This window comes from Lysinibacillus halotolerans (assembly GCF_003711845.1).
GTDB classification, from domain to species: Bacteria; Bacillota; Bacilli; order Bacillales_A; family Planococcaceae; genus Ureibacillus; species Ureibacillus halotolerans.
This window is the reverse complement of the sequence record NZ_RHLQ01000025.1, coordinates 1-51,630: the sequence shown is the minus strand read 5'-3', so window position 1 is coordinate 51,630 and position 51,630 is coordinate 1. Positions and strand designations below refer to the sequence as shown.

Below are 51,630 nucleotides of genomic sequence, written 5' to 3'. Positions count from 1 at the left end.
AAACGATTTGATCGATTCAGATTAAAGGTGTTATTACACCATCAATATAAAAATATAGATGTTCGGGTCGCATAAATTAGGAGTGAGCTAAATGCTCACCCCAACATTTGACTTAGAACCCCCTTTTTTACGCCATTTTTTCCTTTATAGTTTCTTATTATTTCTCCCATCTGCCTCTTTAAACCTTTATAATGAATATAAAAACCTTATTAGGGTGATATAAATGAATGAAACAATTCAAAATAAATTGGCGATTTTACCCGATGAGCCTGGTTGTTACTTAATGAAGGATCGTCAAGGAACGATTATTTATGTTGGAAAGGCTAAAATCCTGAAAAACCGTGTTCGTTCCTATTTCACCGGCTCCCATGATGGTAAAACCCAGCTGTTAGTAAGTGAAATTGAAGACTTCGAATACATTGTCACATCCAGTGAATTGGAAGCTTTAATTTTAGAATTAAATTTAATTAAATTGCATGACCCGAAATATAACATCATGTTGACAGATGACAAATCCTATCCGTATATAAAAATTACGAATGAAAAACATCCACGCATTTTAATTACACGGAAAGTTAAAAAGGATAAGGCGAAATATTTCGGTCCTTATCCGAATGCAGGGGCAGCCAATGAAACAAGAAAGCTGCTTGATCGGTTGTATCCGTTACGAAAATGTATGAAACTGCCGAATAAAGTTTGCCTATACTATCATTTAGGACAATGTTTAGCTCCTTGTGTAAAGGAGATTGAAGAACATGTTTATGATGACATGATTGAGGAAATTACAAAGTTTCTAAATGGTGGATTTGAAGATGTGAAAAAAGAGTTACAACAGAAAATGCTCGATGCAGCGGAAAATTTAGAATTTGAACGGGCAAAGGAATATAGAGATCAAATTGCCCATATTGAAACGGTTATGCAAAAACAAAAAATCGTTTCGGGTGATTTATCGAACCGGGATATTTTTGGCTATGCAGTTGAAAAAGGGTGGATGTGTGTTCAAGTCTTTTTTGTACGCCAAGGGAAATTAATTGAAAGGGATGTATCCATCTTTCCAATATACCGGGAACCAGAAGAGGAATTCCAAACGTTTATCGGTCGGTTTTACGATATACCTGAGCATATTAAACCGAAGGAAATTTTCATTCCGACGAATGTGGAAAAATCGTTATTAGAAAACTATTTACAAATGAAAGTTGTTACGCCGAAGCGAGGCTCGAAAAAGGAATTGGTCGATTTAGCTACGAAAAATGCTCAAATTGCCATTCGAGAAAAATTCCAATTAATTGAACGGCAAGAAGAACGAACTGTTGGGGCTTGTTTAGAATTAGGTAATGCCATGAACATAGCCCCACCTCTTCGAATTGAAGCCTTCGATAATAGCCATATGCACGGAGCGGATACTGTGTCGGCAATGGTCGTGTTCATCGATGGAAAACCGGCAAAAAAGGAATATCGGAAATATAAATTGCGGGAAACGGCTAAGCACGATGACTATGGTGCTATGCAAGAAGTAATTCGACGTCGCTATTCAAGGGTGTTAAAGGAAAACTTACCATTGCCAGATTTAATTATTATTGATGGTGGGAAAGGGCAAATGGAAGTGGCGCGGGAGGTAATTGAAGATGAATTAGGATTATTCATTCCCATTGCAGGTTTAGCAAAGGATGATAAACATAATACATCCCAATTATTGTACGGAGAACCTCCAATCCCAGTGGAAATGAAAAGAACGAGTGATGGATTTTATTTATTACAACGTATTCAAGATGAAGTCCATCGTTTTGCAATTACATTTTTACGTCAACAACATCAAACAAATGCGATCCAATCCGTCTTGGATGGCATTGAAGGGGTTGGACCGAAAAGGAAACAACAGTTGCTGAAACATTTCGGTTCTATTAAGAAAATAAAAGAATCATCGGTAGAGCAATTAATGGAAGCCCATATTCCAAGTTCAACAGCAATGGCTATCTACAATCACTTTCATAAAGACACATTGTCAAAGGAATAACGGTGTGCTATTGTAAGTTTAAATATGAATACGAACATGATAGAGGTGCAAGGTTCAATAGTAACCATCTGGAGGATGAACAATTCCTAGGAAAGGTGGTGAAAGGGAGACTTGCCGAAGCGATAAATCCATTGTTCAGATTTATTTGCTGGTTTTGCATTTAAGAAGTGTAAGACTGTCAGAATCAGTCAGAGTGATTCTGGAGGGCTATCTCATAAAAGATTTTACTGTGATCGGTATATTTTTGAGGCAGCTTTTCACACTCAGTGAGAAGCTGCTTTTATTTTGAAATGGTATAATGAATGTATAAGTTTTCTGAATTGATGAAAAATACACTTTTTCGAAAGTTGTAAAAGGAGTGTGTACCAATGGAGACAATTGTAGTGAAAGTCGACAGTTCTTCCCTTTTAACACCGGAAAGAATTGATAAACTAGCGGAACGAATTTTAAAGCATCGAAGCAATGGAAAAAATACTATAGTAGTTGTTCCTTCTATTGAATTACTAGAAGGAAAATTACTTCCTTATTCGTCGATTTTTACCGAAAGAATTGCTGATAGAGAAAGTCATGCGCTAAAAGCGATTAACACGCAAGTTGCTAGTAGTTTACTAGCGATTTTACTAGAAAAGAAAGGATGTAAGGCAGTTTCCCTTTCTGGTTGGCAGGCAGGAATTGAAGTGGTGAAGTCCAATGGAAATATATTAATTGAACAAATACACCACGATTTTCTTCTTGAACGGATACATAACGGGGAAATAGCTATTGTGGCAGGTTCTCAAGGTTATGATCAATATAAAGATTTGTGGACTTTAGGAGAAGGCGGTCCAGAAACGACAGCAATTGCCATTGGTACAGCTCTAGATGCGGAATATGTTGAAATATTAACTGAGCAGGATGGAATTTACACAGCCGAATCCTCGGTTGTAAAGGAAGCTCGGAAACTAAAAGAAGTGACCTATGATGAAATGCTTGAACTGGCCCATTTAGGATCTACTTTTGTTCATCCGAGGGCAGTGGAACTAGCGAAAAAATATGAAATGCCGATCGTCGTTCGATCTAGCACAAACGATGTCGAGGGGACATGGATAAAAGGAGAGGTAAAAATGGAGAAAAATAGAGTTGTTCGTGGTGTAGCATATGAAGCAGACATTATTCGGTTAACAGTAGGTTTTGATTCCTATGAAAATTCCTCTCTAGCGAATATTTTTATGACTCTATCAAAGTTTAACATCGACGTAGATATTATCGTTCAAGCAGTTATCGATGGAGTGAAACCAACCGTATCTTTCTCCATTGCAAAAGAAGATTTTGCTGAAGCTATTAAAGTGTTAGAACAAAATAAAGCCCAATTAGGATTTAGTTTTGCCGATTTTGAAGTAGGCTTAGCAAAAGTTTCAATTGTTGGTTCAGGAATGGTTTCCAATCCAGGTGTCGCTGCCCAAATGTTTGATCGATTACGCAAAGAAAATATAATAGTGAAAATGGTCAGTACTTCGGAGATTAAAGTATCCGTTGTCGTACCGCAAGATGAAATGGTCCGGGCAGCAAATGTGTTACATGATGAGTTTCAATTAGTGGAAGAGTACGTAAATTAAAAAGCCAATTCCATAGATATCCCCTTTCATGTCGATATGGAAGGGGAGTAGTCTTTGGAATTGGCTTTTATAATATGTAGGAATTAATCTACTTTTTCTTTTTTATCCCATTTAAGTGTGAAGACGACTTGTTGTTGTTTCTCACGTTTTTCGTCGAAACATTCTGTAAGACAACCTTGTAATGCTTGAATTTGTTGAGCGATGAAGCCTGCTTCTAGTCGGAAGGAACGTTCTTCGATTTTTAATAAGTCGGCGTCATTTGTTAGATGAAATATGTAGCCATCCTTTTCCTCTTTATCAAGGGTTAAAACGCCCCAACCTGCGTCTTGGAAGAAGGAGATAATGAGCTGAATATCAGTACATGGAAATTTGCGGGCTAAATCTTTCCCTGCCCAGTAAAGAACATCCTTTTCATGTTTTCCAAGAATGGTAGGAAGTAAATAATCTCGAATAATTTCGTAGCCAAATGCTGGGACAGTGTTGTGGATGTGAGTCATTTTAAAATTACCTCTTTCTTAATTTCTTCATTATTTAGTATAAGAAAGTAAAATATTCTTTAAAAGAGAAAATTCTACCGAGATAGCGCATATTTTTTAATGAAATGATGAGATAAAAAATTGTATGCAACCTTGACGCTCGTAATTCTTGAGAGTACAATGGACATGTCATAATATTGTACCATTATGAAATACACAGTCAATCTATGAACCTTTACAAAATCGTGAAGTGAAATTGGCTCGGGTATTTAAAAGTACTAGGGGGGGTAATAGTCTTGTCAAAAAATCATGAGTTTTACTGGAGACGCTTACATTCACTATTAGGTATTATTCCTGTAGGTCTGTTCTTAGTGTTTCACTTATCACTGAACTTCACTGCTACTGGTGGAGAAGAAAACTACAACAATTCAATAGGGATTATGGAATTGGTTCCACATTGGCTATTGTTAATTGTTGAGTGGGTAGTAATCTACATACCAATTCTATTCCACGGTTTATATGGTGTGTTTATTGCTTTTACTGCCACTTCAAACATACAGCGCTTCGGGACATTCCGTAACTGGATGTTCATGTTGCAACGTATTTCGGGAGTATTCCTTGTTATTTTCATTGCTTGGCACATCTTCCAAACTCGTATCCAAAAAGCTCTTGGTGCAGATGTTGACTTTAATATGATGGAAGAAATCGTTGCTAATCCGTTTATGTTAGCATTCTACATTTTAGGTATTTTAGCTGCTACATTCCACTTAGCAAACGGTATTTGGTCATTCTTAGTGAGCTGGGGTATTACACAATCGAAAAGTTCACAAAAGGTTGCAACTTATGTAACGATGATCTTCTTCGTTCTATTAAGTATCATTGGTGTTGCTGCAATTCTAGCATTCGTATAATAACATAGTAACATTTCCTGGCAGTATTATAGCAAAGAAAGAGGAGTGAGGAATAATCATGGCGAAAAGCAAAATCATCGTCGTAGGTGGCGGTTTAGCAGGCTTAATGGCTACGATGAAAGCAGCCGAAGAAGGCACTGAAGTTGAATTATTCTCATTAGTTCCCGTAAAACGTTCACACTCTGTTTGTGCGCAAGGCGGAATTAATGGAGCAGTTAATACAAAAGGTGAAGGGGATTCTCCATGGATCCACTTTGACGATACAGTATATGGTGGGGACTTCTTAGCGAACCAACCACCTGTTAAAGCAATGTGTGATGCCGCTCCTGGTATCATTCACTTATTTGACCGTATGGGTGTTATGTTCAACCGTACGCCAGAAGGTCTTTTAGACTTCCGTCGTTTCGGTGGTACGTTAATGCACCGTACAGCATTTGCTGGTGCCACTACTGGTCAACAATTACTTTATGCGTTGGACGAGCAAGTTCGTCGTTATGAAGTAGATGGTTTAGTAACGAAATACGAACATTGGGAATTCCTTGGCGTTGTTCTTGACGACGAAGGTCATTGCCGTGGTATCGTAGCTCAAGATATGAAAACAGAAGAAATCCGTTCATTCCGGTCTGATGCTGTTATTATGGCAACAGGTGGTCCTGGTATTATCTTCGGTAAATCAACAAACTCAATCATTAACACTGGTTCTGCTGCATCGATTGTTTACCAACAAGGTGCATCTTATGCAAACGGTGAAATGATTCAAATTCACCCAACAGCGATTCCTGGAGACGACAAAAACCGTCTAATGTCTGAATCTGCACGTGGTGAAGGTGGACGTATTTGGACTTATAAAGATGGTAAACCTTGGTACTTCTTAGAAGAAAAATACCCTGCATATGGTAACTTAGTACCTCGTGATATCGCGACTCGTGAAATCTTCGACGTATGTGTTAACCAAAAATTAGGTGTTAACGGTGAAAACGTTGTATACCTTGACCTTTCTCATAAAGATCCACATGAGTTAGATATTAAACTTGGTGGTATCATCGAAATTTATGAAAAATTCGTAGGGGATGACCCACGTAAATTACCAATGAAAATCTTCCCAGCTGTTCACTACTCAATGGGTGGTCTATGGGTAGATTATGATCAAATGACTGAAATTCCTGGTCTATTTGCTGCCGGTGAATGTGATTATTCACAACATGGTGCAAACCGTCTAGGTGCTAACTCATTACTTTCAGCGATTTATGGTGGTTCAGTTGCTGGACCTAACGCTGTTAAATATGTAAAAGGCTTAAAGAAACATGCGGAAGATCTTCCTCAATCAATCTATGATGCTCGTGTAAAAGAAGAGCAAGAGAGATGGGATGCTATCCTTAAAATGGATGGTACTGAAAACGCATACCTTTTACACAAAGAGCTTGGTGAGTTAATGACTGACAACGTAACTGTTGTTCGTTACAACGACAAACTTGAATACACTTATAATAAACTTACTGAATTACTACAACGTTGGGAAAACATTAATATCAACGACACTCAAAAATGGAGTAACCAAGGGGCTCACTTCACTCGTCAGTTGAAAAACATGTTATACCTTGCACGCGTTATTACGAAAGGTGCACTTTTACGTAACGAATCTCGTGGGGCTCACTACAAACCAGAATTCCCAGAGCGTGATGACGAGAACTTCTTAAAAACAACAATGGCGAAGTTCAACCCACAAACTGGCGAACCTGAAATTTCTTATCAAGAAGTAGACGTTTCTCTAATTCCGCCACGTAAACGTGACTATTCTTCATAAACATAAGGGGGGTCATTAATCATGACAACAGCAGTAGGAACTGGAAAAACTGTTAAAATGGAAATCCTTCGTCAAGATACTGAAGGTGGACAATCTCGCTGGGAGAAATTTGAGGTCCCTTATCGTCCAGGTATGAACGTTATCTCTGCATTAATGGCAATTCAACAAAATCCTGTTACTGCTGATGGACAAAAAACTACTCCTGTAACTTGGGATATGAACTGTCTTGAAGAAGTATGTGGAGCATGTTCAATGGTTATTAATGGTCGTCCACGTCAATCTTGTTCAACATTGATTGATCAATTGGAACAACCTGTTCGTTTAGAACCAATGAAAACATTCCCAGTTGTACGTGACTTACAAGTTGACCGTAGCCGTATGTTCAATGCGCTTAAAAAAGTAAAAGCTTGGGTTCCAATCGATGGAAGTTACGATTTAGGTGAAGGTCCTCGTATGCCAGAACGTAAACGTCAATGGGCATATGAATTATCAAAATGTATGACTTGTGGTGTATGTATGGAAGCATGTCCAAACGTGTCTGAAAAAGCTTCATTCATCGGACCAGCTCCATTATCACAAGTACGTCTATTCAATACACACCCAACAGGTGCAATGATTAAAGACGAACGTTTAAATGCAATTATGGGTGATGGTGGCCTTGCAAACTGCGGTAACTCACAAAACTGTGTAGCTGCATGTCCAAAAGGTATTCCATTAACAACTTCTATTGCAGCACTTAACCGTGCAACAACTGTTCAAATGTTCCGTAACTTCTTCGGTTCAGACCACATGGTTGACTAATCATTTGGCTTCTTGAAGAAGGAGAAATAGGAAACAAATCCTTTTCAAAAAATATGAAGGGTATCTAAGTCTTTTTATGACTTTTAGATACCCTTTTTATTATGTCTTGCATAAGATAGAACGATGTTACAGAGGAAAGGGTTGTAACATTTGATCGTTAATTTCTTCTATTTGTTTTCCATTCATTTCAGTAGAGTCAAAGGAACTTTTTTGTCGAATGGCGTAAATTTAGTTCAAAGAATGTCGACATAGACAAAAAGGTCACGGCTCCCCCTTTATGTAAATGGACTAGATTTGCTATAATTTAATGAACCGCTATTCATTTTACTTCCTTAAGTTTCACTAAATTCAGTTGATGGATTCCAATTGGGATCATCATGATCGTGTGGACTTAAAAGAAGTTATGACCGTTGGCTTTTCCGAGCTGAATTACTAGTTCAATGGCCATAGCAAAATGATAAAGGGAGAATAGGGAAAATAAAGGGGAAGGGGTTATCGAACATGAAAGCAAGTTATATTGAAGATCCACAAAAATGGGAGGAACAATTCGAATTTTATGTCGAGGTAAAGGTAAGATTTTCGGAAACCGATATGTTTGGACATTTGAACAATACGGTAACCTTTGCATATTTTGAATATGCACGGATTGAATTTTTGAAATATTTAGGTTTTGCCAGCTTCACAGGGGAAATAACGAAAATTCCTGTTGTGGCGGATTTACAATGTGATTATTTAAAACAAGTATATTTTGATGAAACTCTTCGAATCTATGTAAAGGCAGCACGAATCGGAAACTCATCCATCGATATTCACTATCTAGCAAAAAACGAAAATAACGAACCATGTTTCACGGGTAGAGGCACGATTGTTCAAATCGATAAAGCTTCAGGAAAACCAATTCCATGGGATGAAAAAGAAAAATTAATATTGCATGGGAAATAGTTAAAATGCCCTCACAGCCTTTAAACTCTTATCATACTTTACATAGAAGAGGAGATAGGAGGGTGTTGCCTTATGAATAGCCCGCAGCATCGTTCGCTTTTGACGAAAAGAGAACGGGAAATATTCCAGTTACTTATCTTGGATTATTCAACTAAAGATATTTCGCAAAAGTTGGGCATAAGCGAAAAAACGGTGCGTAATCATATTTCAAACACGATTCAGAAACTGGGCGTATCCAGTAGATCACAAGCATTGATTGAATTATTAAGGCTAGAAGAATTATCACTTCATTGATTGGATGCTTGCTATTTCGTCCAAAACACTTCAAAATAGAGTTAAAGCAATTTTATTCAGCAAACAGTTTTTGTTCCTAAGTGTTCACACAGGTTCAAAAGTCGCTGAGACTGATTTGATTCTTGAGGAGTGACTGCACTAGATGAGGAATGACGAAAGGCATAGCAAAGATAGGATAGCATTTTTAGAAAAGAAACTTCGCTTTACTTCGAATTTGATAAAACAAAAGGGTAGGGAAATACTCAGTAATTACACAATTACACCTCCGCAATTTATAGCGCTTCAATGGTTACATGAATCGGGCGATATGACAATTGGAGAATTATCGAATAAAATGTATTTAGCTTTTAGTACGACGACGGATTTAGTCGATCGTATGGAAAAAAATGAATTAGTAGTGCGTATTCGTGACGATCAAGACCGCCGAGTTGTACACATTCATTTACTTCAAGAAGGCGAAAGAATCATCGAAGAAGTGATTGAAAAAAGACAAAATTACTTACAAGAGTTATTAGTTGATTTTGATAAAGAAGAAGTTGACATGTTATCGAAATTACTACACAAATTACATTTACAAATGGAACAGGATTGAGGCGGTTTTTGTGAATGCCCCGATAGGCGTTATTGATTCAGGTGTTGGCGGCTTAACAGTTGCAAAGCAAATTATGAAGGTTTTACCAAATGAAACAATCTATTATATTGGTGATACTGCAAGATGTCCCTATGGACCAAGGAATAGAAAAGAAGTGTTACATTTTACATGGCAAATGGCTAAAGCATTAGAAAAGATGCATATTAAAATGCTCGTCATCGCATGTAATACAGCAACAGCTGTCGCGTTGGAGAGCTTGCAGAAGAAAATGTCGATTCCGGTAGTCGGTGTGATTAATGCAGGGGCGAGGGCGGCAGAGAAAAAAACGAAACGAAATGAAATCGTCGTACTTGCAACAGAAGGTACTATTAAAAGTGGGGCATATGAAAATGCCTTACTTTCTTTAAGTACGAAGGCGAAAATAATTCCTCTTGCGTGTCCGACGTTCGTTCCCCTTGTAGAAAGTGGCGAATATGAAGGACAGTTTGCATTCGACTTAGTTGCAAAAGGTTTAAAGCCGCTAGCCAATAAACAGTTTGATACCGTTATATTAGGATGTACCCACTATCCAATTATCCAGCATCATATCGAAAAAGTAGTGGGGCCGGATGTATTTGTCCTTTCCTCTGCGGAAGAAACGGCAAAGGAAGTAAAGGATTTACTAGAGTATTATAATCAATTGAATACTTCGGTAGAAGAACCTTATCATAAGTTTTTCACAACCGGCTCTGTCCCAATTTTTCGAACGATTGCTACAAATTGGTTAGAGTCAAATCATTTAGATATACGCCGTATAAAACTTTAAACTTACTTCATTGGTAATATCTTTTTTTGCACCATTAGCATGCCAATAGTTAAGAAGCTCGTAAGTATTTTTACTTTCGAGCTTTTTATTTTGAAAAACAATACAAAGGTCACTAGTATTCGCATCCACTCGAAAATTAAAATAAATTATGATAAGATGGGTTTCGCGAAGCAACGAGGAGGATTAACATGACAAGACATGATGGTAGAGCTGTAGAACAACTAAGACCTGTTACAATTGAAACGAATTATTTAATGCACCCTGAAGGATCTGTCCTTATTCAGGTAGGCAATACAAAGGTCATTTGTACAGCAACAATTGATGATAGAGTTCCAGGATTTTTACGTGGCCAAGGAAAAGGATGGATAACAGCGGAATATTCAATGCTGCCAAGAGCCACAGCAGAACGAACTCAACGCGATTCTTCTCGTGGGAAAGTAAATGGCCGGACGATGGAAATACAACGTTTAATTGGACGAGCATTACGGGCCATTGTTGATTTAGAAGCATTAGGTGAAAAAACGGTTTGGATTGATTGTGATGTCATTCAAGCAGATGGTGGGACACGTACCGCATCCATTACAGGCGCTTTTGTTGCGTTAACACAAGCATTAGCAAAAATTCACGAGGAAAAACCTTTCCCTAAATTCCCAATCGTTGATTACTTAGCTGCAACGAGTGTTGGATTTGTTAGGGAACTTGGTGCTGTATTAGATTTAAACTATGTGGAAGATTCTTCTGCGGAAGTCGATATGAACTTAGTAATGACTGGTTCTGGTCGTTTTGTGGAAATCCAAGGAACAGGAGAAGAAGCAACCTTCTCCCGTGATGAGTTAAATCAATTATTAGATTTAGGTGAAAAAGGAATTGCCGAATTAATTGCCTTACAAAAAAATGCCCTTGGAGAAGCAGCAAACTTAGTTGGTTCAACGAAGGAGGAAGCATAATGAAACAAGTTGTGATTGCAACAAAAAATAAAGGGAAAGCGAAGGACTTCGAAGCATTGTTTACACCCCTTGGTTACGAAGTTGTAACGATGTTTGAAGTAGCGCCTGATTTAGAAATTGAAGAAACAGGAACAACCTTCGAAGAAAATGCCATTTTAAAGGCTGAGACGCTTGCTAGACAGCTTGGAAAACTAGTCATAGCCGATGATAGTGGACTAGCTGTAGATGCCCTAGGAGGCGAACCTGGCGTATATTCTGCCCGCTATGCTGGCGACCATGATGATGAAGCAAACATTGTGAAAGTACTGGAAAAACTAAAAGGCGTACCGGACGAAAAACGCACTGCCCGTTTCTGCTGTTCATTAGCCATCGCTGGACCAAATATGGATACATATACAGTATTCGGTACATGTGAGGGTGTAATTTTACATGAAAGACGGGGAACAAATGGCTTCGGTTATGATCCAATTTTCTTTGTACCAGAACTAGACCGTGCCATGGCAGAATTAACACCAGAAGAAAAAGGAGCGATTTCCCATCGTGGAAATGCTATTCGTAAGCTGGCAGCAGAATTACCAAACTTGGTAAAGTAGGTTAATTAAAATAATAAGGGTCCCCGAAATAGTGTTTCGGGGAATATCCCATTTAAATTAAGTATATGAAAATAACTTCATGCATATAGTGATGGTTGGGATGGTCTTTTAGGAGGTGGAATGATGCGGTTATTAGTAATGAGTGATACCCACGGAGATGCGGAAGTGATTAAAAGGGTAAGGGAAGCCAATCCACAAGTCGATGCGATCGTACATTGTGGAGATAGTGAACTTTCCTATGATCATCCTTATTTAGATGGTGTAAAAAAAGTGCGCGGTAATTGTGACCGGGACGACCGATTCCCAAATGAAGAATTGTTTGAAGTAGACGGTGTGAAAATTTTCGTCGCCCATGGGCATTTGTTAAATGTGAAGTCCACCATTATGAATTTACTATACCGTACGAAGGAAGTGGAGGCAGATGTCGCCTTTTTTGGCCATTCCCATGTATTAGGTACGGAGTTAGTGGATAATATATTATTTGTGAATCCTGGAAGCCTATTAAAACCACGGGCAATTGCGGAAAAAAGTTATGCCGTTGTAGAATTCGAAGATAACACGTGGAAAGTAACAGGCTATACAGATAACGGGAAAGAAATCTTTACAAAAAACTATGCCTTATCAGAGTAACGATTCGATTTGAATTTTTTGATTCATTTATAAATTATTTTTCAAATAGTATTGACAGTTTACCAATAAGTGCATATAATAATAATTGTCTTTCATGATTATTTCCATGTTTGACCAATGTCTCAGTAGCTCAGCTGGATAGAGCATACGCCTTCTAAGCGTACGGTCGGGGGTTCGAATCCCTCCTGGGACGTCGAAGGGTTCAGATAGAAGAAGTTTGAACCAAGTAAAAATGCTTCAAATCCTTATTATATAGGGGTTTGGGGCGTTTTTATATTTTACAAGAAAAAGAAAGAAACCGAAAGAAAAAGGTGCTTTTTATACACTTTATACACAAATTTTACACAAGGATTTAGCCACTATAAGTTAGTAAGTCCTCAAAAATTGAAGCAGTTTTTGATGAATCACGCTCACGAAGTTCTTTTAAGAGATGTGCGTAAGTAGAAGTCGTAATATCAATTGAAGCATGACCAAGTCTTTCGCTTACATACAGAACTGAAATATCTTGATAAAGAAGAACACTAGCATGAGTATGGCGTAAACCATGAACTGTAATAATAGGTTTGATTTTTAGTTTTTTTATTGAAGCTCGTAACACATCATTTAACCGATCATTAGTAATAACTTGAATTGGTGAATCAGATGTATAGAACACTAGGCGATTTTCATTCTGAGGATGATTTGAAACTTTTAGTACCTGTTTCTTTAAAACATTCATTGTCGTCTTATCTAAGCCAATTGTTCGTTCAGATGATTCATTTTTCAACGGACCAAATCCTCCATACTCTTTATAGCGCCATTGTCGATGAATTTTAACAGTGCTTTCTTTAAAATTAATATCTTCAATTGATAGACCAACTAATTCCCCGTATCGTAAACCGCTAGTTAAAGCAACAATTAACATCGTATATTCAAGACCATTGTCAATATTTGCATGTAAATACTTTAATAGTAGTTGACTAGCATCATAATCCAAGAACTTTTCAGATGATTTTTTACTAGCTGCTCCGGTGATGGTAACATTTCGTGTAAAGTCGGTTTTTATTAATCCTTCATCTATTGCTTCCCTTATACAAGTGCGTATAAAGCCATTCATTTTACGATTCGTTGTTTTAGCAAATTGCTCTCCCATGTCATTAAGAAACTGTTGGTATTCACGTTTAGTAATACTCTGAATAGCTTTATCTCCAAAATAGTTAAGAAGTTTGGTGTGAGTTGCTTTATAAGAGTTAAGGGTTATATCGGAAATATCTCGCTTATAAGTCTTGAACCATTCCAAAAAATATTTTTCAATCGGATAGTCCTTTTGTGGATCGAGTACTCCGTTTTTTAAATCAAATTCCATCTGTAAAGCTGCTTCTTGTGCTTCTTTTTTTGTTCGAAATCCCCCTTTACGAATTGGTTTTTGCTTGCCGTCTATTGTGCGGCTAATGGCATATTGCCACGTGTTACCGCGCTTTGTGAAGCTTGCCAAATAATTACCTCCTTTACTTGGTATAAGAATAGTATAGAGTTTTTATGAGTGTTTGGAAAATGTGAGTTTGAAGTTGCTATTAAGTGAGTGTGTGAAAACATGAATATAAACATAAACTAACTGGGATGTCTTTACTTTTATCTAACTAGTGGCTAAGCTATAATGTACTGAAAGGTGGTGCAGAATGAGAACATTCAAAGAGTTACACACCATTGAAGCTGTAAACAGCTTTATTTCCAGCAATCCATTATCCTTTATTTATATTTCGCGTACAGGATGCAGTGTTTGTCATGCTCTTTTACCACAGATCGGAAAACTTATGGAAAAGTTCCCGAATATCCAACTCGCACACATCAATTCTACAGAAGTGGAGGAAGTCGCAGAACGGTTTACTGTTTTTTCGGTCCCAGCGATGCTTCTATTTATAGAAGGGAAAGAATTTTTGCGGGAAGCGCGTGTTGTCCATATGAGCCTATTTGAAGAGAAATTACAGAAGATTTATGACGGTTATATGAATTAAGGCTATTCTCGCATGCTCGGGGAATAGCCTTTTCTTTTAATTTTTATTAAAGTGTATTATAAAGAAGAAAATTTATCAAAATCGTGAAGGCTGATTATCACCTTATCTATTAGTGGACCATTAAATATTTTAGAATAAATATTAGAAATAGAGGCTATAAAAATGAAAATAGATGTAACACTCTACACCACCACGTTGTGTCCTGTATGTGGTATGGTTAAAGACTTTTTGAAAGACATGAATATAATATATAAAGAAATTAATGTAGATATCAACCCAATAGAAATGATAAAACTTATTGGGAAGACGAGAAGATTATCTGTTCCTCAAACAAATATTAATGGTGAATGGATCTTCGGATTTGACCCGGTTCGCATCTTAGAAGTTCTAAATGCTAAGTCTAATTAGAAAGGAGTAAAGGTTCTTTTCCTAAACATTAGAAGTTATGGATTAAGCTGAACAAATAATGGAAAAAGTAACTTTTATTGAAAGGTAGTTTAAAGATAAAGTATTGGAATACCTGTTTTCAAATGGATAACTAGTATATGGGAAGAAACCTCTTTGAAACTAGCGAGTAAAGAGAAATACTAGACTACTTATAGGAGTTGACATTATACCTTACGGGGTATAATATGGTATAATAATGAATGATTCATTAAGGGGAGGCTAGATAGTTGAATTCATATGATGATAAAATCAAAAATCGAATTAAACGAGCAGAAGGTCAGCTTCGTGGTATTTTGAAAATGATGGATGAAGGAAAAGATTGTAAAGCAGTAATCACTCAACTATCTGCAGCTCGTTCAGGTGTGGATCGTGCTATCGGTTTAATCGTAAGTCAGAACTTAGCGGAGTGTATCCAAGCAGCACAGGGTGACGAGCAAGCTATGAATGAGTCAATTCAAGAAGCTGTTAATCTTTTTGTTAAAAGTCGATAAGTAGTTCGACTTTTTATTTCAAATAAATAATACCCCTATAGGTATCCGAGGCTGCTTATATTCTTAAAAAACATTAATCAACACTATTATTGGAGGAACTATTATGAAAAAGAAAATTATTATCGTTGGTGGAGTTGCAGGTGGAGCAACAGCAGCAGCTCGTTTAAGAAGAATTAGCGAAGATACTGAAATCATACTTGTAGAGCGCGGTGAGTATATTTCATTCGCAAATTGTGGTTTACCTTATTATATCGGCGAAACTATCAAGGATCGAAGTAAATTATTAGTTCAAACAGTCGAAGGAATGTCTGAACGATTTAAACTAGATATACGAAACCAAAGTGAAGTAATTAGTATTGATACTGAGAATAAAAGTGTGACGATAAAAAATCTACAAACAGATGAACTTTATACTGAAACATACGATAAATTACTTCTATCTCCAGGTGCTAAACCAATTATACCACCAATTCCTGGTTTAAATGAAAATGATACATTATTTACCCTTAGAAACATTCCTGACACAGATAAAATTAAGAGCTATGTTGATTCTAAAGAGCCTAAAAAAGCGGTAGTCATTGGTGGTGGGTTTATTGGAATTGAAATGGCGGAGAACTTAGTAGATTGTGGAATTGAAGTTACAATTATCGAAATGGCAAATCAAATCATGGCGCCAATTGATTTCGAAATGGCAAGTATTTTACACAAACATCTAAAAGAAAAAGGTGTGAACTTAATACTAGAAAATGGCGTGCAATCCTTTGCTGAGCATGGTAAAAAAGTTATTTTATCTGATGGAACAGAAATTGAAACGGATATGACTATACTTTCAATTGGTGTAAGACCGGAAAATGAATTAGCCAAAGGGGCTGGATTAGAATTAGGTGAACGTGGAGGGATAGTTGTAAATGAATACCTACAAACATCTAATCAGGATATTTACGCTGTAGGAGATGCAGTTGAGGTTGTGGATTATATTAATGGCCAAAAAGCTATGATTCCACTTGCTGGACCAGCCAATCGCCAAGGTCGAATTGCTGCCAATAACATCATGGGGAAAAATGAGAAGTATCAAGGGACTTTAGGTACTTCAATTGCGAAGGTGTTTGATTTAACAGTTGCTGCTACTGGCAATAATGAAAAAACTTTAAAAAGACTAGGAATATCTTATGAAGTTGTTCATATTCACCCAAGTTCTCATGCTGGTTATTACCCAGGTGCAGCGCAGATATCCTTAAAATTAATCTTTGATAAAGAAACAGGAAAAATCTTTGGCGCACAAGCAATTGGAGCAGATGGTGTTGATAAACGAATAGATGTTATTGCTACGGCTATTAAGGGCGGACTTACTGTAGAAGATTTAACGAATCTAGAATTATCTTACGCACCACCATATTCTTCTGCAAAAGACCCAGTGAATATGGCAGGATATGTAGCAACGAATGTACTACTTGGTGACTTAGAGCAGATACAATGGCACGAAGTAGATCAAATCATTGCAGACGGTGGTTTATTAATCGATGTTCGTGAAGCAAAAGAAAGAGAAAATGGCTATATAAAAGGTTCTATTAATATTTCTCTTAATGAGCTAAGAAATCACCTAAATCAAATTCCAAAAGATCAACCTGTTTATGTAAGCTGTCAAGTAGGATTAAGAGGCTATTTAGCAAGTAGAATCTTAAAAAACAGTGGATACAAAGTGAAAAATGTTGATGGTGGATGGAAAACATATTCATCTGTATATGGTGCAAAGATAAACCAATAACATTTCTAACTATTAGTATTTTTTGAGATATTAAATAAATACCTATATAAGGATGAGTCTAGGACGATAAGGATATATATCATCCTAAACTCATCCTTTTTGTAGTTGTTTGATCTTAGTTATTTCAAATTAAGATATACAAATGAATAAAAAAATCCAAACATACTAAATTTTAACGAAATTTTCACATTTCCAATCCATAATACAGGTGAAGGGAGATGTGTAAATGAAATTTAGTATTGAAAATGAACGATTAGTTGGACATTTAGAATTTGGGAACATTTATGCTTCTACAGATAGCTTGAAAGGATATAAGCCCTACGAATTAATGTTAACTTCTATAGTTACGTGTAGTGGTTTATTACTTATAAAGTTATTAAATAAAAAACGCATATCTTTCACTTCTGTAAATTTTCATGTGGAGGGTATTAGAAATACGGAAATAGCGAATCGTGTTGAAGCAATCGATATTACTGCATACGTCACATTTGATAAAGAACTTTCAAAAGAGCAACTAAAAAAGTTAGAAGAACTAGTAATAAAGAATTGCGGGATGATTCAAACGATTATTGGCTCTGTGAAAGTTACTTACAATATTCATTACCACCAATTAACGGATTAAGAAAGGAGCAATTAGGATGAAAAAATATATTCCTTTCATAATCATAGCAATACTTGTGTGTTACGTAATTTTTGACTTTGTGTCAAAAGAATCAATGCTGAATACCACAATAAAAAATGAAGCTAAAACAGAACAATCGATTGAACAAGAAGTGGTGGACGAGTTATTTGATCATACAGGTGAAGATCTAACTGAAACGGGCCATATAGAATCTGGACAAACCTTACCAGAAGTTGAATTTGCTCCCGGTTTCGAACTGTCCGATATGAACGGTGTTTCTGTAAACCTTTCCGACTTAAAAGGAAAAATTGTTATCTTAAACTTTTGGGCAACTTGGTGTCCTCCATGTAGAGACGAAATGCCTCATATGCAAAGTTTCTATGAAAAGAAAAAAGATGATGGCATTGAAATTATTGCTGTTAACTTAACGAACCAAGATGTTGGGCGGCAAGCCATTGAACAATTTGTACAAGATTTTGGCTTAACATTTCCAATTCTGTTAGATGAAGATGGTTATGTTGGGACGTTGTATGAAGTTATGACAATACCAACGAGTTATATTTTGGATGAGGAAGGACGTATTTTTCAAAAGGTAGTTGGTCCAATGGATGAACAAATATTGAATGATATGGTGGATTCAATTCGTATGTATGATGAAGAGTAAGAACTTCTTAGTTCAGTAGCTCAGATACATCTAAATTATTAAAAAAGCAGGAGTTGTCAAATGGCTAGTACAGCAAAGGTCATTTCATTAGCATCAATTTTCTTTAGTATTATCGTAGGTCTACTAATTTATTATTGGATTAGCCCATCAAACAAGGAAGAGATGAAAATTCAATTTGAAAAAGTTGTTAACTTTTTATTGAACTTTATTATCTTTATGTGGATAGCAAAAGTAGTATTAAATATCACAATATTTATAAAAGATCCTCTTGCTGTTTTAGCCTATCCAGCTGACTCAACCGCTTTTTATCTAGCTATAATAGCAAGTTTCACTCGATTAGTTTTTAAACAGAAAAATTTAAATCTATTTAACTTTCTTAGTGTCTTGTTACCAGTCGTGTTAACGGCTTCTTTTATGTTTGAATTTACACAATTTATACAAGATCACAATTGGTACTCTTTGACGAATATGATTGTCTTTATGATTCTTGTGACATTTTTTTATTATTTTATTGACAAAATCTCACCGTTAAATTTATATTTAATTCTTTTAATTAGTTGGTTGACCGGGACATTAATTATGTACTTTACACAACCATATGTATCATTTTTCGGGTATTTATTATCGTTACCATTTATTTTCTCTTTCTTTTTATTCAATCTAAGTGTCCTAATTTATCACAAATTGAAGAGGTGAATATATGACTATTGAGACAGATACAGTCCTTCTAGTAGGTATGCTTTTAGCGTTTGGAGCTGGTGCTATTTCCTTCTTATCACCATGTGTACTTCCTTTATTTCCCGCTTATTTATCCTACATTACAGGAATTAGTGTAATGGAAATACAAACAGAACAAAGTACTACGATTCGAAAAAAAATATTAAGCCACTCAATCATATTTTTAATTGGAATAGGTATTGTTTTTATTAGCTTAGGGGCTAGTGCTTCTTATCTCGGGCAATGGTTACAACAGTTATTTATAGGAAATACAGCATTATTAATACAGAGGCTAGCCGGGATCTTTATCATCTTTATGGGATTATTTGTAGCAGGGTGGTTAACGATTCCGGTATTTATGAGGGAAAGACGTTTCCAGTATTCAAAAAAATCTACAAGTTATTTAGGGACATTTTTTGTTGGGCTAGGTTTTGCGGCTGGATGGACACCGTGCATTGGTCCAATTTTTGCATCAATACTATTACTTGCTGCTACCAATCCAAGTCAAGGTCTTATTTATACGTTTATGTATGTCATTGGTTTTGCAGTTCCATTTATAATATTAACGTTTTTCATTGGTTCGTCGAAATGGATTGTAAAAAGAACTGGAATCATTATGAAAGTTGGAGGGATTATGATGATTCTCATGGGAGTCCTTCTATTTTTCGGACAAATGCCACGATTAAGTGCATTTTTATTGAGATTAATTGATGGAACATGGCTATCAAATCTAGGATAGAAAGAGGTAAATGGCAATGAAGAAAGTAATATTTGGACTATTATTAATTGCAATGATTGGATATGCGTTTTATGAGTATAATTCTTCCCAATCTGATACCACAGTTACAAGTAAAAAAACTCCCGTGATCTCATCTAATACGGATATTGAAATTGAAGAAACAAATGAAGTAGGAATTAGACGTGGAAATATTGCACCCAATTTTACGTTAGAGACATTGGAAGGTGAAGTTCTTTCACTGTCAGATTTTAAGGGAAAAAAAGTATTTATTAATTTTTGGGCTACTTGGTGTCCACCCTGCCGCGCAGAGATGCCAGATATACAAAAATTCTCTGAGGATGAAGATGTTCTAGTGTTGGCAATCAACTTAACACATACAGAAGATTCTTTGTTGACAGTTGATAACTTTATTCAAGAAAAAGGATTCGATTTTCCAGTATTAGTCGACGAAAATGGAGAAGTTGCCGAGCTGTTTCGCGTACAAGCTTATCCAACATCCTACATGATTGATACATCGGGAAGAATACAATTCGTTGCATTAGGTGCAATGAATTATGATCTTATGGTTAAGGAATATAAAAAGTTAAAATAAGCACTTAAACTGGGGGGTGTCATTTTGAAACAGAAGATTTTAATTGTTGAAGATGACCAAATGATTCGAAACTTAATCAGGATTTATTTACAAAATGAAGGATATGAAGTGATTGAAGCAGTGGATGGGGAAATGGCCAAAGATATATTTCTAAAAGAGCATCCATGTTTAATTATCCTTGATTTAATGCTTCCGAAAATTAGTGGTGAAGAATTTTGTGAATGGGTAAAAGACCAAGAAAGAAATGAAGTGTCAATTATTATGTTAAGCGCAAAAGTACAAACTGCTGATAAAATCCATGGGCTTCGACTAGGTGCTGATGATTATATGACCAAACCGTTTGATCCTGAAGAATTGCTTGCACATGTAGAAGCTGTTTTAAGGAGGACAGGTCAATTTTGTCAAAAAATTTCACACGGAGGATTATGTATAAAACCAAGGAAAGGTGAAGTTGTTTTATATGACAAAGAAATTCACCTAACGAAACATGAATTTCAATTATTGTATCACTTCATGGAAAACCCAAATATCGTATTACCCCGTGAAAATTTATTAGAGCATTTATATCCATATCTTGAAAAAGAAGTGATGGAGAGAACAATCGATGCTCATATAAAAAAAATTCGAGAAAAAATTGAAGAGAATCCAAGTAAGCCAAAAAGGATTCAAACAGTTCGTGGAATGGGGTATAAGTTTGTTACAGAATAAACTACCATCGTTATTACCAAAGAAGTTTTTGTGGCGTTTAACTTTAGCGAATAGTTTCATAATCATTGCTTTTATATTGATTTCTGGATGGTCCATTTATGAAGCAGCTTGTCAAATATTTGATGAAATGGCGATGTATCAAGAAACAAAATTATTTAAAACTGTTTTATTGCAATACTTATGGATATTTGTTGGGATTTTTATTGTTCTCGCGATTGTCATCCAGTATTACTTTACACGTAAATTGATGAAACCTTTAACAGAATTAATCGAGTCGATGAAAAGCTTAAAGCAAGGTCATAAAGTGCAGAATATTCAATTTCAGTCCGATGGTGAAATGGAAGAGTTAATTTATCATTTTAATGAGTTAGTCAATCAACTGGAGTGCAATAAAATACAACGGCACAAACAACTGACGGATTTTTCTCATGAATTTCGCACACCGTTAACCAATTTAAATGGTTATTTAAAGGCGTTGCAAAGTGGGGTCATAACTGGGGATCAAGAATTATTTCATGCACTTCAACGAGAATCGAATCGACTCATTAGTATGTTAGAACAATTAAAGTCTATTGAAGAACTTGAATATGTGCAAAACCAAAAATTTGTTCAAAAACAAGAAGTTCAAATTACAGAAATCATCAATCAAGTCGTTAAAATGTTTACTTGGACCTTGAAAGGAAAAAATATAGATTTTACTTCAGACATTGATGAACAGTCTATTCAAATCAATCCTACTGGGATGACACAAGTGATTAGTAATTTGATTGATAATGCTATTCGTTATTATGATGGAATATACCCAATTCAGATAACAGGGAAAAGAAAAGATGAATCTTATTGCATTTCCGTCAGTGGACAAGGTCAATTTATTTCAAAGAATGAGCAAGATTTTATTTTTGAACGATTTTACCGAACGGAATCTACGAATAAAACAATTGGTAAAGGATTAGGTTTAGCAATTTCAAAAGAGATTGTTGAGCAGCATGATGGCAATATCCGTATAATGTCAGATGGATATAATCATACGTTCATTGTGACAATTCCCATTTCTTCTAAAAAAGTAAAGCGTATTGATGCAAGTTTTTTAGAAAATCTAAATTAGAAAAAAATTTTGTTTTGCTTGTTGACATTATACCTGTAGGGGTATATTATGTGTATATCAGCAAGAGATAACAAACAGGAAGGAGGCGGCACAAGTGAATTCGTATGATGTTAAAATAAAGAATCGAATGAAACGAATAGAAGGTCAACTTCGAGGGATATTGAAAATGATGGACGAAGGAAAAGACTGTAAGGCCGTCGTCACTCAATTATCAGCTGTCCGTTCAGGTGTTGACCACACAATTGGTGTCATTGTAAGTCAAAACTTAAAAGAATGTATCTTGGAAGCAAAAAGTAATGAGGCTACCAATGATTCAGTACAAGAAGCAATGGAGTTATTAGTTAAAAGTCGTTAAAAATTGACTTTTATTTTTCAATAAAAATATACCCGTAGCGGTATATGAGGAGTGAGCAAATGGAAATTTGGTTAGTGATTGCAATTGCGATTGTTTTTATCATTTGGCGTATGAGACCGGTAAAAGGAACAAAAACTATATCGACAGATGCATTAAAAGGAATCCTAAATGATAAAGATAAAGTATTTGTCGATGTACGAACAACTGGTGAATATAAAGCTCGAAATATTCGTCAGTTTAAAAATATTCCTTTAGGATCCGATCTTTCAAAACTTCCGAAAGATAAAGAAATTGTTGTCATTTGTCAAAGTGGAATGCGTAGCGCACAAGCTTGCAAACAATTAAAAAAATTAGGATATGAAAATGTAACTAATGTTCGTGGTGGCATGAGTGCCTGGAGAGGCTAAAAATGAATATAGGAGGACAATGAAAATGAAAGAAATAACTGCAAAAGAGGTTCAACAACGTATAGAAAATGGAGAAAAGCTAAATCTAATTGATGTTCGTGAAGTGGATGAAGTACAAGCGGGTCATATCCCTGGTATTACACATATACCCCTTGGGCTACTTGAATTCCGTACACACGAACTAGATAAAGATACACCATACATTATGGTTTGCCGTTCTGGTGGTCGAAGTGGTCAAGCAACACAATATTTACAAAGCCAAGGTTTTGATGTAACTAACATGACAGGTGGTATGCTTTCTTGGGAAGGGAAAGTTGAATAATTTTTTTGAGATTAATAATACCCTATTAGGTATATGGAGGTTTTTGGAATGTCATTAAAAGCAGATGTACAGTTAGACTGCAAAGGACTTGCATGCCCAATGCCAATTGTTAAAACGAAAAAGGCAATGAATGATGTAAGTGATGGACAAATTTTAGAAGTGCAAGCGACAGACAAAGGTTCTATTGCAGACCTGAAAGCTTGGTCTGAAAGTATTGGCCATCAGTATATTGGCAATAAAGAAGAAGATGGTGTCATACGACACTACATCCGTAAAAGTGGTGATGACCATGAATCGGAAAAGAAATTTGAACAAACGATTACCAATGAAGAAGTAATTGATCGTGCTGCTAACGGAGGTATTATTCTTGATGTTCGTGAACAAGCGGAATATGCATTTGGTCATATCGAAGGCTCTAAATCCATCCCAATGGGTGAATTAGAAGATCGTTTAGATGAGCTAGATAAAGACCAAGAAATTTATGTGATTTGTCGTACAGGAACACGCAGTGATTTAGCCGCACAGAAATTAGCGGAAAAAGGTTTTACAAAAGTGTATAACGTCTTACCAGGAATGGGTTCTTGGAACGGCGATTTATCTAAAAAATTATAAAAACAGAAAATTGGAGGAATTTTATTATGTCTAACAAAGTAGCAATTATCGCAAGTAACGGTGGGTTATTTGACGCTTATAAAGTATTTAATATCGCAACGGCTGCAGCAGCAACAGAAAAAGAGGTAGCGATTTTCTTCACATTTGAAGGGTTAAATTTAATTCACAAACAAGCGATGCAACAATTACCGATGCCAGAAGGTCGTGAACACTTTGCGGAAGGATTTGCAAAAGCAAATGTACCTAGTATCCCAGAATTAGTAGAGATGGCTCTAGACATGGGCGTAAAATTCATCGGCTGTCAGATGACAATGGATGTAATGGGCTTAACAAAAGAAGACTTTATTGATGGAATTGAAGTTGGTGGAGCAGTAACATTCCTAGAATTTGCTAAAGATGCAGCACCAACATTAACATTTTAATACCAAAAGAGTTAAATGATGAAATACCTAATATCAGATCATTAGGGAAAACTAGTGGAAGGGAATATACTCTCTTCCACTTAAAAAAACACAAAAATAATACCTATGGGGGTAATTCGATATGACAGTTATTAAAATGACAGCAGCAGAAGTTGCACGAAAAGTAATTGAAAATAAAGAGTTATTTATTTTAGATGTACGTAACAAAGACGCTTTTGAAGACTGGAAAATTGAAGGACATAGCTTTGATTATTTAAATATTCCTTATTTCGATTTATTAGATGGTGTGGATGAAATCTTACCAAAACTACCGACTGATAAAGACGTATTAGTGGTTTGTGCTAAAGAAGGATCGTCTCTAATGGTGGCTGAAATGGTATCAGAAGCAGGACGCGATGTGTTCTACCTTGAAGGTGGCATGAAATCATGGAGTGCATACCTTGAGCCGATTAAAGTTGGTAATTTAACAGGTGGTGGGGAACTATACCAATTCGTTCGTTTAGGAAAAGGTTGCCTTTCTTACATGGTGATTTCAGAAGGCGAAGCAGCCATTATTGATGCGGTTCGTTTTACAGAAGTGTTCACAAATTTTGCAAAAGAAAAGAATGTAGAAATTAAACATGTATTTGATACACACTTACATGCAGATCACATTTCAGGCGGTCGTCATATCGCTGAAGCAACAGGCGCTACTTATTACTTACCACCAAAAGATGCAGAGGAAGTCGTATTTGATTACACACCACTTGAAGATGGTTTAACAGTAAAAGTAGGAGCATCTCAAATTGAAGTAGGCGCACTATACTCACCGGGTCATACAATCGGCTCAACATCATTTATCGTTGATAGCAAGTATTTATTAACAGGTGATATTTTATTCATTGATTCAATCGGTCGCCCGGACTTAGCAGGTCTTGCGGAGGATTGGGTTGGCGATCTTCGTGAAACACTATATCGTCGTTACCGTGAATTAGCAGAGGATTTAATCGTTCTACCAGCTCACTTCATGATCATTGAAGAGTTAAATGAAGACGGCACTGTAGCAAAACGATTAGGTGATCTATTTGCAGAAAACCATGGTTTAAACATTGAAAGCGAAGAAGAATTCCGTCATACCGTAACGGATAACTTACCACCACAACCAAATGCCTATGAACAAATTCGACAAGTAAACATGGGTAAAATTACTCCTGACAATGATGAACAAACAGAGATGGAAATCGGTCCAAACCGCTGTGCGGTACGCTAATGAATGATGTAAAACAAACTCTGGCAAGGAAAAGGTAAATTCCTTCCTTGCTAACTAATTTTATAAATTAAAAGGAGACAGTTAAAATGGAAGTAAATCAAGTTTTAGACGCAAAAGGATTAGCATGTCCTATGCCAATTGTACGAACAAAGAAGGCAATGGATACACTAGAATCAAATCAAATTTTAGAAGTACAAGTGACGGATAAAGGCGCGTTAGCTGATTTAACGGCTTGGACAGCTGCTGCTGGCCATACCCTTTTAGAACATAAAGAAGAAGCAGATGTGTTAACCTTCTACATTAAAAAAGCTTAAACATAAAAAGTGGGTTGTCCTTATGCGACTCACTTTTCTTTTTAGCCAGAAGTCTTAAAATGAATTCTGATTTTTATTAGTTAGAAAGAAAGAAGGTAACAAGATGGATATTTATTACGTGCTACTTCTTTTTGCCATTGGTTTTATCGGGTCATTTCTATCAGGTATGCTTGGAATTGGTGGTGCGATTGTGAAATTCCCAATGCTTTTGATGATACCACCAATGTTTGGTTTTCAGGCATTAACGGCTCATGAAGTATCTGGGATTAGCGCACTAGATGTATTATTTGTATCAATCGCAGGTGTCATCGGATTTCGGAATGGGGGCTATTTAAATAGATCGTTAATTACCGTGATGGGGATATCTGTTTTAGTCGGAACTTTTATCGGTAGTTTTGGATCACAACATTTATCTGAGGAACAAGTAAATATGGTATATGGCATTTTAGCATTACTTGCGGCTATTATGATGTTTATTCCGAAAAAGAAAATTGATGACGTTCCATTAGACCAAGTTACTTATAACAAACCGTTAGCAGCTAGCTTAGCCTTCGTTGTTGGTATTGGTTCAGGTATAGTTGGAGCGGGTGGAGGATTTTTATTAATTCCGATTATGCTACTAATTTTACGTATTCCTACTAGAATGACGATTGCATCTAGCCTTGCGATAACCTTTATTTCTTCTATAGCAGGATCTATTGGTAAAATTACAACAGGGCAAGTAGAATACCTGACAACGGTTATTGTAATTGTTGCTGGTTTAATTGCGGCTCCAATTGGGGCAAAAATAAGCAAAAAGATGAACACAAAAGTATTACAAGGAATTTTATCTGTTCTAATATTAGCAACTGCTATAAAGATATGGATAGATATTTTATAGATAATCCAAACTAAATGATCGAATCATATTACTAGATAGGGTGATTTAAATGGGTTTTCATTATACAGTTATAAGTGATAAAACGATTGATGAAGCGATTGCATTTATTGAACAAAATCTTAAAGAAAATAAATTTGGGGTTCTTTGGCAACAAAACTTGACTGAAACTTTACAAAATAAAGGTGTAGATAGTTATAAAAAGCCTTACCGAATTCTTGAAGTTTGCAATCCAGTAGAAGCGGCACGTGTAATAGAGCATAATCCTTTAGTGGGTTACTTCTTACCTTGTAAAATTACCGTTTATGAAGAAGAAGGGAAAACCAAAATAGGACTTCCTAAACCAACTGCTATGATTGGTTTATTAAACGATGCTGAATTAATTTCAATAGCAGAAAAAATTGAAAAAATCCTCATAGATGTATTAGAAAAAAGTAAATAATGAATAATAGGGCAGGAATGCAATGAAAAAATGCATTCTTGTTTTTTCTTTTTATTAAACATCGTTTAAGTTAATCTTTATAAGATTTTTTTATTTCCTATTTCAACGATAATTATGAAAAAGGAAAAGAAAAACACCTTCAATATTAGAGTTTCTAATCGTTGAAGGTGCAGGGTAAAGAGTATATCTTATTATTAAACAAATAAACGATCAATATCTTCTTGGATTTGTGCAGCATTTCCATCGAACATATCTTTATGCAAATGGATATAGTATTCATCAGTTGTCTTATAATCTTCATGTCCCATAAGATATTGAAGATGTGTTCTATCTGTTCCTGTTGAAGCCAAATAGGTAGCATAGCTATGTCGTAATCCGTGAGCGGTGATAGCTGGAATATTTAAAGTATTTAAGATGTTTTTTAAGTTAGAATTAAACGAATTGTTACTTAACACCTTTGCTTTACAATCAGCTTTATAAAATAATCGGTTGTTGTTATTTGGAACAAAGCAGTCACTAGCATGGAATTCTTTTAGAATGCTGATGGTTTGTTCAGATAAGGGGATAGTACGTTCTTTTATATCTTGATCTTCACTTTGGTTTAAAGTTGGATCTTTTAAGCCTTTGAAGCCAGTTCCTTTCTTATAATCCCATTGCTGGTGAATATGAAGGGTTTTATTTTCGAAATCTATATCCTCCCATCGTATGCCACAAAGTTCACCGTAACGAATACCTGTTGTTGCAGCTAAAATTAGCATTAATCGAATCTCAATGAACAAAGTATCAACTGTGTTAAGGTGAGATAGAAGTTTTTTATAATCTGAACCTTTAATAAACTTTATCTTTTTACTAGAGTCTTTTCCTTTGATGACAACATCAGTAGTAAAATTTATTGTTATTTTATTATTTTCAAAGGCATTTTTTGCAAATGCTCTTATTTTCTTATTTAGCTTTACGTTTGTTGCTTTTGTATTTTTTTGTTGTGCTTCCATAAAATCTTGATACATGTCTTGTGTAATGTTAATAAGAAGTTCATCATCAAAAAACTCATAAATTTTATTTTTTACATTCTTATAGTCATCGATTGTTGAAGGATCAAGTCCTGATTTTTTCTTAATATACCATTGTTCAAATTCAATGTGGAATGGTAATAGTGTATATTTGCTACTTATCTGTTTTCGAAGTTTTTTCAAAGGTTTAAGCTGAGCTTCTATATATTTAGCTGCTGCTTCTGCTTCCTGTCTTGTACGGAAACCTCCTTGTCTAATGGGTTTTTCAGGGTAATTACTAACAGAAATTCCCCAAGAAGTAATTTTACCTTTTTTATTTTTTCTCGGTTTTACACTTGCCATGATTACATAACCTTTCATTTAAAAATTTTATCGAAGTTCTCATCTAAGAATTTTGTCATTTTTTTAGCGTGAAACATCCAAGTTTCTCCTTTGGATGTTGGGTAAGCTACTGGCCCACCGTATCTAACGTCTAGTTTTTTTCGTAAATTGGGTGGGAAAAGAATTTTCTCTTTTATCCAATCGCTTTTTTTTCCAACTCTTTTTTCGAGGTCTTTCATTGTCCAGTAGACTCCATCATATTTTGATTGCTGTAATTCTTCTAACTCAGTTTTCAAAATTAAAACACTGTCAGAAGGAATGGGAATCGTTAAGTTTACTGATAATTGTTGCTGCATTTCCTTTTTCCTCCATATATTTTTAAATCATTCGTAGTAGTAGCAATTTACTAAATGAATGCCGGCAACTCACTTAGTTGCAATACATATTAGCTTCGAAATCTAAATATTTTAAGAGGTTATTAAAAATTTAAATTTTCAGATTTATTTTTGCAATTTGATGGATTGGGTAAGGGAGTAAAATCAAGTGGTTTTTTAAAGGACTTTCTTAATTGAAGTAATATTGCAGTATACGTAATTAGGATTACGATAACTTTTTTATATGTTAATCCGTGGTAAAGTGAATTGAATTATTATTTATAACCATATTCTTTGAGAAAAGGATGCTTGTAATCATTGTTCTATCTGATTGGAATTTGATACAAGTCTATTATGGAATATTTAGTGTTTAATCGCTTAGCAGCTTTTTAAATTATCAAAAACAAAAATGAAGGGTGTCAATAAACCCTTCATTAGTGAAATAAAAATACTCAGTGCCTTTTGAGTAGATCCCCTTAAAACTTCAACTTGCTATTACTCTTTTATATATGGCAGTAATAAGGTATACAGGCCCTTTTTTTGTTCAGTAGACAAAGATGAAATTATTTTATTCAATTCCTCGTCTAGTTCTTCTTCAATATCAATCCCTTTATCTTCGTCTTCCTCAATGGCTAATAATGCATTTTTTCCTTCTACTCTTTGAAAAAATTCACTCATAGATATACCGAATTCGTCGCATATTCTTTCAAGCTGAGTAAAGGTAACTTCTTGGTTTCCGCTCTCAATTCTTGAGAGGGAAGGTTGTGATATATTAATGATTTTTGCAAAGTCAACCATAGTATAGGAGTGATTTTTCCTCAAAGTTCTAATTAGTCTTCCAACTTGTAGTGAATTCATAAATATTGATCTCTCCGTCTCTTCTTTTCATTTTCATACTACATTTTTCTGATTTTACAAGCAATCCCTTACGCGTTATTCTTTAGATGGATATATAATTAAAATGAATAAAAAGAGGTGAGAGAATGGTTGATGGTTTCTATAAAGCATTTAGTAATCTAATTGAATCACGACTGGCGGATATTTATAAGAGTGAAGAATACTCGGTTATGACGGAAACAATTTTTCATGAATTTGAGCAAAAATTATCGTCAAAAATTGGTGATTTAAATCCCGAAGTAAGAGAAAGTTTATTCGAGGACTTTCAAACAGCTATTTTTAATCAAACACATCACCAAAACAAACAGACTTATCGTGTCGCATTTAATGATGCAATGGCATTACTAATGGACACATTTTTAGCTCAAAAAAGATAACATGATTAGGAGAAAGAAATGAATATGTATTTATATCAAGGAAAATTGGTTTTCGACATCGTAACCGCAGTTGTAGAAAAAAGTGAAGAAGCAGAAATGAAAAATGATGCCCATGAAAATTTAACAAATGAATTATTCCAAGAATTGCGTGCATTGATTGAGGCGAATGGCTATCAGGTATTCTCAATCGGGGCTAATTTAGAAAATTTCGGTAAAGTAAATCAAGCACAATTAAAATCATTAGAAGAAAGTAAAAAAGAGGCAAATGATAAAGTAAAAGAGATTTATAATAAAGCAAATATTAAAACTTATAGAATTCAGCTTGATTAATAAATTAATTGGAGGAATATTTTATGCTTTCTAGATTAAAGGAAGATTTGATAAAACTCCGGAATACGAATGTTATTAAGTTACATTTAAGAGGTAAGTCAATAAACGAGATAGCGTCTATATTAAAACTATCTCAAAATAAGGTTTTAGAAATCATAGAAGAATTTGAATTAGATCGACGGAAATAATTATCCAATAACGCTTTGCAGAAATGCGAGCGTTTTTTAGTTATATGGTAAAATCCATTCATAAACGGTTTGCAAAATTACCCCAAAGTTACCACGGGTTTACCTATACTTTTTGGGGGTAACCTTGGGGTGTACAAAACATATTTGTCGGCGTGGAAGGGTCCAGTTTGATAGTGAGAAATGCAGCAATATCAATGGTTGTATCACATCAGGTATATGAAGTCGTTCATATACTTAATTGGGTATACCTAGCTGTACCCAATTAAGGGTATGAAACTGTTCAAATCTTGGAAGCTTGTAATTGATTTAAGGATGGTTTAGTAGCCTGTCCTTGTAGTTATATAGATCACACTCTATAAAACGCTTAAACAAAGTAAAGTTGTTAATACATTATTTCATTAAAATATATTTATGGAGAAATACAACTAAATTGACAATACGAAGTTTATAAAGTCAAAATAGACAGAAGGTGATTTCATGCGAAGAGTACTTGTAAATAAAGTGCGTTGTAAAAAGTGTAATGACATTATTGAATCAAAACATGAGCATGATTTTAAGAGATGTTCATGCGGTAGCATTTTTATCGATGGGGGAAAGTACTACCAAAAATATGGGTGGGGACTAAATCAGCAAGAAGAAAAATCTGAACTAGACGATTTTATAGATTTTAGTTACTCAGTATATGAAGATGATTAAAATGAATTGTTAATTTAATAATCAACCGAATATCTATTTATTAATAGATACAATTAATAGTATCCATTATTCGATACGACTACTGTTTTAACTCCTATTATCCTCATATTTTTTGAGTAAACTGTCCTATTAGAGACGATTAATAGTAACGATAAGATTTGTTAGTGCCTCTAGGGCCATAAGGTTAATTTTGAAATAAAATTTCAATAGATACGATTATAAGTATCTATTAATAGTATCTAATGTTGGTTCCTCAAAGCTTTTTGTATCTATAATTAGTGGCTATAACACAAATATATGCAAGCTTATGCCAAATTAAAAGTTTGTTATGTAAAAACTTTTGTAGTCAAACGTATTTCAGTACGGAATTTATGTAAAAAGTGACGTCTCGGTACGGGTTTTGTGTAAAAAGCTACAAATAGTACGGTATTTATGTAAAAGCTTTAGTAGTTAAATGAATATCAGTACGGTTTTTATGTAAAAAGTGCAGTCTTGGTACGGGTTTTTTGTAAAAAGCAGCATTCAGTACTGTATTTATGTAAAAACTTTAGGAGTTTAGTGAATATCAGTACGGAATTTATGTAAAAAGTATCGTCTCAGTACGGGTTTTGTGTAAAGAGCAGCATTCTAGTACGGTATTTATGTAAAAACTTTAAGAGTTAAACGAATATCAGTACGAATTTTATGTAAAAAGTGCAGTCTCGGTACGGGTTTTGTGTAAAAAGCAGCATTCAAGTACGGTATTTATGTAAAAACTTTAGGCGTTAAATGTTTTTCAGTACGGAAAAAATGTAAAAGGTAAGCCCACATAGTTATGAGTGAAGAAGATGTAAAGTGAATGTGAAGTGATAAATTTATAATTGGATTTACTACAGTACGATTGCGAATGTTCTATGTTTTCCTTACCATAAAGGTAATTAAAGAAGGAAGAGGCGAATTACATGAGTTTTGTTAAAAATTTGGAAAATGTATTACTCCTTGCCAAAGAAGAACAAACCCGCGCAATCTTAGAAAAATTAAAAGAAGCAAATGTAGATCCGCTAGTTATCCAAAAATGTGAAGCTGCTGTAGAACGTATAGATATAGAAGAATATTTTCAACGCTTTTGTAAGGAAGCTCTTATTGATGTAGAAAATGCTGAAGGCGTAGAATTTCTTAAAGATATGACAGACAGGTTGCAACAATATGAAAGAAACATAAAAGATGACATACTACTTGAAATCTCAGAAGTGCTAATGTTACCTCATAATAATAGGAATTATATTGATTTTTTGTAGGTTAAATTGAAAAAAGGGAAAATTGCTTCTATCTAGTGATGAGGAAATCAGGAAGAGGATGAGCAAGGTGTTATAAGAAGATACACTACTTTCGGTTATTTGGAGAAAATTAGCGCAGGGTATACTTGAAGAAATTAGGTCTAAACAAGGGAACTGAAATAAATAATATAATGGTTTTCTTTTGCTTGGGATATGAAGTAAATTTTGTTTTTAGAGGATTAGTATTTAGCTAGGTTTATTAGTTGTAGATAAAGCTGTTTTAATTACAATCCTATTTTTAAAATGAAAGAATTGGGTACAACAATAGAGAATATTTCGGGTCATAGGGGGTGCAATATGTATTCAATATTGTTTTTTTGGTTCTTATTGCATTAATCATTTTAATTGTTATAAAAAGACAGAACAAAAAGTTAGTCTTCATTTTAACTACAATAATAATTCTACTTCTAATTGGTGGGTCGATGTTTATTAGAGATGTTGTGCAAAACTTCGCTCCATAATTGTATTATTTAAGAAATGAAAGCGTTGATCCAACAAGGATTTATGCTTTTTTTTGAGATTCCAGATATCCCCTTATTAAGCAATCGGTCCATTTTCTATTAGATAGAGGATATTTGTGATGATTGTTACTATATCAATGCACAGTAAATTTGTAACTAACTAAATGAACTATATGGAATGATATAGAATAAAGAAGATAAGTATGGAATGAATTAAATTGGTCAATGGAGGTACAAAAATGAATCTATTAAATCAATTTAGAATTAGTAAATGGGAAAGTTGTCCATGTGGCAGTGGAAAAATATATAATGAATGCTGTAAAAATAGGGAAATTTCATCAGCCCAAGTATCAAAAAAACCACCAGAAGTTCAGTTAATGGAAATGATGAGAAAGTCTATGAAAAAATACTGTATGCACCCGGACCAGAGTAATTGTAAAGGTAAAATTAAAAATGCTCATGCTTTGCAGAATAATAAAATAATATCTTTACTGGGAGGTAGTGAACGGCATGTTTACTTATTAGATCCTAAAAGAAGTCCTATAATAGTTCCTCTTAAAAATGGCAAAACAGAACATATCGTTGAAGTAAGTAAAACAAGTGTTAATAATGCAACAACTCAAACTTGCTTTTGTGACTTCCATGATAATATTGCTTTTGCAGCAATTGAAAAAGGCGCTCCTGATTTTAATGAAACTAATGAGGAAATGAAATTTGTTTATGCCTATAAAGCTTTTATCTTTGAATATTATAAGCAATGTATGGCCATTGATATTTTTAGAAACAGTTTTGCAAAGCGCCCCGAGGTATTCAAAACATATAAGATGGTAGGCATGTATCGAATGTTACAGCTCAAAATGAAGGAATTTGAACCAATAAAAGAACATTTTGATAATGAAATTCTAGCTGGAAAACATAGAGGTATCAAAACTTGTATTGTTAAATTACCCGAACAAATTAAATTTGCAAATTATGCTTACATTGCACCAGATTATGATTTGGATGGTCGAAGAATAAAACATACTGTAAAAGGAGTAATGCATCGTGTTGCTGTAACAGTATTACCTGAAAAAACACAGTCATACATTATAATAAGTTGCTTGAAGAGTGAGGAATCAATATATCAAAATTTATTTAATCAACTACATAATTCATCTATAGATAAAATAAAGTTTTATTTTTCAATGATATTGTCGTTGTATTCAGAAAACATGGTATTAAGCCCGAATATATGGAATAACTGGAATGAAGAAACTCAAATTGCCTATACTTTTTATGCAAATCTCCAAGGAAATGATGCTATTGTTTATAGCAAAACCATTGGAATGGTGTTACGAAATGCAGCAAAAAATCCTAATTTTGATTATAGTAATAGAGGTAAAATTAATTTATTTGTATAAATTCATCTGTGAAATAGACTACTAACAATAGAGAATTTATTCTACCTAAAGTTAAATTCTAAAAGTTACTAATGTGTATTCAATTCCCTATGTCTTTATAAATACCCATTTCATTACATATGGTTAAAATTTAGAAACTGAAAAGAACATTAAGAATAAAATGGACTTTAATGGAATGTTGAAGACAAGACTATTTCGTGATATCCGGCGTTTCGATAAATCCCCATAAGATCAGAAAAGGTGTAATTAGCCATTAGAATTAGGAGATCTCATATTTTATGAGGTCCCTTTTTTTATTGTTAATGAGTCGATTTTATAAACAATATTTAAACTACACCAGTATTAGGATAAAATGAAGAGTTGAAATGTAATGTTGACATTACATTTTGTAAAGAATAGAATACTATATGTAATAGTTAAATTACATTATGAGGTGGAACTAATATTGAAAAAAAGAGGCGTAAGAAATAATGTCCGATCTAGAAGACGAGCGCTTGATATTACACAGGATGAACTGGCAAAGAAAGCAGAAGTGACTAGACAAACCATCATTGCAATTGAAAAAGAAAGGTATGAGCCAACAATTGGAGTTGCTTTGCTGATCTCGAAAGCTTTGGGAGATTCAGTAGAAAACTTATTTTATTTGGAAGATGATGAACAGGGGGATTAAAAATGAGGTTACCTAATTGGTCTTTATTGTTATTCAATATTTCTATGTGTGCTGCCTTTGGTTTTGTAGCAATATCTTCTTATAGTAATGGTGCGCGACTATGGTGGTTATGGGGGTTAATATCAATCTTATACGCATACATAACAATTCATAGATTAATAAAAAGTAAAAAAGAAGGACTGACTTCAAAAGAAATTGTGGAAGATCAACGAACTGTAAGAATGAGGTTAATATCTTGTTCCATTGCATTTATTTATATTTTAATTGTCTTATCAGTTGGTATTTTCTCATTCTACGTAGGGTATTTGACAATTGATCCTGTAATTTATATGGTATTTGCAATTATAACAAGCCTACTTGCTTTTGTTATTGCACAGTTAATTCAAGTATATTTATTCTAATCTTTTTGAGTGTAATAAACCACTTAATAAGTAGGAATACATCTTTTTTCTTTGAGGATATGCTACTTGTACTATCGAGGGTTTTGAAAAAGAAATGTTTTAATTTAGAGGAAGGTTACGTATTGAGTGACTAAGAGCTAAGGGGGAGCAATATGTCTTCATTATTATTTTTTATAGTTCTAATTGCATTAGTAATTTTAATTATTATAAAAAGACAGAACAAAAAGGTAGTCTTAATTTTAACTGCAATATCAATACTGCTTCTTATTGGTGGACTTATGTTTGTAAGGAATATTGTCCAAAATTTCGCACCATAGCTAATTCAAAATTCCGTAAAACTACTTTAAATTATTATTAAAGATATAACGATTAAATAAATTCCTAAAACTAATAATTAATGTACCCCTAGTGAGCTTCTAATAAGTACAGGAACGTTTTTCACTAAAAAGGCAGGTTAGTGAACTTTGTATTAAACCGATAGGTCAGAGTGCCGAGTATAATACTTCCAATCGCATAGGCGGCAAAGAAACTACTACCGACCAATCCAAATTGATCATAGCTCAAATTCAGTTCATTCATAATCGGGTCTGCAGCTAAGCCAAGGACTGACTTATCTGTGTAATTCATAACAGACAATAAGAAAAGCATCGCCAATACTACCCAACGCATCATAACATCCCCCTAAGTTAAACATTAAATTTTCAATCCCTGTACCGTCCCCAACTTTTTAAATTTTGTTACCGCTTTCAAATTAAGTTAGTTCAAATCGCCCCCTTATATGGAATGAGTGACTGTTAAATTTTTTGTTTTGACACCTTGTTTGTTTGGATAGAAAACGAACAAAATGTCAATTTTTTTCGGAATATTCCGATGAAACACATTCTATAAGATTGATAATCTATTTACAATCTAAATTTTCTGACGATTGGAAGTTGAGGAATGAAAATTTTCTTGTTTAACTTGATAGAAAAGGAAAGGGGATATTACTCGAGAATATTGATACGTCGCTAGTTCAATCGAGTTAAATTTGTTTTAAAATCTAGCATTTGTTGCCATTGATTTTTATTGTTTTTATCTGAATTTTCAATAAAAATAGCAATTATAAAGATTTTTTGATTATTTTATGATAATACCAACCACAAACGAAACGGGGGAATATAGGATGGATAATCGTTTATTTCGAAACGCAATGGGGAAATTTGCAACAGGTGTCACGGTGTTAATAACGGAAAATGATGGGGTGCCCCATGGTATGACAGCAAATGGTTTTATGTCTGTCTCACTTGATCCAAAGCTCGTTGTTATTTCCATCGGTCATAAAGCTAAGTTTTTAGAAAAGGTAACCTTTTCGAGAAAATTCTCAGTCAATATTTTAAGTGAAGATCAAGAGCACTATTCGCGTCATTTTGCTGGACAACAAGAACAAGATGTTCAATTTGCAAATTTATCAGGGTTGCCTGTACTTGATGGTGCTATAGCTCAAATTGCATGTGAAGTCGTAAGCGAACATGTAGAAGGGGATCACACTTTATTTATTGGAAAAGTCATCGATTTGCGAATTGAAGATAAAAACCCGCTATTATTTTTTGGAGGGCAATATCGCCAGTTAGCCGAATTAGCCACAGTTGAATCGTAAAGGGGGTATGACGATGGATAGAAAAATTATAGGAGAGCAATTACTTGAAGCAGAACGTTTAAAACAACCAATCGCTCCACTAACGTCGACAACAGAAAACATTTCGGTTGAAGATGCATATGCCATTCAACTTTATCAAATTCGAAAAAAAGTTGATGCAGGGGCAACGGTAAGGGGACTAAAAATTGGTTTAACGAGTAAAGCAATGCAAGAAATGCTGAACGTGTACACACCAGATTACGGCTTTATTTTAGATTCGATGGTGTTTGATGAACATCAAGGTATTTCGGCTGAACCGTTTATTCAACCTAAAGTAGAATTTGAAATTGCCTTTGTGTTGAATAAGCAATTAAAGGGACCCAATGTCACAGTACAAGATGTAATTGATGCAACGGATTATGTTGTACCGGCAGTAGAAATTATTGATAGCCGTATTGCAAACTGGAACATCCGATTTGAAGATACAGTTGCTGATAATGGCTCTTCAGCAGGTACGATTTTAGGGAAAAAACGGACCCGATTATCGGACATTGAGGATATTTCCAATGTGGAGATGACGGTCTATAAAAATGGGGAACTGTTAGACCGAGCAACGAGTGCGGCTGTGCTAGGAAATCCGTTAAACGCTGTCGTTTGGTTAGCGAATGAAGTATGTCATTATGGTGTTTCCATTGAGCCAGGTATGTTTGTGTTATCTGGTGCTCTATCGAAAGCAGTAGAATTTAAAGTAGGGGACGCTTTTGAGGCGGACTTTGGTGTGCTTGGAAAAGTAAGCGTTACCATTTTGAAGGAAGTGGTGAAAAAATGACAAAATTAAAAGTGGGAATTATTGGTTCTGGTAACATCGGTACCGATTTGATGTATAAAATCGAACGTAGTCCTGTGTTAGAAATGAGTGTAATGGTCGGTATTGATCCTACTTCAGACGGTTTAAAACGGGCTAAGGATCGGGGTTATAAAATTATTACGAATGGAATCGATGGATTAGCAAAAAGACTGGACTTAGTAGATATTGTCTATGACGCCACGAGTGCGTATGCCCATCAAAAAAATAGTGATGTGTTAACAGCTGCTGGAAAAAAAGTAATTGATTTAACACCGGCTGCTATTGGTCCATTTACTGTACCGCCAGTTAATTTAAAGGAACATCTAGAAAAATCGAATGTCAATATGGTCACTTGTGGTGGGCAAGCAACGATTCCGATCATCCATGCCATTAATCGAATTGTACAAGTAGAGTACGCTGAAATTGTAGCAACTATTGCGAGTAAAAGTGCAGGTCCTGGTACTCGGGCGAACATCGATGAGTTTACAAGTACTACATCCAAAGCGATTGAAGTAGTAGGTGGTGCAAAGAAAGGGAAAGCGATTATTTTATTAAATCCTGCTGAACCACCAATTATTATGCGTGATGCTGTTCATGCATTGGTGGAAGAAGAGGGACATGAGGAAGCTATTCGAAATTCCATTCAAAATATGGTAGTGGAAGTTCAGTCGTACGTGCCGGGTTATACAGTAAAAGTAGATCCAATTTTTGAAGGAAAAAGAGTATCAGTATTTTTGGAAGTTAATGGGGCGGCTGATTATTTACCTGCATACGCTGGTAACTTGGATATTATGACAGCGGCTGCAGTACAAGTTGGAAATGAAATGGCACGACATTTTATGCGTGAGAAGGAGGCAGCAAAATGAGTCAATCATTAAATATTTTAGATGTATCATTACGTGATGGAAGCCATTCAGTACGCCATTCCTTTACAGTGGAGCAAGTACGTGCGGCAGCAAAGGGGTTAAATGCTGCAGGGGTACGCTATTTTGAAGTAACCCATGGGGATGGTTTAGGTGGTTCTTCATTGCAATACGGTCTTTCCAAAGTAGATGAGTTGAAACTTATTGAAGCGGCGGTGGAGGAAGCAACCTTTTCAGAAGTGTCGGTATTATTAATACCTGGCATTGGAACGAAACAAGACTTACAGGCAGCTGCATCAATTGGAGCAAAAATGGTACGCGTTGCTACTCACGTAACAGAGGCAGATGTAGCGGCTCAGCATATTGGACTAGGCCGTGAATTAGGTTTGAAGACGGTTGGATTTTTAATGATGGCCCATATGACACCGGTAGAGAAAATTGTAGAGCAGGCGAAATTATTCGAAAGCTATGGTGCAGAGGTTGTCTATGTAACTGATTCAGCTGGCGCTTTATTGCCACATGAAGTAACGGCACGAGTAGCTGCTTTAAAAGATACGTTACAATGTGATATTGGCTTCCATGCCCATAACAATTTATCGATGGCTTTAGCGAATACAATTGCTGCAATAGAGGCAGGAGCGAATTACATTGATGGCAGTTTACGAGCACTAGGAGCTGGTGCAGGGAATACCCAAACGGAAGTAATGGTCGCTGTACTCGAAAAACTAGGCTATCAAACAGGCATCGATTTATATAAATTGATGGACGTTGCCAATGAGGTCATCGCACCATTAATGCAGCAACCGCAGGAAATTTCAGGGTCTAGTTTAGTTCTAGGTTATGCCGGTGTCTATTCCAGCTTCTTGCTCCATGCCCAAAAGGCTGCTCAACAATTTGGTGTTGACGAACGAGATATTTTAATGGAATTAGGTCAAAGAAAAACCGTTGGAGGTCAAGAGGATTTAATTTACGAAGTAGCCCAACAATTAGTGAAGGCTTAAAACAAGGAGGATACGCAAATGAAAGTAATCTATGTGAATGAAGCAAACTTACGGGACTTACAGGCGCAAGCAGAAGATGTGGCAATGGCACTCGGATACTTTGACGGTGTGCATTTAGGGCATCAAAAAGTCGTGAAGACCGCAAAAGAACAAGCTTTGAAACATAGTATTTCATTAGCGGTCCTATCCTTTTTCCCTCATCCGAAAAGCGTTTTAATTCCGGGCTTTGAAGTTGCCTATTTAGAGCCCCTTGAGCAAAAAGTCGAAAAGCTGGAGCAGTTAGGTGTTGATCTCTTTTATGTCGTAGAGTTTACAAAGGAATTAGCAAAAGTGGAAGCATATGAGTTTATGCAACAATACGTGTTAGGCTTAGGGGCAAAGGAAATTATTTGCGGCTTTGACTATACATATGGCTACAAAGCGAAGGGGAATGTGGAAACGATTTATCGTCATGTACCATCTCAAATTGGGGTTACGATTGTGGATGAACTAAAGTGGCAAGGACAAAAAATTAGCTCCACCCTCATCCGAAAATATTTAATGGAGAGTAGATTACAAGACATTCCGAGCTTATTGGGGGACTATTATGAAACAAAGTACTGTTGTAAAAATGGTATATTACCAAACTATTCAATGCCTAATTTAGGAAAGTATAAAATTTTGATTGGGACAGATGGTGCAATGTCTGAAGCAATTGCGAAAGTGCAGTCAAAGAAGGAAATTCTTTTACAAACTGACCAACCTCCAATGGATAGTGTATTGACGATTAAATGGTTAGAGAAGATAGGAAGTTAGAAAAGGGGGCAGCTACTTTTGAAACTGTTACGATTTTAAGTAGAGGATAGGGTTCATATTGGTGTTAAGCAAGGAAATAGGATTATCGACTTAACAGCCTATGCAAAAAGTAGGAACTATCCTTTTCCAAACACTATGGAACAAATTATTACGAGTTGGAATAAAGTGTCGGTATTCATTGAGTCTTTAATACCGAATGAAATCGAACGATTCCGGTTAACGGAGGAACAATTACAATTTTTACCTGTTGTCGAGTCACCCGAAAAAATTATTTGTGTAGGGGTCAATTATCAAGAACATGCCGATGAATCCAATTTGGCTGTTTTGGATGATCCAGTCCTATTTAATAAATTCGCCAACTCGCTAAATGCCCATCAAAATAACATTTTGATGCCGGCTACATCGAAAGAAAATGATTACGAAGGGGAATTAGTAGTTATTATTGGGAAAGTGGCCCGTAATATTTCAAAAGAAGATGCTCTCAACTATGTGTTTGGATACTCCATTGCTAACGATATATCGTCCCGTGATTGGCAATTCCGTACCCATCAATGGATGTTAGGGAAAGCCATCGATGGCTATTGTCCGGTTGGACCATATATTGTGACAGCTGATGAAATTCAAGATCCCCATCACCTAAACATTCGCACTTATGTAAATGGAGAAATCCGTCAAAATGCCAATACATCACAAATGATTTTTAACTGCGCGAATATTATTTCATACTTATCTGCCCATATGACATTAATGCCTGGTGACGTTATTTTAACAGGTACTCCTGAAGGTGTCATATTAGGTATGGATCCTTCTAAGCGTCAATATTTACAAGCAGGTGATATTGTTGAAATTGAAATTGAAGGTATAGGTCGACTGAAAAATAAATTTGTAAGGTAAACTGGATTTGAAGTATGGCATAATTTCAATTATTTTGAGTTTCTTCTATATAATATATACTTTAAAACTTTTCGGTTATGTTGCTCAACTAACCCCTTTCTGTAGCCACTTTTAATTGCTAAAAAAAGTACCCCATAAGAGAGACTTTTTATAAATTGTCTGTCTTATAGAGTACTTTTTTCGTTTACAATCAAATGATTATCCGTTTTTGCTGATTGTTTTCGGTGTTGATATAACGTCGGCAACATCATTCCGAAAAGAACTAGAACAATCCCGATAATTTGTATCCATGTTAAAGCTTCATGCAAGACAATAACAGAAACAATAATCGCAACTGGAAGCTCGGTAGCGCTTAAAATGGAAGCTATGCCACCACCAACTTTTGGAACTGCTATTGTAAATAAAATAATGGGTAAAATAATCCCGAAGAATCCAAGGGCTAATCCAAAATACAATAGGCTAGTACTAAATAGTTTTCCAGTCGTAATAATCTCGGGTGCTTGGAAAACAAGTACGATGATCATCGAAAATAATGACATAACTGTCATTCGACCAATTGTTGAAATTCCTTCAACCTGCTTCGAGTTAAATTGCATAAAGCAAGCAAAGCTAAATGCGGCTGCTAAACCGAACGCCCATCCTCTCCAATCTAGTCCACTTAAATCAACATCTAAAATACCAGCAGCTAAAATCGTACCTGCTACTAAAAAGACTAGGGAAATTAGTTCTGGTCTTGTCGGACGGCGGCGGTGAATAATGCAATCTAAAAATAAGCCGATCCAAGTAAACTGGAATAACATAACAACTGCTAGGGAAGCTGGTAAGTAATGTACAGCTTGTCCATATACGATGCCGGTTGTACCAGTTAGGAAACCAGAAATCATGATAACAAAAAAGCCTTTCAACGAGATTTTTGGTAAAGCCCGTTGCGTAATAATGAATAAAATAATAGCCAACATAAAGCCTACCACATATTGACTTGTCACAGCCTCGGCTGTTGTGAAGCCGTGTTCCATGGATAGTTTAATGATGGTGGATAATATCCCGTAAGAGCTTGATCCAATCACGATAAGTAGGGGATATATTAAATTTTTATTCATCTAAACACCTCAATACTTTCAAAGTTAAACTTGTTGCAACAAATTTCTTTGCACTTATTATTAACATCATCATAACAATTACCCCTATAATGAAAAGGACATATGTCCAAAAAGGGGTTTTTTATGTGCAAGTAATTAGAGATTCGATACTTCTTCGTGACAAATTAATGAAATTTAAGCTTCATAAAATTTTTGAACAATATGAGGAACGTCCATTTAAATTACTCGCGTATGCGGAAGGTGAAACGGTTTTACGAGAAGGGGCAGAGGCAGAATATTTACTTTATTTAGTGGAAGGAAGAGTTAAGGCAACATCAAGTGTTGAAACGGGAAAATCGTTATTGTTGCGATTTAATCATCCCCTCGCTTTAATTGGTGATTTAGAACTTGTGCGTCAAATCCCAATACAATCTCAAATAACGGCTGTAACTGAGTGTCTTTTTATCGCTTTACCATTTGATTATATTTATAAAAAGGAAATGGGAAATAATGCGTTTTTGCAAGACCTTTTAAAACATCTAAGTTACAAATTAGAAACGATTACGACATCATCCCGTGTTAATTTGTTAGCATCGGTAGAAAATCGTCTGGCAAGTTTTTTATTATCTATTTCCACACCGGGAAATGAATTTGGAACAGAGCTTCAGACAGGAAATACTAGGGAAATAGCGAATTTACTTGGAACGACCCATCGTCATTTAAATCGGGTTATTCATGATTTAACTGAAAGAGGTATTATTGAAAAGACACGTCAAACGATTCGCATATTGAATTATGAGAAGTTAAAAAAATTGTCCCAAGGTCTTAGATATGAGTAGAGGTTCAATTTTAGAAAACATCTGTCGAAAAAGAAAATTATTTTATAGAAAAATGTTTCAGTGACCCATCTTCATTGTTGACCAAAAAAGAAAATCCTTCTATCAAATAATGAAGGATTTAAGTTTCTATAAATTACATATTGTTATTAACGACGGAAAAGTTATTTATTATCCAATAGAAGCAGACCATTTTCACAATTTAAAGCGTCCGTATGATAGTCATTTTCGGAAAATATAAACGTCCATGGCATGCTTACGTTAGCTGGTACACTTAAAGCAGGGATTGTGAAATTTTTTTCTGCCACAATTTTTTCTAGTGTACGGTAAACTAATGACGTGTTATGAAATGTTAGCGGTCTGTCTGTAAAGTTATGTACTAATACGGTAATTAACAGTTCTTTTTTATAGTTGTATGAAAGTCTGATCGGAGAGAAGTGTACGCCGGAAGTTTTCAATTCCTTCGTTTGTTGAAATAGTTCTTCAATCATACTTCGATCTTGAGTAGATAATGCTTTATTCCAAGATTGTTCAAATTGTAGTTGTTGCATAATGAAAACCTCCTCTTTATGCCAAGTGTAACATAACGGTTTGAAAAACAAAGATTATATCATAAATTTAAACTAATCGTGGTAAAAATATAGTATAATAACATTTTGAAACTATCAGGATATCCTGTAAATATGTATGATAGGTGGAACGTAAGATGAATTACCAAGTTTTATTATATTATCATTATACAACGATTGAAAATCCAGAAACCTTTGCCGAAGAGCATTTACAAGTATGTAAGGATTTAAACTTAAAAGGTCGAGTTCTTGTTGCAAAAGAAGGCATTAATGGAACTGTTTCTGGAACAATTGCAGATACGAATGCTTATATGGATATGATGAAAAATGATCCATTGTTTGAAGGGATTGTGTTTAAAGTAGATGAAGCAGAAGGGCACGCTTTTAAAAAGATGAAATGTCGCCCCCGTCCTGAGCTTGTAAATTTAAGCTTAGAAGACGATATAAATCCAAAAGAGATTACTGGTCGCTATCTATCACCTGCTGAATTTATGGAAGAGATGCAACGGGAAGATACGGTTGTGTTAGATGTACGTAACACTTATGAATACGATGTCGGTCATTTCCGTGGGGCGATTCGTCCTGAAGTCGAAACATTCCGGGATACTCCAGCATGGGTACGGGCAAATAAAGAATTATTCGAAGGAAAACGGGTATTAACTTATTGTACAGGCGGTATCCGTTGTGAAAAATTCTCCGGCTGGTTAAAGCGGGAAGGAATCGGGGAAGATGTAGGACAATTACATGGTGGGATTGCAACATATAGTAAAGATCCGGTTGCTAAAGGCCAATTATGGGACGGACAAATGTACGTTTTCGATGAGCGGATTACTGTACCGATTAACCAAGTAGAACATGTCGTTGTCGGAAAAGATCATTATGACGGTACACCATGCGAACGTTATATTAAGTGTGCGAATCCTGAATGTAACAAACATATTCTTGCATCGGAAGAAAATGAAGCGAAACATCTTGGTGGATGCTCATTAGAATGTGCAAAACATCCACGCAATCGATATATTGCCAAACATAATCTTTCCGAAGAATATGTGAAAGAAGTTATGGAACAATTGGAAGAGCGGTTTGGGACCTCTGTATAATTGAATACTTTGTTTAAGTAAAGCAGCGAATGAATGAATTTGGCTACAAATTTATTCATTCGCTTTTTGTAAAAGGAATTATAACAAACAGTTATGATGTCGATATATCGGGAATATAATAGGTTGTACAGTGATCGTCTCATTTCGGATTGCATGACTTGTAGCTGCTTCTGACTGTTTGAGGACAGAAAATGATGCGAAGGAAGTGTAATGTTGGCGATTTCCAACCCTCAGTATGCCTTTTTAGAGGCTGATTACATGAATCCAAATTTAAATCGCTTCTTACCTAAACTTAAAGATTGTTCAGAAAAGGTAGACGATAGGGAACAACACGAAGATCTTTCCGAAACAGTACTTAAAATGATTCCAACGAACGTTTATTTAAAAGTAAACTGGCTATCTTATTTTGTGAATAGTAGATATTTATTTTATTGTAATTCTGTTGATAGGAGAGGGATATTTATTCTGAAAACCCTTAACCTTATTCCTTAGCTAATAATGGAGCTAAAACATAGTTGGTGGAGAATCACTTACAACCTTGATTTAAACGAGGTTGTAAGTGGTTTTTATGTTTAGAAAATTCAATTTGATTATTTGTGTACAAAGAAATAATATATGTTTACAAGGAAAATTCTTTCGAAACAGAGAGGATGGTTCATATGTCGCAAACCGTAACAATTCGTTTTTCAGATGAGGAATATGCCTATTTAGAAGATGTGACAAAAGAGGCGGAGCAATCTATCGGTACAGTTATTAAAGAGTTAGTTCTTCAAGAGTTAGGGTACGAAACTACGGGAAGTAAAGTATCGATTTTGGCTATTCATGAAAAAGCAAAGAATTTACGACCAGGTACAGAATTTAAAATTCGGGATCTATTTTCAAAAATAGAATGGAATGATTTCACGAAAAGTTCGAGAATAGCAGTTGGACGGGAATTTTTAAAAAAAGTAAAAACCGATTTGTATTTTTCCGAAGAATATGCCTTTGTCAGAAAGGATTCGGACAATGCAGCCATTTATAGAAAGAATAATAGCGAAGAATTGGACTGGGATTAAAATTATACTTCTATAAAAAAGATACCAGTATGTTTCCCTTTTTCAATTTCTATAAAAATACAACATTTACAAAAATTCACCTTCATGGTTTACTTATAAAGTCAACAAAGAATAAAAGAAGGTGTTTTGATGAATGAACAAGAACAACAAAATTTAAATCCGTTTTTATCGGTTTGGTTACATCCGAAAAAAACAGCACGATATGTAATGGATCATAAGGGGATTCCTTATTCGCTTTTCATCATTATTATCGGATATATCGGCGTATTCTGTGCATCAATAATTGATACAGAACTTTATCCATTTTTTCCAATTTGGGGAATATTAATCTTACTTATTTTCTGTTCAGTGTTTTTCGGAATTATTTCTAATGCATTCTATTCCTTAATTGTTTGGCCGATAGGGAAAATGTTTAAAGGAGTTGGAACATATCAGGAGATATTTAAAGGATTATCCCTTATTTCAATTCCTTATGTGATTTTAATTCCTTTTTATATTATTTGGATGTTTACTGATCCATATAGTTTATTTACTCCGGATGTTGAAGGTAGTAGTTTACTCCTAGTTATTATTACGCTTTTGTTAACAGTTGTAGTAACGGTTTGGTGCATTGTCATTTCCGTTGCGGTTATCGCAGAAGCACATCAAATTTCAAATTGGAAAGCTTTCTTTACCCTATTAATACCGACTGTTATTTTTACGATTTTATTTATTATCGTTTTCATTTTCCTCGCTATAATTGGAATAGCAATCGGTTCATTTTTCGCCTACTAGCAGAGATATTCTGCTAGTTTTTTTGTTTTAAAAGAACAATGTATGACGAGTTATGACAGTAAACAATTAGGAATATAATACATTACACAGTAAAAAACATTTCGGATTGCATGACATGTAGTTGTTTCGAAAGGATTGGGAAAATTATACGAAGGAAGTGTAATTTTGGCGATTTCAAATCCTCAATATGCCTTTTTAGAGGCTGATTACGTGAATCCTAACTTGAATGAAGCCATTTGGGAACTGCAAGATTCTTCTGAAAAAGTAAACAACAATGGACTACTTGTTGATGCTCAATCTAACGCTCGTTTTAAAATAATTCCAACGAACATCTATTTAAAATTAAATGCGTTGTTTCCTTACCTTCATATGGTACCGATAGATATGTATTGTATTGTAATGTTGTTTATAGGAGAGGGGTTTTTACTTAAATAAATCCTATCCTTTTTCAGAACGATATTGTAAAAGTAGAATCTTTTTTGTACTTAAAGTGAACAATTAAGGATGAAATAATTGACAAAATTTTTTATTTATGCTATAATTTACAATTAAATTAGTAATGTATATAATAAGATTCTCCTGGCCAGGGGAATCTTATTTTTTTGGGAGGAAAAGGGTTGAATAATAATGAAGCAAGTTTAACTTCCTTAATATCTGCTTTTAGTAGAGCGTACCATAGTAAATTTGATGAACCAAAAATATTTGATGATTTTATCGCAGCGGATTTAATTACCGAAAAAGAATTTGCAACGATTCGAGAAAACATGATTAATGGAATACAATTTTTTAATAATGAAATTGCACATCTGTTTCAAAATCAACCAGATGAAATACTAAAATGGATTACGCAAGTACAACTTTCCCCAACGCCTTTAGCTCGTGCTGCCTATTGCGAAAATATATTACAAAATGAAATTCTACTTGGCGTTCAACAATATGTGATTTTAGGAGCTGGGTTGGATACTTTTTGTTATCGGTATCCCCATTTAAATGGGCGTCTTGAAATATTTGAAGTGGATCATCCAACTACACAAGACTTTAAAAAAATAAGATTAACAGATACTCACTATCAAATTCCAAAAAATCTTCATTTTGTTTCAATGGATTTTACGAAATTATATAATACCGAAAAGCTTGTTGGAGTAGGGTTTAATGAAAAACGTAAAACTTTCATAAGTCTTTTAGGTGTTTCTTATTATTTAACAAAAGAGGAATTTGCTAAGTTGCTAATTGAACTTTTTGCAAAATTACCAAAGGGAAGTTCAATCGTTTTTGACTATGCAGACGAAAAGTTATTCGAAGAAAAAGGTGTGTCAAATAGAGTTCAAAATATGGTTCAAATGGCTTTAGCCAGTGGAGAGCCAATGAAATCGTGTTTTTCTTATGAAGAAATGGAGAAATTATTAGAAGACGCAAATTTACTTATTTATGAACATTTATCACCAGATGCAATCCAAAATCAATTCTTTAGTAATCGGACAGACTATTTATCTGCATTTGAAACGATTCATTACATTCATGCTGTGAAAAAATAGTATTTATTTAAAAGGATAGGTAAATATAAATCAATGAAAAAGAGGCTGTTCTTTAAAGTTTCTACTTTATTGAACAGCCTCAATAGATTTATGGAATGGCATAGACTTCTACTGTGAAGCTTTCTCCATTTGTATTTTCCGGATTGGCGATGTAAAGATTATCTCCAGTTACAACGTCTGTCTCCGACTCGAATTGAAGATCATTTAATATCGTAGGATCGACGTCAAAACTAATATCTTTCATAACATCGAACTGGACATTAGTTGGTCCATCGATGACTTTCCACTGTAGCTTTGTCGCGTAAGACGGGATACTTTGAATAGAGAAATTATCGCTTGAACGATGGTCCTGATCTTCTTGTGGCTGACCTTCAGAACGGATTGTCGCAATTTTTTCGGGAGCTTCGACCTCAACTTGGAATGGGTCCCCGTCTAATACACGGTCATAAGCATACCATGCGCCTAGCCATCTTCCCGCAGCTTCATTGGAGTCTGCTGATATAAGTCTTATAGAGAAATTATCTGATCCATTTGTGGAAGATCCTTGCCATGTTGAAGCAAAAGGAAACTCATCACATTGTTTACCGGTCCGGTCTTCATTTGCAAATTCTCTTGCACAGACACGGCTAGTCTTTGATCTATTACGATTGTATTCTGTCTGATGTCGTTTTGAATACATACGTGTTAATGTATTATCCCCGACTCCTCCTGGTATTTGTTTTCCAATCATTTCAGGTTTTGTTTGTTCTGGATGATCCATTGCAAATTTCCAATGCTCACCAGCTTCTTTTAACATTTCAAATTCTGGTTTCGTAATGGGTACATTGAAAATAGGCGTTGCATTACTGAATACAGCTCCTTGCCAGTAATATTGATCAGGGAAAACAAACATATAATTAGCAGAATCAAAACGAACTTTCTGTTTAATACCATCAATACTTTCTTCAAATTTCCTTGCTTTATGGGTAAAGGTAAGCTTCGGCCAAAATTCCATATACCCAATCTTATCTGGATTGTCTGCATTTGCTTCAGGGGCTTCTGAAGTGAAAATTTCTGTACTATAGTTTGTGTTTTTCCATTGGGCAATCGTTCGTTCCGTTGCCGGATAGTCGGGATCCTCTTGACAGTCTCCTACATTCAGTTTTGATTCACATACCATATCAATTTTTAATTTTGCACCGTTTAAGGCTGGATCGGTTACTTGTATATCTTCAATCGTATAAAAGACCCTCATTTTTCTGCTTTGGTTGGAGCCATAGCCTATTTCAGTAAATTGAAATTGTACGCCTTCGTAATCACAAATCGGCCCTATACATTTAACTGGAACTTGATATGTTGCAACATGAGACCAGCAAAAGGAGTAACGGTTTTTAATATATCCGGTTTCGGAACTGCTTTCTGGGTGTCTTTGGCATTCGTCGGTTGTTTGGATATGATCATAGTCAAAGGCAGGGGGTGCCCATTCGCCTTCTGCAGTTTTAAATGGAGGAGCCAAGTTTACTCTATATGTTGTTTTGCTTTGTTGATCTTCTTTCATTAATTCGTTTAATGGCTGGATACCTTCTGTTTTCTGAAGCTGATCTTGCTTGATTCCAAGGTCGCCAATGGGCTTTCCTTCTTCCATCAATTCGGTAACTTTTTCAACCATGTCTTTTGGAACCCAATAACCTCCACCTTCTGCTTTTGATTCTGCTTGAGTTGGTGATACCATTCCGATAGACAAAAATAGAGCAAGGACAACTAAAAGAGACTTCCTATAAAACCTAGACATCCAATCCCTCCAAGTTTTTAATAGTATGAAATTCTTCTTCACAAATAAAAGAGGCAACAAACAACCTTTATAACTTCGATGACATCTAAGTTGATGTCAGAATACTACAAATTATAATACTATACAATAATAAATAAGGAAAATAAATCCAATAACCTATCCTACTAGGAAATATGTGTTATAGAAAGAACGTATAATTTCATCATGTTTTTCAACTATCATCTCCATTTCTTAGATGAAGGAAAATTAATTTTTATATTGATACGCTATGTGAAATAGAACAGATTCCCTATTAAGAAATCTATTTTCATTTTCACTCAAAAGCAAACTAGGAAAGAAGAAAGTAGAATTAGACTTTTTATGAAAATATCATTTGATAGTTGTGAGCGGAAAGTGTTTCCTAGACCACAAAATAGCGTAAAGCTATAATGAAATAGGAATGAATAGAAAGAGAGGGATTTCCTGTTATGAATTATTTTGAAGCGTTGAAAAATCGTCGTTCCATCCACTTTTTAGAAGATGTGACAGTAGTTCCAGATGAACAAGTAATTGAAATTGTTGAAACGGCATTAAATCATGTGCCAACGGCTTTTAATGGGCAAGAGACTCGTGCAGTTGTAATTTTTAATGATGAACATAGAACGTTATGGAATCGTGTAGAGGAAGTGGCGAGGGCAAAGAATGGAGACCGAGATTTTTCACGTACCGAGTCTCGTATTAATGGGTTCCGTAATGGCCATGGAACGATTTTGTTTTTCCAAGATACGGCTATTACAAAAGGATTCCAAGAAAAAATGCCAAATTTACATAATGAATTTGATGTTTGGGCGCAACAAAATCAAGGAATGTTACAATATGCTATATGGACTGGTTTAGAAGCAGTCGGTTATGCAGCATCCTTGCAACATATGGAAGTACCATTAAAAGAAGAATGGAATATTCCTTCAACATGGACATTAATCGCCCAGATGCCCTTTGGTAAACAAAATCAAGAATTAACAGAGAAACATATTGTGCCTGTGAAAGAAAAGTTAATTGTAATTCGATAACAAACGATCTAAACGGATTCTGAAATATGGAATCCGTTTTTTTTATTAATTCTTTTAAAACCACGTGCTCTGCACGTGTGAAAATATACTTTTAGAGTGGTAATGGAGATGGAATTAAAAACTCCTCTCGATATAATGAAAATGGCCGTCAAACCAAA

62 protein-coding genes, 1 tRNA gene and 1 riboswitch are annotated in these 51,630 nt (G+C 35.0%); of the genes, 54 read left to right on the top strand and 9 right to left on the bottom strand.

Features of this window, described 5'->3' with window-relative positions; genetic code table 11:
• Positions 1-223 precede the first annotated feature (223 nt).
• Both uvrC and EC501_RS11100 read left to right on the top strand, forming a co-directional pair.
• The gene (uvrC, locus tag EC501_RS11105; protein WP_122972365.1) at positions 224-2,014 is read left to right on the top strand and encodes an excinuclease ABC subunit UvrC; all 1,791 of its coding nucleotides are present in this window, start codon (positions 224-226) and stop codon (positions 2,012-2,014) included.
• A 32-nt stretch (positions 2,015-2,046) separates the two neighbouring features.
• Positions 2,047-2,232: riboswitch (Lysine riboswitch) on the top strand.
• A 150-nt stretch (positions 2,233-2,382) separates the two neighbouring features.
• Positions 2,383-3,609 (top strand): aspartate kinase, encoded by a 1,227-nt coding sequence (locus tag EC501_RS11100; RefSeq protein WP_122972364.1) that lies wholly within the window; start codon positions 2,383-2,385, stop codon positions 3,607-3,609.
• 83 nt (positions 3,610-3,692) lie between these two features.
• On the opposite strand, the gene EC501_RS11095 is transcribed toward EC501_RS11100, so the two are convergent.
• Positions 3,693-4,106, bottom strand: coding sequence for a YslB family protein (locus EC501_RS11095; protein WP_122972363.1), 414 nt, complete (start codon positions 4,104-4,106; stop codon positions 3,693-3,695).
• Positions 4,107-4,381: 275 nt separating this feature from the next.
• Here EC501_RS11095 and EC501_RS11090 point away from each other — a divergent pair, with 275 nt between their 5' ends.
• The 11 genes from EC501_RS11090 (at position 4,382) to EC501_RS11040 (ending at position 12,597) form a co-directional block, all read left to right on the top strand.
• Positions 4,382-4,996, top strand: a complete 615-nt coding sequence (locus tag EC501_RS11090; RefSeq protein WP_122972362.1) for a succinate dehydrogenase cytochrome b558 subunit — start codon at positions 4,382-4,384, stop codon at positions 4,994-4,996.
• A 58-nt stretch (positions 4,997-5,054) separates the two neighbouring features.
• The gene (gene sdhA, locus EC501_RS11085) at positions 5,055-6,800 is read left to right on the top strand and encodes a succinate dehydrogenase flavoprotein subunit (protein ID WP_122972361.1); all 1,746 of its coding nucleotides are present in this window, start codon (positions 5,055-5,057) and stop codon (positions 6,798-6,800) included.
• 21 nt (positions 6,801-6,821) lie between these two features.
• Positions 6,822-7,601 carry a succinate dehydrogenase iron-sulfur subunit gene (gene sdhB, locus EC501_RS11080; RefSeq protein WP_122972360.1) on the top strand — a complete coding sequence of 260 codons (780 nt, stop codon included), beginning with the start codon at positions 6,822-6,824 and terminating at the stop codon, positions 7,599-7,601.
• Between the two features lie 501 nt (positions 7,602-8,102).
• A complete protein-coding gene (locus EC501_RS11075) occupies positions 8,103-8,543 on the top strand; it encodes an acyl-CoA thioesterase (protein WP_122972359.1) in 441 nt (146 codons plus the stop codon).
• A gap of 72 nt (positions 8,544-8,615) precedes the next feature.
• On the top strand, positions 8,616-8,837 hold the full coding sequence (locus EC501_RS11070) for a helix-turn-helix domain-containing protein (RefSeq protein ID WP_036198757.1): 222 nt from the start codon (positions 8,616-8,618) through the stop codon (positions 8,835-8,837).
• A gap of 142 nt (positions 8,838-8,979) precedes the next feature.
• Positions 8,980-9,429: a MarR family winged helix-turn-helix transcriptional regulator gene (locus tag EC501_RS11065; protein WP_122972358.1), complete on the top strand. Its 450-nt coding sequence runs from the start codon at positions 8,980-8,982 to the stop codon at positions 9,427-9,429.
• Between the two features lie 10 nt (positions 9,430-9,439).
• On the top strand, positions 9,440-10,234 hold the full coding sequence (racE, locus tag EC501_RS11060; RefSeq protein WP_122972357.1) for a glutamate racemase: 795 nt from the start codon (positions 9,440-9,442) through the stop codon (positions 10,232-10,234).
• Between the two features lie 188 nt (positions 10,235-10,422).
• Complete coding sequence (gene rph / locus EC501_RS11055) at positions 10,423-11,181, top strand: ribonuclease PH (protein ID WP_122972356.1); 759 nt, start codon at positions 10,423-10,425, stop codon at positions 11,179-11,181.
• Positions 11,181-11,774: an XTP/dITP diphosphatase gene (locus EC501_RS11050; protein WP_122972355.1), complete on the top strand. Its 594-nt coding sequence runs from the start codon at positions 11,181-11,183 to the stop codon at positions 11,772-11,774. Before rph ends, EC501_RS11050 begins: the two co-directional genes overlap by 1 nt.
• A gap of 123 nt (positions 11,775-11,897) precedes the next feature.
• On the top strand, positions 11,898-12,404 hold the full coding sequence (locus tag EC501_RS11045; protein ID WP_122972354.1) for a metallophosphoesterase: 507 nt from the start codon (positions 11,898-11,900) through the stop codon (positions 12,402-12,404).
• A gap of 119 nt (positions 12,405-12,523) precedes the next feature.
• A tRNA-Arg gene (locus EC501_RS11040) sits at positions 12,524-12,597 on the top strand.
• A gap of 159 nt (positions 12,598-12,756) precedes the next feature.
• On the opposite strand, the gene EC501_RS11035 is transcribed toward EC501_RS11040, so the two are convergent.
• On the bottom strand, positions 12,757-13,878 hold the full coding sequence (locus tag EC501_RS11035; protein WP_122972353.1) for a site-specific integrase: 1,122 nt from the start codon (positions 13,876-13,878) through the stop codon (positions 12,757-12,759).
• Between the two features lie 184 nt (positions 13,879-14,062).
• Between EC501_RS11035 and EC501_RS11030 the strand changes: the two genes are divergently transcribed.
• The 20 genes from EC501_RS11030 to EC501_RS10935 all read left to right on the top strand — a co-directional run bounded on the left by EC501_RS11030 (position 14,063) and on the right by EC501_RS10935 (position 27,248).
• Positions 14,063-14,398 (top strand): thioredoxin family protein, encoded by a 336-nt coding sequence (locus tag EC501_RS11030; protein ID WP_122972352.1) that lies wholly within the window; start codon positions 14,063-14,065, stop codon positions 14,396-14,398.
• Between the two features lie 162 nt (positions 14,399-14,560).
• Positions 14,561-14,806: a glutaredoxin family protein gene (locus EC501_RS11025; RefSeq protein WP_122972351.1), complete on the top strand. Its 246-nt coding sequence runs from the start codon at positions 14,561-14,563 to the stop codon at positions 14,804-14,806.
• A 266-nt stretch (positions 14,807-15,072) separates the two neighbouring features.
• Positions 15,073-15,336, top strand: coding sequence for a metal-sensitive transcriptional regulator (locus EC501_RS11020; RefSeq protein ID WP_122972350.1), 264 nt, complete (start codon positions 15,073-15,075; stop codon positions 15,334-15,336).
• A gap of 103 nt (positions 15,337-15,439) precedes the next feature.
• A complete protein-coding gene (locus EC501_RS11015) occupies positions 15,440-17,101 on the top strand; it encodes a CoA-disulfide reductase (RefSeq protein ID WP_174232684.1) in 1,662 nt (553 codons plus the stop codon).
• 226 nt (positions 17,102-17,327) lie between these two features.
• The gene (locus EC501_RS11010) at positions 17,328-17,723 is read left to right on the top strand and encodes an OsmC family protein (RefSeq protein WP_122972348.1); all 396 of its coding nucleotides are present in this window, start codon (positions 17,328-17,330) and stop codon (positions 17,721-17,723) included.
• 16 nt (positions 17,724-17,739) lie between these two features.
• Complete coding sequence (locus EC501_RS11005; protein WP_122972347.1) at positions 17,740-18,387, top strand: TlpA disulfide reductase family protein; 648 nt, start codon at positions 17,740-17,742, stop codon at positions 18,385-18,387.
• 60 nt (positions 18,388-18,447) lie between these two features.
• Entirely contained in the window at positions 18,448-19,083 is a 636-nt protein-coding gene (locus EC501_RS11000) for a hypothetical protein (protein ID WP_122972346.1), read from the top strand.
• Positions 19,084-19,087: 4 nt separating this feature from the next.
• Complete coding sequence (locus tag EC501_RS10995; RefSeq protein WP_122972345.1) at positions 19,088-19,843, top strand: cytochrome c biogenesis CcdA family protein; 756 nt, start codon at positions 19,088-19,090, stop codon at positions 19,841-19,843.
• 16 nt (positions 19,844-19,859) lie between these two features.
• A complete protein-coding gene (locus tag EC501_RS10990) occupies positions 19,860-20,435 on the top strand; it encodes a TlpA family protein disulfide reductase (RefSeq protein WP_122972344.1) in 576 nt (191 codons plus the stop codon).
• 24 nt (positions 20,436-20,459) lie between these two features.
• Entirely contained in the window at positions 20,460-21,143 is a 684-nt protein-coding gene (locus tag EC501_RS10985) for a response regulator transcription factor (protein WP_122972343.1), read from the top strand.
• Entirely contained in the window at positions 21,130-22,248 is a 1,119-nt protein-coding gene (locus EC501_RS10980; protein ID WP_122972342.1) for a sensor histidine kinase, read from the top strand. The genes EC501_RS10985 and EC501_RS10980 overlap by 14 nt, the downstream gene beginning before the upstream one ends.
• 94 nt (positions 22,249-22,342) lie before the next feature.
• A complete protein-coding gene (locus tag EC501_RS10975; protein ID WP_277749719.1) occupies positions 22,343-22,603 on the top strand; it encodes a metal-sensitive transcriptional regulator in 261 nt (86 codons plus the stop codon).
• Positions 22,604-22,662: 59 nt separating this feature from the next.
• Complete coding sequence (locus tag EC501_RS10970; protein WP_122972341.1) at positions 22,663-23,010, top strand: rhodanese-like domain-containing protein; 348 nt, start codon at positions 22,663-22,665, stop codon at positions 23,008-23,010.
• A gap of 25 nt (positions 23,011-23,035) precedes the next feature.
• Entirely contained in the window at positions 23,036-23,332 is a 297-nt protein-coding gene (locus tag EC501_RS10965) for a rhodanese-like domain-containing protein (protein WP_122972340.1), read from the top strand.
• A 48-nt stretch (positions 23,333-23,380) separates the two neighbouring features.
• The gene (locus EC501_RS10960; protein ID WP_241559321.1) at positions 23,381-23,944 is read left to right on the top strand and encodes a sulfurtransferase TusA family protein; all 564 of its coding nucleotides are present in this window, start codon (positions 23,381-23,383) and stop codon (positions 23,942-23,944) included.
• A gap of 26 nt (positions 23,945-23,970) precedes the next feature.
• Positions 23,971-24,366 carry a DsrE/DsrF/DrsH-like family protein gene (locus EC501_RS10955; RefSeq protein ID WP_122972338.1) on the top strand — a complete coding sequence of 132 codons (396 nt, stop codon included), beginning with the start codon at positions 23,971-23,973 and terminating at the stop codon, positions 24,364-24,366.
• 121 nt (positions 24,367-24,487) lie between these two features.
• The gene (locus EC501_RS10950) at positions 24,488-25,615 is read left to right on the top strand and encodes an MBL fold metallo-hydrolase (protein WP_122972337.1); all 1,128 of its coding nucleotides are present in this window, start codon (positions 24,488-24,490) and stop codon (positions 25,613-25,615) included.
• A gap of 86 nt (positions 25,616-25,701) precedes the next feature.
• Positions 25,702-25,929, top strand: a complete 228-nt coding sequence (locus EC501_RS10945; RefSeq protein ID WP_122972336.1) for a sulfurtransferase TusA family protein — start codon at positions 25,702-25,704, stop codon at positions 25,927-25,929.
• A 103-nt stretch (positions 25,930-26,032) separates the two neighbouring features.
• A complete protein-coding gene (locus EC501_RS10940) occupies positions 26,033-26,809 on the top strand; it encodes a sulfite exporter TauE/SafE family protein (protein WP_122972335.1) in 777 nt (258 codons plus the stop codon).
• Between the two features lie 49 nt (positions 26,810-26,858).
• Positions 26,859-27,248: a DUF302 domain-containing protein gene (locus EC501_RS10935; RefSeq protein ID WP_122972334.1), complete on the top strand. Its 390-nt coding sequence runs from the start codon at positions 26,859-26,861 to the stop codon at positions 27,246-27,248.
• A gap of 194 nt (positions 27,249-27,442) precedes the next feature.
• On the opposite strand, the gene EC501_RS10930 is transcribed toward EC501_RS10935, so the two are convergent.
• The 3 genes from EC501_RS10930 to EC501_RS10920 all read right to left on the bottom strand — a co-directional run bounded on the left by EC501_RS10930 (position 27,443) and on the right by EC501_RS10920 (position 29,811).
• Complete coding sequence (locus EC501_RS10930; protein WP_158599704.1) at positions 27,443-28,600, bottom strand: tyrosine-type recombinase/integrase; 1,158 nt, start codon at positions 28,598-28,600, stop codon at positions 27,443-27,445.
• A gap of 14 nt (positions 28,601-28,614) precedes the next feature.
• Positions 28,615-28,935: a DUF771 domain-containing protein gene (locus EC501_RS10925; protein WP_122972332.1), complete on the bottom strand. Its 321-nt coding sequence runs from the start codon at positions 28,933-28,935 to the stop codon at positions 28,615-28,617.
• A 513-nt stretch (positions 28,936-29,448) separates the two neighbouring features.
• Entirely contained in the window at positions 29,449-29,811 is a 363-nt protein-coding gene (locus EC501_RS10920; RefSeq protein WP_122972331.1) for a helix-turn-helix domain-containing protein, read from the bottom strand.
• Between the two features lie 125 nt (positions 29,812-29,936).
• Here EC501_RS10920 and EC501_RS10915 point away from each other — a divergent pair, with 125 nt between their 5' ends.
• The 7 genes from EC501_RS10915 to EC501_RS10885 all read left to right on the top strand — a co-directional run bounded on the left by EC501_RS10915 (position 29,937) and on the right by EC501_RS10885 (position 35,689).
• Positions 29,937-30,227 (top strand): hypothetical protein, encoded by a 291-nt coding sequence (locus EC501_RS10915; protein WP_122972330.1) that lies wholly within the window; start codon positions 29,937-29,939, stop codon positions 30,225-30,227.
• Between the two features lie 18 nt (positions 30,228-30,245).
• Positions 30,246-30,557: a hypothetical protein gene (locus tag EC501_RS10910; RefSeq protein ID WP_241559320.1), complete on the top strand. Its 312-nt coding sequence runs from the start codon at positions 30,246-30,248 to the stop codon at positions 30,555-30,557.
• A gap of 665 nt (positions 30,558-31,222) precedes the next feature.
• Complete coding sequence (locus EC501_RS10905; protein ID WP_122972329.1) at positions 31,223-31,441, top strand: DUF7695 domain-containing protein; 219 nt, start codon at positions 31,223-31,225, stop codon at positions 31,439-31,441.
• A gap of 941 nt (positions 31,442-32,382) precedes the next feature.
• Positions 32,383-32,718, top strand: coding sequence for a hypothetical protein (locus EC501_RS10900; protein ID WP_122972328.1), 336 nt, complete (start codon positions 32,383-32,385; stop codon positions 32,716-32,718).
• Positions 32,719-33,457: 739 nt separating this feature from the next.
• Positions 33,458-34,618 (top strand): YchJ family protein, encoded by a 1,161-nt coding sequence (locus EC501_RS10895; RefSeq protein ID WP_122972327.1) that lies wholly within the window; start codon positions 33,458-33,460, stop codon positions 34,616-34,618.
• Between the two features lie 445 nt (positions 34,619-35,063).
• Positions 35,064-35,288 carry a helix-turn-helix transcriptional regulator gene (locus tag EC501_RS10890; protein ID WP_241559319.1) on the top strand — a complete coding sequence of 75 codons (225 nt, stop codon included), beginning with the start codon at positions 35,064-35,066 and terminating at the stop codon, positions 35,286-35,288.
• Between the two features lie 2 nt (positions 35,289-35,290).
• Entirely contained in the window at positions 35,291-35,689 is a 399-nt protein-coding gene (locus EC501_RS10885) for a hypothetical protein (protein ID WP_122972325.1), read from the top strand.
• A gap of 441 nt (positions 35,690-36,130) precedes the next feature.
• Here EC501_RS10885 and EC501_RS10880 read toward each other — a convergent pair whose 3' ends face one another.
• A complete protein-coding gene (locus tag EC501_RS10880; protein ID WP_206613377.1) occupies positions 36,131-36,358 on the bottom strand; it encodes an MFS transporter in 228 nt (75 codons plus the stop codon).
• Between the two features lie 493 nt (positions 36,359-36,851).
• Between EC501_RS10880 and EC501_RS10875 the strand changes: the two genes are divergently transcribed.
• The 6 genes from EC501_RS10875 to EC501_RS10850 all read left to right on the top strand — a co-directional run bounded on the left by EC501_RS10875 (position 36,852) and on the right by EC501_RS10850 (position 41,704).
• Positions 36,852-37,325, top strand: a complete 474-nt coding sequence (locus EC501_RS10875; RefSeq protein WP_122972323.1) for a flavin reductase family protein — start codon at positions 36,852-36,854, stop codon at positions 37,323-37,325.
• Between the two features lie 13 nt (positions 37,326-37,338).
• Positions 37,339-38,133 (top strand): 2-keto-4-pentenoate hydratase, encoded by a 795-nt coding sequence (locus tag EC501_RS10870; protein ID WP_122972322.1) that lies wholly within the window; start codon positions 37,339-37,341, stop codon positions 38,131-38,133.
• Positions 38,130-39,017: an acetaldehyde dehydrogenase (acetylating) gene (locus tag EC501_RS10865; RefSeq protein WP_122972321.1), complete on the top strand. Its 888-nt coding sequence runs from the start codon at positions 38,130-38,132 to the stop codon at positions 39,015-39,017. The genes EC501_RS10870 and EC501_RS10865 overlap by 4 nt, the downstream gene beginning before the upstream one ends.
• Positions 39,014-40,015, top strand: a complete 1,002-nt coding sequence (gene dmpG, locus EC501_RS10860) for a 4-hydroxy-2-oxovalerate aldolase (protein WP_122972320.1) — start codon at positions 39,014-39,016, stop codon at positions 40,013-40,015. Before EC501_RS10865 ends, dmpG begins: the two co-directional genes overlap by 4 nt.
• 18 nt (positions 40,016-40,033) lie before the next feature.
• Positions 40,034-40,810, top strand: coding sequence for an FAD synthetase family protein (locus EC501_RS10855; protein WP_122972319.1), 777 nt, complete (start codon positions 40,034-40,036; stop codon positions 40,808-40,810).
• A gap of 165 nt (positions 40,811-40,975) precedes the next feature.
• Positions 40,976-41,704 (top strand): fumarylacetoacetate hydrolase family protein, encoded by a 729-nt coding sequence (locus tag EC501_RS10850; protein WP_241559318.1) that lies wholly within the window; start codon positions 40,976-40,978, stop codon positions 41,702-41,704.
• 164 nt (positions 41,705-41,868) lie between these two features.
• On the opposite strand, the gene EC501_RS10845 is transcribed toward EC501_RS10850, so the two are convergent.
• The gene (locus tag EC501_RS10845) at positions 41,869-42,804 is read right to left on the bottom strand and encodes an EamA family transporter (RefSeq protein ID WP_122972318.1); all 936 of its coding nucleotides are present in this window, start codon (positions 42,802-42,804) and stop codon (positions 41,869-41,871) included.
• Positions 42,805-42,929: 125 nt separating this feature from the next.
• Between EC501_RS10845 and EC501_RS10840 the strand changes: the two genes are divergently transcribed.
• Positions 42,930-43,622: a Crp/Fnr family transcriptional regulator gene (locus EC501_RS10840; protein WP_122972317.1), complete on the top strand. Its 693-nt coding sequence runs from the start codon at positions 42,930-42,932 to the stop codon at positions 43,620-43,622.
• A gap of 161 nt (positions 43,623-43,783) precedes the next feature.
• On the opposite strand, the gene EC501_RS10835 is transcribed toward EC501_RS10840, so the two are convergent.
• Complete coding sequence (locus EC501_RS10835) at positions 43,784-44,170, bottom strand: SLAP domain-containing protein (protein WP_122972316.1); 387 nt, start codon at positions 44,168-44,170, stop codon at positions 43,784-43,786.
• 155 nt (positions 44,171-44,325) lie between these two features.
• Between EC501_RS10835 and trhO the strand changes: the two genes are divergently transcribed.
• The 6 genes from trhO to EC501_RS10805 all read left to right on the top strand — a co-directional run bounded on the left by trhO (position 44,326) and on the right by EC501_RS10805 (position 48,652).
• A complete protein-coding gene (gene trhO, locus EC501_RS10830) occupies positions 44,326-45,288 on the top strand; it encodes an oxygen-dependent tRNA uridine(34) hydroxylase TrhO (protein ID WP_122972315.1) in 963 nt (320 codons plus the stop codon).
• A 213-nt stretch (positions 45,289-45,501) separates the two neighbouring features.
• Entirely contained in the window at positions 45,502-45,780 is a 279-nt protein-coding gene (locus EC501_RS10825) for a hypothetical protein (protein ID WP_122972314.1), read from the top strand.
• Between the two features lie 167 nt (positions 45,781-45,947).
• Positions 45,948-46,343, top strand: a complete 396-nt coding sequence (locus EC501_RS10820) for a DUF1413 domain-containing protein (protein WP_158599703.1) — start codon at positions 45,948-45,950, stop codon at positions 46,341-46,343.
• A 129-nt stretch (positions 46,344-46,472) separates the two neighbouring features.
• Positions 46,473-47,117, top strand: coding sequence for a YIP1 family protein (locus tag EC501_RS10815; protein WP_122972312.1), 645 nt, complete (start codon positions 46,473-46,475; stop codon positions 47,115-47,117).
• A gap of 165 nt (positions 47,118-47,282) precedes the next feature.
• Positions 47,283-47,552, top strand: a complete 270-nt coding sequence (locus EC501_RS10810; RefSeq protein ID WP_122972311.1) for a hypothetical protein — start codon at positions 47,283-47,285, stop codon at positions 47,550-47,552.
• A gap of 182 nt (positions 47,553-47,734) precedes the next feature.
• A complete protein-coding gene (locus tag EC501_RS10805; protein ID WP_122972310.1) occupies positions 47,735-48,652 on the top strand; it encodes a class I SAM-dependent methyltransferase in 918 nt (305 codons plus the stop codon).
• Positions 48,653-48,740: 88 nt separating this feature from the next.
• Here the strand turns inward: EC501_RS10805 and EC501_RS10800 are convergent, their stop codons facing one another.
• The gene (locus tag EC501_RS10800; RefSeq protein ID WP_122972309.1) at positions 48,741-50,423 is read right to left on the bottom strand and encodes a NucA/NucB deoxyribonuclease domain-containing protein; all 1,683 of its coding nucleotides are present in this window, start codon (positions 50,421-50,423) and stop codon (positions 48,741-48,743) included.
• A 467-nt stretch (positions 50,424-50,890) separates the two neighbouring features.
• Here EC501_RS10800 and EC501_RS10795 point away from each other — a divergent pair, with 467 nt between their 5' ends.
• Positions 50,891-51,472 carry a nitroreductase family protein gene (locus EC501_RS10795; RefSeq protein WP_122972308.1) on the top strand — a complete coding sequence of 194 codons (582 nt, stop codon included), beginning with the start codon at positions 50,891-50,893 and terminating at the stop codon, positions 51,470-51,472.
• Positions 51,473-51,630: the final 158 nt, after the last annotated feature.

What these genes read in the sequence shown, in the direction of transcription:
- EC501_RS11065 (WP_122972358.1), top strand. Translation starts at nt 8,980, where the DNA reads ATGAGGAATGACGAAAGGCATAGCAAAGATAGGATAGCATTTTTAGAA.
- EC501_RS10965 (WP_122972340.1), top strand. Translation starts at nt 23,036, where the DNA reads ATGAAAGAAATAACTGCAAAAGAGGTTCAACAACGTATAGAAAATGGA.
- EC501_RS10845 (WP_122972318.1), bottom strand. Translation starts at nt 42,804, where the DNA reads ATGAATAAAAATTTAATATATCCCCTACTTATCGTGATTGGATCAAGC.
- EC501_RS10950 (WP_122972337.1), top strand. Translation starts at nt 24,488, where the DNA reads ATGACAGTTATTAAAATGACAGCAGCAGAAGTTGCACGAAAAGTAATT.
- EC501_RS11045 (WP_122972354.1), top strand. Translation starts at nt 11,898, where the DNA reads ATGCGGTTATTAGTAATGAGTGATACCCACGGAGATGCGGAAGTGATT.
- EC501_RS10945 (WP_122972336.1), top strand. Translation starts at nt 25,702, where the DNA reads ATGGAAGTAAATCAAGTTTTAGACGCAAAAGGATTAGCATGTCCTATG.
- EC501_RS10865 (WP_122972321.1), top strand. Translation starts at nt 38,130, where the DNA reads ATGACAAAATTAAAAGTGGGAATTATTGGTTCTGGTAACATCGGTACC.
- EC501_RS10955 (WP_122972338.1), top strand. Translation starts at nt 23,971, where the DNA reads ATGTCTAACAAAGTAGCAATTATCGCAAGTAACGGTGGGTTATTTGAC.
- EC501_RS10910 (WP_241559320.1), top strand. Translation starts at nt 30,246, where the DNA reads ATGAATATGTATTTATATCAAGGAAAATTGGTTTTCGACATCGTAACC.
- EC501_RS11010 (WP_122972348.1), top strand. Translation starts at nt 17,328, where the DNA reads ATGAAATTTAGTATTGAAAATGAACGATTAGTTGGACATTTAGAATTT.
- EC501_RS11005 (WP_122972347.1), top strand. Translation starts at nt 17,740, where the DNA reads ATGAAAAAATATATTCCTTTCATAATCATAGCAATACTTGTGTGTTAC.
- EC501_RS10855 (WP_122972319.1), top strand. Translation starts at nt 40,034, where the DNA reads ATGAAAGTAATCTATGTGAATGAAGCAAACTTACGGGACTTACAGGCG.
- EC501_RS10990 (WP_122972344.1), top strand. Translation starts at nt 19,860, where the DNA reads ATGAAGAAAGTAATATTTGGACTATTATTAATTGCAATGATTGGATAT.
- EC501_RS11095 (WP_122972363.1), bottom strand. Translation starts at nt 4,106, where the DNA reads ATGACTCACATCCACAACACTGTCCCAGCATTTGGCTACGAAATTATT.
- uvrC (WP_122972365.1), top strand. Translation starts at nt 224, where the DNA reads ATGAATGAAACAATTCAAAATAAATTGGCGATTTTACCCGATGAGCCT.
- EC501_RS10905 (WP_122972329.1), top strand. Translation starts at nt 31,223, where the DNA reads ATGCGAAGAGTACTTGTAAATAAAGTGCGTTGTAAAAAGTGTAATGAC.
- EC501_RS11015 (WP_174232684.1), top strand. Translation starts at nt 15,440, where the DNA reads ATGAAAAAGAAAATTATTATCGTTGGTGGAGTTGCAGGTGGAGCAACA.
- EC501_RS10885 (WP_122972325.1), top strand. Translation starts at nt 35,291, where the DNA reads ATGAGGTTACCTAATTGGTCTTTATTGTTATTCAATATTTCTATGTGT.
- EC501_RS10875 (WP_122972323.1), top strand. Translation starts at nt 36,852, where the DNA reads ATGGATAATCGTTTATTTCGAAACGCAATGGGGAAATTTGCAACAGGT.
- EC501_RS10915 (WP_122972330.1), top strand. Translation starts at nt 29,937, where the DNA reads ATGGTTGATGGTTTCTATAAAGCATTTAGTAATCTAATTGAATCACGA.
- EC501_RS11100 (WP_122972364.1), top strand. Translation starts at nt 2,383, where the DNA reads ATGGAGACAATTGTAGTGAAAGTCGACAGTTCTTCCCTTTTAACACCG.
- EC501_RS10920 (WP_122972331.1), bottom strand. Translation starts at nt 29,811, where the DNA reads ATGAATTCACTACAAGTTGGAAGACTAATTAGAACTTTGAGGAAAAAT.
- EC501_RS10935 (WP_122972334.1), top strand. Translation starts at nt 26,859, where the DNA reads ATGGGTTTTCATTATACAGTTATAAGTGATAAAACGATTGATGAAGCG.
- EC501_RS10800 (WP_122972309.1), bottom strand. Translation starts at nt 50,423, where the DNA reads ATGTCTAGGTTTTATAGGAAGTCTCTTTTAGTTGTCCTTGCTCTATTT.
- EC501_RS11025 (WP_122972351.1), top strand. Translation starts at nt 14,561, where the DNA reads ATGAAAATAGATGTAACACTCTACACCACCACGTTGTGTCCTGTATGT.
- EC501_RS10900 (WP_122972328.1), top strand. Translation starts at nt 32,383, where the DNA reads ATGAGTTTTGTTAAAAATTTGGAAAATGTATTACTCCTTGCCAAAGAA.
- EC501_RS10970 (WP_122972341.1), top strand. Translation starts at nt 22,663, where the DNA reads ATGGAAATTTGGTTAGTGATTGCAATTGCGATTGTTTTTATCATTTGG.
- EC501_RS10930 (WP_158599704.1), bottom strand. Translation starts at nt 28,600, where the DNA reads ATGGCAAGTGTAAAACCGAGAAAAAATAAAAAAGGTAAAATTACTTCT.
- EC501_RS10880 (WP_206613377.1), bottom strand. Translation starts at nt 36,358, where the DNA reads ATGCGTTGGGTAGTATTGGCGATGCTTTTCTTATTGTCTGTTATGAAT.
- EC501_RS10995 (WP_122972345.1), top strand. Translation starts at nt 19,088, where the DNA reads ATGACTATTGAGACAGATACAGTCCTTCTAGTAGGTATGCTTTTAGCG.
- EC501_RS10870 (WP_122972322.1), top strand. Translation starts at nt 37,339, where the DNA reads ATGGATAGAAAAATTATAGGAGAGCAATTACTTGAAGCAGAACGTTTA.
- EC501_RS10815 (WP_122972312.1), top strand. Translation starts at nt 46,473, where the DNA reads ATGAATGAACAAGAACAACAAAATTTAAATCCGTTTTTATCGGTTTGG.
- EC501_RS10940 (WP_122972335.1), top strand. Translation starts at nt 26,033, where the DNA reads ATGGATATTTATTACGTGCTACTTCTTTTTGCCATTGGTTTTATCGGG.
- EC501_RS10835 (WP_122972316.1), bottom strand. Translation starts at nt 44,170, where the DNA reads ATGCAACAACTACAATTTGAACAATCTTGGAATAAAGCATTATCTACT.
- EC501_RS11075 (WP_122972359.1), top strand. Translation starts at nt 8,103, where the DNA reads ATGAAAGCAAGTTATATTGAAGATCCACAAAAATGGGAGGAACAATTC.
- EC501_RS10925 (WP_122972332.1), bottom strand. Translation starts at nt 28,935, where the DNA reads ATGCAGCAACAATTATCAGTAAACTTAACGATTCCCATTCCTTCTGAC.
- EC501_RS11050 (WP_122972355.1), top strand. Translation starts at nt 11,181, where the DNA reads ATGAAACAAGTTGTGATTGCAACAAAAAATAAAGGGAAAGCGAAGGAC.
- sdhB (WP_122972360.1), top strand. Translation starts at nt 6,822, where the DNA reads ATGACAACAGCAGTAGGAACTGGAAAAACTGTTAAAATGGAAATCCTT.
- sdhA (WP_122972361.1), top strand. Translation starts at nt 5,055, where the DNA reads ATGGCGAAAAGCAAAATCATCGTCGTAGGTGGCGGTTTAGCAGGCTTA.
- EC501_RS10960 (WP_241559321.1), top strand. Translation starts at nt 23,381, where the DNA reads ATGTCATTAAAAGCAGATGTACAGTTAGACTGCAAAGGACTTGCATGC.
- EC501_RS11000 (WP_122972346.1), top strand. Translation starts at nt 18,448, where the DNA reads ATGGCTAGTACAGCAAAGGTCATTTCATTAGCATCAATTTTCTTTAGT.
- EC501_RS10895 (WP_122972327.1), top strand. Translation starts at nt 33,458, where the DNA reads ATGAATCTATTAAATCAATTTAGAATTAGTAAATGGGAAAGTTGTCCA.
- dmpG (WP_122972320.1), top strand. Translation starts at nt 39,014, where the DNA reads ATGAGTCAATCATTAAATATTTTAGATGTATCATTACGTGATGGAAGC.
- EC501_RS10820 (WP_158599703.1), top strand. Translation starts at nt 45,948, where the DNA reads ATGTCGCAAACCGTAACAATTCGTTTTTCAGATGAGGAATATGCCTAT.
- EC501_RS11070 (WP_036198757.1), top strand. Translation starts at nt 8,616, where the DNA reads ATGAATAGCCCGCAGCATCGTTCGCTTTTGACGAAAAGAGAACGGGAA.
- trhO (WP_122972315.1), top strand. Translation starts at nt 44,326, where the DNA reads ATGAATTACCAAGTTTTATTATATTATCATTATACAACGATTGAAAAT.
- EC501_RS10795 (WP_122972308.1), top strand. Translation starts at nt 50,891, where the DNA reads ATGAATTATTTTGAAGCGTTGAAAAATCGTCGTTCCATCCACTTTTTA.
- rph (WP_122972356.1), top strand. Translation starts at nt 10,423, where the DNA reads ATGACAAGACATGATGGTAGAGCTGTAGAACAACTAAGACCTGTTACA.
- EC501_RS11030 (WP_122972352.1), top strand. Translation starts at nt 14,063, where the DNA reads ATGAGAACATTCAAAGAGTTACACACCATTGAAGCTGTAAACAGCTTT.